The organism is Thermophilibacter sp. ZX-H3 (assembly GCF_052599055.1).
In genome coordinates this window covers 1-57,671 of the sequence record NZ_JBQXES010000013.1, presented here as the reverse complement: position 1 = coordinate 57,671, position 57,671 = coordinate 1, and the positions used below count along the sequence as shown (strand labels likewise).

The 57,671-nt window shown below is 62.8% G+C and carries 53 protein-coding genes and 4 tRNA genes (1 of these 57 running past the window's edge); 44 read left to right on the top strand and 13 right to left on the bottom strand.

Annotated features, from left to right (window positions below; all coding sequences use genetic code 11):
* From ACULPM_RS06960 to rpmH, 8 genes are all read right to left on the bottom strand, one after another.
* Positions 1-769, bottom strand: the 5' portion of a protein-coding gene (locus ACULPM_RS06960; protein WP_445331573.1) for a ParB/RepB/Spo0J family partition protein. 98 nt of this gene lie to the left of the window's left edge; 769 of the gene's 867 nt are visible here — the first part of the coding sequence; the start codon lies at positions 767-769; the stop codon falls past the left edge of the window.
* Positions 762-1,562, bottom strand: coding sequence for a ParA family protein (locus tag ACULPM_RS06955; protein ID WP_167931142.1), 801 nt, complete (start codon positions 1,560-1,562; stop codon positions 762-764). The genes ACULPM_RS06960 and ACULPM_RS06955 overlap by 8 nt, the downstream gene beginning before the upstream one ends.
* 179 nt (positions 1,563-1,741) lie before the next feature.
* Complete coding sequence (gene rsmG / locus ACULPM_RS06950) at positions 1,742-2,476, bottom strand: 16S rRNA (guanine(527)-N(7))-methyltransferase RsmG (protein ID WP_445331572.1); 735 nt, start codon at positions 2,474-2,476, stop codon at positions 1,742-1,744.
* A 102-nt stretch (positions 2,477-2,578) separates the two neighbouring features.
* Complete coding sequence (locus ACULPM_RS06945) at positions 2,579-3,151, bottom strand: Jag family protein (protein WP_167931144.1); 573 nt, start codon at positions 3,149-3,151, stop codon at positions 2,579-2,581.
* A gap of 59 nt (positions 3,152-3,210) precedes the next feature.
* Positions 3,211-3,969: a YidC/Oxa1 family membrane protein insertase gene (locus tag ACULPM_RS06940; protein ID WP_445331571.1), complete on the bottom strand. Its 759-nt coding sequence runs from the start codon at positions 3,967-3,969 to the stop codon at positions 3,211-3,213.
* A gap of 18 nt (positions 3,970-3,987) precedes the next feature.
* The gene (gene yidD / locus ACULPM_RS06935; RefSeq protein ID WP_445331570.1) at positions 3,988-4,206 is read right to left on the bottom strand and encodes a membrane protein insertion efficiency factor YidD; all 219 of its coding nucleotides are present in this window, start codon (positions 4,204-4,206) and stop codon (positions 3,988-3,990) included.
* Positions 4,207-4,527 (bottom strand): ribonuclease P protein component, encoded by a 321-nt coding sequence (gene rnpA / locus ACULPM_RS06930; RefSeq protein ID WP_445331569.1) that lies wholly within the window; start codon positions 4,525-4,527, stop codon positions 4,207-4,209.
* Positions 4,528-4,536: 9 nt separating this feature from the next.
* Entirely contained in the window at positions 4,537-4,671 is a 135-nt protein-coding gene (gene rpmH / locus ACULPM_RS06925; protein WP_072373740.1) for a 50S ribosomal protein L34, read from the bottom strand.
* Positions 4,672-4,999: 328 nt separating this feature from the next.
* Here rpmH and ACULPM_RS06920 point away from each other — a divergent pair, with 328 nt between their 5' ends.
* The 7 genes from ACULPM_RS06920 to gyrA all read left to right on the top strand — a co-directional run bounded on the left by ACULPM_RS06920 (position 5,000) and on the right by gyrA (position 15,775).
* A complete protein-coding gene (locus ACULPM_RS06920; protein ID WP_445331568.1) occupies positions 5,000-6,007 on the top strand; it encodes an ATP-binding protein in 1,008 nt (335 codons plus the stop codon).
* A 200-nt stretch (positions 6,008-6,207) separates the two neighbouring features.
* A complete protein-coding gene (locus ACULPM_RS06915; protein ID WP_445331567.1) occupies positions 6,208-7,776 on the top strand; it encodes a DnaA ATPase domain-containing protein in 1,569 nt (522 codons plus the stop codon).
* Between the two features lie 247 nt (positions 7,777-8,023).
* Complete coding sequence (gene dnaN / locus ACULPM_RS06910) at positions 8,024-9,124, top strand: DNA polymerase III subunit beta (protein WP_445331566.1); 1,101 nt, start codon at positions 8,024-8,026, stop codon at positions 9,122-9,124.
* A gap of 5 nt (positions 9,125-9,129) precedes the next feature.
* Positions 9,130-10,221 carry a DNA replication/repair protein RecF gene (gene recF, locus ACULPM_RS06905; RefSeq protein ID WP_445331565.1) on the top strand — a complete coding sequence of 364 codons (1,092 nt, stop codon included), beginning with the start codon at positions 9,130-9,132 and terminating at the stop codon, positions 10,219-10,221.
* Positions 10,211-10,744: a hypothetical protein gene (locus ACULPM_RS06900; protein ID WP_445331564.1), complete on the top strand. Its 534-nt coding sequence runs from the start codon at positions 10,211-10,213 to the stop codon at positions 10,742-10,744. The genes recF and ACULPM_RS06900 overlap by 11 nt, the downstream gene beginning before the upstream one ends.
* A 125-nt stretch (positions 10,745-10,869) precedes the next feature.
* A complete protein-coding gene (gyrB, locus tag ACULPM_RS06895) occupies positions 10,870-12,903 on the top strand; it encodes a DNA topoisomerase (ATP-hydrolyzing) subunit B (protein ID WP_445331563.1) in 2,034 nt (677 codons plus the stop codon).
* A gap of 112 nt (positions 12,904-13,015) precedes the next feature.
* Positions 13,016-15,775, top strand: coding sequence for a DNA gyrase subunit A (gene gyrA / locus ACULPM_RS06890; RefSeq protein ID WP_445331590.1), 2,760 nt, complete (start codon positions 13,016-13,018; stop codon positions 15,773-15,775).
* A 124-nt stretch (positions 15,776-15,899) separates the two neighbouring features.
* Here the strand turns inward: gyrA and ACULPM_RS06885 are convergent, their stop codons facing one another.
* Positions 15,900-16,436: a bifunctional nuclease family protein gene (locus tag ACULPM_RS06885; RefSeq protein WP_445331562.1), complete on the bottom strand. Its 537-nt coding sequence runs from the start codon at positions 16,434-16,436 to the stop codon at positions 15,900-15,902.
* 133 nt (positions 16,437-16,569) lie between these two features.
* Here ACULPM_RS06885 and ACULPM_RS06880 point away from each other — a divergent pair.
* The 4 genes from ACULPM_RS06880 to typA all read left to right on the top strand — a co-directional run bounded on the left by ACULPM_RS06880 (position 16,570) and on the right by typA (position 19,563).
* Positions 16,570-16,646 (top strand) — tRNA-Ile (locus ACULPM_RS06880).
* Between the two features lie 83 nt (positions 16,647-16,729).
* Positions 16,730-16,805 (top strand) — tRNA-Ala (locus ACULPM_RS06875).
* A 420-nt stretch (positions 16,806-17,225) separates the two neighbouring features.
* Positions 17,226-17,648 carry a hypothetical protein gene (locus tag ACULPM_RS06870; RefSeq protein ID WP_167931155.1) on the top strand — a complete coding sequence of 141 codons (423 nt, stop codon included), beginning with the start codon at positions 17,226-17,228 and terminating at the stop codon, positions 17,646-17,648.
* A 76-nt stretch (positions 17,649-17,724) separates the two neighbouring features.
* Complete coding sequence (typA, locus tag ACULPM_RS06865) at positions 17,725-19,563, top strand: translational GTPase TypA (RefSeq protein WP_167931156.1); 1,839 nt, start codon at positions 17,725-17,727, stop codon at positions 19,561-19,563.
* Between the two features lie 103 nt (positions 19,564-19,666).
* On the opposite strand, the gene ACULPM_RS06860 is transcribed toward typA, so the two are convergent.
* Positions 19,667-20,395 carry a trimeric intracellular cation channel family protein gene (locus ACULPM_RS06860; RefSeq protein ID WP_353652980.1) on the bottom strand — a complete coding sequence of 243 codons (729 nt, stop codon included), beginning with the start codon at positions 20,393-20,395 and terminating at the stop codon, positions 19,667-19,669.
* A gap of 138 nt (positions 20,396-20,533) precedes the next feature.
* Between ACULPM_RS06860 and ACULPM_RS06855 the strand changes: the two genes are divergently transcribed.
* The 20 genes from ACULPM_RS06855 to ACULPM_RS06760 all read left to right on the top strand — a co-directional run bounded on the left by ACULPM_RS06855 (position 20,534) and on the right by ACULPM_RS06760 (position 39,365).
* Positions 20,534-20,624 (top strand) — tRNA-Ser (locus tag ACULPM_RS06855).
* Between the two features lie 39 nt (positions 20,625-20,663).
* Positions 20,664-20,753, top strand: a tRNA-Ser gene (locus ACULPM_RS06850).
* A 139-nt stretch (positions 20,754-20,892) separates the two neighbouring features.
* Positions 20,893-21,930, top strand: coding sequence for a DUF4013 domain-containing protein (locus tag ACULPM_RS06845; RefSeq protein WP_445331561.1), 1,038 nt, complete (start codon positions 20,893-20,895; stop codon positions 21,928-21,930).
* A 297-nt stretch (positions 21,931-22,227) separates the two neighbouring features.
* Positions 22,228-22,518 (top strand): 30S ribosomal protein S6, encoded by a 291-nt coding sequence (gene rpsF, locus ACULPM_RS06840; protein WP_075279077.1) that lies wholly within the window; start codon positions 22,228-22,230, stop codon positions 22,516-22,518.
* 47 nt (positions 22,519-22,565) lie between these two features.
* On the top strand, positions 22,566-23,093 hold the full coding sequence (gene ssb / locus ACULPM_RS06835; RefSeq protein WP_075279076.1) for a single-stranded DNA-binding protein: 528 nt from the start codon (positions 22,566-22,568) through the stop codon (positions 23,091-23,093).
* A 42-nt stretch (positions 23,094-23,135) separates the two neighbouring features.
* Positions 23,136-23,408: a 30S ribosomal protein S18 gene (gene rpsR / locus ACULPM_RS06830; protein ID WP_072373695.1), complete on the top strand. Its 273-nt coding sequence runs from the start codon at positions 23,136-23,138 to the stop codon at positions 23,406-23,408.
* Positions 23,409-23,578: 170 nt separating this feature from the next.
* Positions 23,579-24,526: a hypothetical protein gene (locus ACULPM_RS06825; protein WP_445331560.1), complete on the top strand. Its 948-nt coding sequence runs from the start codon at positions 23,579-23,581 to the stop codon at positions 24,524-24,526.
* A gap of 15 nt (positions 24,527-24,541) precedes the next feature.
* On the top strand, positions 24,542-25,060 hold the full coding sequence (gene rplI / locus ACULPM_RS06820; RefSeq protein ID WP_075279074.1) for a 50S ribosomal protein L9: 519 nt from the start codon (positions 24,542-24,544) through the stop codon (positions 25,058-25,060).
* A 472-nt stretch (positions 25,061-25,532) separates the two neighbouring features.
* On the top strand, positions 25,533-26,921 hold the full coding sequence (dnaB, locus tag ACULPM_RS06815) for a replicative DNA helicase (protein ID WP_445331559.1): 1,389 nt from the start codon (positions 25,533-25,535) through the stop codon (positions 26,919-26,921).
* Positions 26,922-27,142: 221 nt separating this feature from the next.
* Positions 27,143-28,423, top strand: a complete 1,281-nt coding sequence (locus ACULPM_RS06810) for an adenylosuccinate synthase (protein ID WP_167930461.1) — start codon at positions 27,143-27,145, stop codon at positions 28,421-28,423.
* 18 nt (positions 28,424-28,441) lie between these two features.
* The gene (locus ACULPM_RS06805; protein WP_445331558.1) at positions 28,442-29,317 is read left to right on the top strand and encodes a DegV family protein; all 876 of its coding nucleotides are present in this window, start codon (positions 28,442-28,444) and stop codon (positions 29,315-29,317) included.
* Positions 29,318-29,364: 47 nt separating this feature from the next.
* A complete protein-coding gene (gene purD, locus ACULPM_RS06800) occupies positions 29,365-30,651 on the top strand; it encodes a phosphoribosylamine--glycine ligase (RefSeq protein WP_445331557.1) in 1,287 nt (428 codons plus the stop codon).
* Positions 30,652-30,803: 152 nt separating this feature from the next.
* On the top strand, positions 30,804-31,898 hold the full coding sequence (locus ACULPM_RS06795; protein WP_445331556.1) for an ATP-binding protein: 1,095 nt from the start codon (positions 30,804-30,806) through the stop codon (positions 31,896-31,898).
* Positions 31,899-32,010: 112 nt separating this feature from the next.
* Positions 32,011-32,298: a nucleotidyltransferase family protein gene (locus tag ACULPM_RS06790; protein ID WP_445331555.1), complete on the top strand. Its 288-nt coding sequence runs from the start codon at positions 32,011-32,013 to the stop codon at positions 32,296-32,298.
* Between the two features lie 138 nt (positions 32,299-32,436).
* A complete protein-coding gene (locus ACULPM_RS06785) occupies positions 32,437-33,171 on the top strand; it encodes an NUDIX domain-containing protein (RefSeq protein ID WP_167930464.1) in 735 nt (244 codons plus the stop codon).
* Positions 33,172-33,452: 281 nt separating this feature from the next.
* The gene (locus ACULPM_RS06780; RefSeq protein WP_445331554.1) at positions 33,453-33,701 is read left to right on the top strand and encodes a hypothetical protein; all 249 of its coding nucleotides are present in this window, start codon (positions 33,453-33,455) and stop codon (positions 33,699-33,701) included.
* A 323-nt stretch (positions 33,702-34,024) separates the two neighbouring features.
* On the top strand, positions 34,025-34,954 hold the full coding sequence (erm(52), locus tag ACULPM_RS06775; RefSeq protein WP_002571018.1) for a 23S rRNA (adenine(2058)-N(6))-methyltransferase Erm(52): 930 nt from the start codon (positions 34,025-34,027) through the stop codon (positions 34,952-34,954).
* Positions 34,955-35,286: 332 nt separating this feature from the next.
* A complete protein-coding gene (locus ACULPM_RS06770) occupies positions 35,287-35,898 on the top strand; it encodes a Type 1 glutamine amidotransferase-like domain-containing protein (protein WP_002571017.1) in 612 nt (203 codons plus the stop codon).
* Between the two features lie 120 nt (positions 35,899-36,018).
* Positions 36,019-37,311 (top strand): recombinase family protein, encoded by a 1,293-nt coding sequence (locus tag ACULPM_RS06765; protein ID WP_445331553.1) that lies wholly within the window; start codon positions 36,019-36,021, stop codon positions 37,309-37,311.
* Positions 37,312-37,439: 128 nt separating this feature from the next.
* On the top strand, positions 37,440-39,365 hold the full coding sequence (locus tag ACULPM_RS06760; RefSeq protein ID WP_445331552.1) for a Spy0128 family protein: 1,926 nt from the start codon (positions 37,440-37,442) through the stop codon (positions 39,363-39,365).
* A gap of 253 nt (positions 39,366-39,618) precedes the next feature.
* Here ACULPM_RS06760 and ACULPM_RS06755 read toward each other — a convergent pair whose 3' ends face one another.
* Positions 39,619-41,841, bottom strand: a complete 2,223-nt coding sequence (locus ACULPM_RS06755; protein WP_445331551.1) for a MucBP domain-containing protein — start codon at positions 41,839-41,841, stop codon at positions 39,619-39,621.
* Positions 41,842-42,141: 300 nt separating this feature from the next.
* On the opposite strand from ACULPM_RS06755, the gene ACULPM_RS06750 reads away from it, so the two are divergent.
* The 4 genes from ACULPM_RS06750 (at position 42,142) to ACULPM_RS06735 (ending at position 47,873) form a co-directional block, all read left to right on the top strand.
* Complete coding sequence (locus tag ACULPM_RS06750) at positions 42,142-43,902, top strand: ABC transporter ATP-binding protein (RefSeq protein WP_445331550.1); 1,761 nt, start codon at positions 42,142-42,144, stop codon at positions 43,900-43,902.
* Positions 43,903-44,431: 529 nt separating this feature from the next.
* Positions 44,432-45,229, top strand: coding sequence for a hypothetical protein (locus tag ACULPM_RS06745; RefSeq protein ID WP_167930468.1), 798 nt, complete (start codon positions 44,432-44,434; stop codon positions 45,227-45,229).
* Between the two features lie 260 nt (positions 45,230-45,489).
* Entirely contained in the window at positions 45,490-45,954 is a 465-nt protein-coding gene (locus tag ACULPM_RS06740; RefSeq protein ID WP_445331548.1) for an LPXTG cell wall anchor domain-containing protein, read from the top strand.
* A gap of 230 nt (positions 45,955-46,184) precedes the next feature.
* Entirely contained in the window at positions 46,185-47,873 is a 1,689-nt protein-coding gene (locus ACULPM_RS06735) for a DUF6273 domain-containing protein (RefSeq protein ID WP_445331547.1), read from the top strand.
* Between the two features lie 181 nt (positions 47,874-48,054).
* On the opposite strand, the gene ACULPM_RS06730 is transcribed toward ACULPM_RS06735, so the two are convergent.
* On the bottom strand, positions 48,055-48,930 hold the full coding sequence (locus ACULPM_RS06730; protein WP_445331546.1) for a pyridoxamine kinase: 876 nt from the start codon (positions 48,928-48,930) through the stop codon (positions 48,055-48,057).
* 313 nt (positions 48,931-49,243) lie between these two features.
* Between ACULPM_RS06730 and ACULPM_RS06725 the strand changes: the two genes are divergently transcribed.
* From ACULPM_RS06725 to purN, 7 genes are all read left to right on the top strand, one after another.
* Complete coding sequence (locus ACULPM_RS06725) at positions 49,244-49,552, top strand: BrnT family toxin (RefSeq protein WP_445331545.1); 309 nt, start codon at positions 49,244-49,246, stop codon at positions 49,550-49,552.
* Positions 49,503-49,877 carry a type II toxin-antitoxin system BrnA family antitoxin gene (gene brnA, locus ACULPM_RS06720; RefSeq protein WP_167930473.1) on the top strand — a complete coding sequence of 125 codons (375 nt, stop codon included), beginning with the start codon at positions 49,503-49,505 and terminating at the stop codon, positions 49,875-49,877. The genes ACULPM_RS06725 and brnA overlap by 50 nt, the downstream gene beginning before the upstream one ends.
* Positions 49,878-49,962: 85 nt before the next feature.
* Entirely contained in the window at positions 49,963-50,424 is a 462-nt protein-coding gene (gene purE / locus ACULPM_RS06715) for a 5-(carboxyamino)imidazole ribonucleotide mutase (RefSeq protein ID WP_445331544.1), read from the top strand.
* A 12-nt stretch (positions 50,425-50,436) separates the two neighbouring features.
* Positions 50,437-51,546: a class B sortase gene (locus tag ACULPM_RS06710; RefSeq protein ID WP_445331543.1), complete on the top strand. Its 1,110-nt coding sequence runs from the start codon at positions 50,437-50,439 to the stop codon at positions 51,544-51,546.
* A gap of 51 nt (positions 51,547-51,597) precedes the next feature.
* Positions 51,598-53,097 (top strand): amidophosphoribosyltransferase, encoded by a 1,500-nt coding sequence (purF, locus tag ACULPM_RS06705; RefSeq protein ID WP_445331542.1) that lies wholly within the window; start codon positions 51,598-51,600, stop codon positions 53,095-53,097.
* A gap of 36 nt (positions 53,098-53,133) precedes the next feature.
* Positions 53,134-54,225 carry a phosphoribosylformylglycinamidine cyclo-ligase gene (gene purM, locus ACULPM_RS06700; RefSeq protein ID WP_445331541.1) on the top strand — a complete coding sequence of 364 codons (1,092 nt, stop codon included), beginning with the start codon at positions 53,134-53,136 and terminating at the stop codon, positions 54,223-54,225.
* A complete protein-coding gene (gene purN, locus ACULPM_RS06695; RefSeq protein WP_445331540.1) occupies positions 54,215-54,829 on the top strand; it encodes a phosphoribosylglycinamide formyltransferase in 615 nt (204 codons plus the stop codon). The genes purM and purN overlap by 11 nt, the downstream gene beginning before the upstream one ends.
* 336 nt (positions 54,830-55,165) lie before the next feature.
* Here purN and rlmD read toward each other — a convergent pair whose 3' ends face one another.
* Positions 55,166-56,332: a 23S rRNA (uracil(1939)-C(5))-methyltransferase RlmD gene (gene rlmD / locus ACULPM_RS06690; RefSeq protein ID WP_445331539.1), complete on the bottom strand. Its 1,167-nt coding sequence runs from the start codon at positions 56,330-56,332 to the stop codon at positions 55,166-55,168.
* A 141-nt stretch (positions 56,333-56,473) separates the two neighbouring features.
* On the opposite strand from rlmD, the gene ACULPM_RS06685 reads away from it, so the two are divergent.
* A complete protein-coding gene (locus ACULPM_RS06685) occupies positions 56,474-57,493 on the top strand; it encodes an SPFH domain-containing protein (protein ID WP_445331538.1) in 1,020 nt (339 codons plus the stop codon).
* 15 nt (positions 57,494-57,508) lie between these two features.
* On the top strand, positions 57,509-57,671 hold a 163-nt coding region (locus ACULPM_RS06680; RefSeq protein ID WP_445332326.1), incomplete at its 3' end, for an Arc family DNA binding domain-containing protein.

The window sequence follows — 57,671 nt, the reverse complement described above, 5'->3', positions numbered from 1 at the left end:
TCTTCACCTTGACGTTGGTATCCAATGCCAGCCTCATCTGGCGAGCGGCACGCTTGAACGACTGAGGTATTGGCGCTCGGCGAACCGGCTCATCCGTCTTGCTGACAGAAAACAGTGGAGCGAGACTTTCTGTCTGCCGTACCGACAAACGCTCTGCAACGACCTTTTGGGCAAGCTGTATGCGACCCTCCTCACTTGGAACGGCAAGAATCGCTCTGGCATGTCCCGCTGTCAGCTTTCCTTCCTCAACGAGTTCCTGCACCTCCTTGGGAAGATCAAGCAGTCGCAGCGTGTTAGTAATCGCCGAACGAGACTTCGAGAGAAGCTTTGCAAGCTCCTCCTGCGTGAGTCCCTTTTCCTTTATGAGCTGACGATATCCCTGTGCCTCCTCAAGGGGGCTCAGGTCAGAGCGTTGAAGGTTCTCGATGAGAGCGAGCTTGAAGACGTCATCGTCTGAAATGTCACGAATGACAACCGGAATATCGGTTAGTCCCGCCGCCTTGGCTGCCTGATACCGCCGCTCACCTGCAACAATCTCATACCCTGACCCCTTTTTTCTAACAAGAAGGGGTTGAAGGATGCCATTCTGCTTGATTGAGTCCGCAAGCTCTGCAAGCTCTTCAGGACGAAACGTCTTTCTCGGCTGTCCCTTGTTCGGTTTAATTTCACTGATTGGAAGAGTTGAGTCAGGACGCATTCCGGCGGTCTCTGCATCTGCCTCGCCAACAAGCAGCCCCAGTCCTCTTCCGAGCCCGCTTTTCTTAGCCACGTGCAACCACCTCCCGTGCCAACTTTGAATAGGCCAAGGCACCCTTGCTCACACGAGCGTATAGTGAGACGGGGAGACCATGACTTGGTGCTTCCGAGAGTTTTACGTTACGTGGAATGACCGTCTTAAAGACCTTTTTGCCGAAATAGGCCTGTACTTCATCAACGACCTGCTTGGAAAGCGTGGTTCTTGAGTCAAACATCGTCATGACCACGCCGAATATCTCAAGATTCGGGTTCATGCGGCGCTTCACCATCTGCATTGACTCAAGCAGCTTTGCAACGCCCTCCAGTGCGTAGTACTCGCATTGAATTGGAATGATGAGTGCATCTGCAGCAACCAAGGCATTTATCGTGAGCAGCCCCAAAGAGGGAGGACAGTCTATAAACACATAGTCAAACTCATCTCGTACCGCTGAAATTGCGTCCTTCAGTATCGACTCACGTGCCATAGCAGATACGAGCTCAATCTCTGCTGTCGCAAGCTGAATCGTCGCAGGAACAATGAATACATTGCTCTGACATGTCTCCTGGATGACGTTCTCAATAGGCTCATCATGGAGAATCACATCGTAGATATCATGTTCAAGCTCGTCCTTTTCGACACCAAACCCACTTGTTGAATTTCCCTGTGGGTCAAAATCGATAACGAGCACCTTCTTCTTTCCCTCACCGAGGCAGGCGGAGAGATTTACAACGGTTGTCGATTTTCCAACTCCACCTTTTTGGTTAATTACCGCAAGAACCTTACTATCGCGTTGCGGAAGACCTCTTTTAGCATCTTTGTAGTTCATTTCTATCCTCCGATAAGGTACTTCTCGTTCCTGTCACTTACTATACGGTATGGTTTCACGTGAAACCGTGACAATCTCTACCTCTTCTGGTTTCACGTGAAACCCCTGCTTCTCATTCATATTGAAATACCCTCTGTTTCACGTGAAACAGAGGGTATCAGCTAAACTCAGATTGATTCTCAAATACCAAGGGGTTTCATTTTTGCCTCCCCCGTTCGTCGTGGCAATTTCACTTTCGGAAGTCCAGTTTTCTCAAAGACAAGGATTTCTCTGTGACCCAAACCACGAGGAAGCTCAAAGGTTTCACGTGAAACAAGAGAGAGCGCACATATGCGAGCAGCTCTTCTTGCCGTATCGAGCTCATCATCGGATATGTTGGCCTTCTCGAGGACGCAATACCCGCCATGGGAAAGAAGAGGGGAAGCGTACTCAACAAGAACGTTTGACTGTGCGACAGCTCTGGCAAAGACCGCATCATAGTGTCCGTCCTCCCGTGCAAGATCCTCCGCACGGATATGAAGGGCTCTCACGTTAGAAAGGCCAAGACATCCTACGAACTCATTGACGGCAGAGACCTTCTTTCCAACTGAGTCAATCAACGTTCCCTCAGCACCCGTCATGATGCCAAGGGGAATACCTGGAAACCCGGCCCCGGTTCCGATATCAACGTAACGTAACTCAGGAGCAAGCAATGACATACGAGAAGCAAGGGGAAGAAGAGAATCGACAACGTGAAGGGTGACCGCATCCTGAGGATCGGTGATTCGCGTCAGATTCATCACCTTGTTCTTCTCGATAACCAGGAGAAGATGATGAATGAGCAGCGTGGCCTGACGAATGCTACAGCTGATGCCATAGTCTGAGAGCTCAGACAGAAGCTGTGTCTCAAGCGCTTGTGATAGGTCGATATCCATAATGCCTTCCTGACAAAAACTCACGTATCAAAAGGAATTGTCACAGAAAGAGGGAGGATGCTCAACACATCCTCCCTCAAACAATACGCCTATGTAACTAATCTAGACGGCAGTCACAACGACGTGGCGGTCAGGCTCCTCACCCTCAGAGTGTGTGACGACCCCCTCATCCTCACGTAGGGCAAGATGGACCAGGCGACGCTCGTAGGCGTTCATCGGAGCGAGGGATACCTTGCCGTGACGGCGCTTGGCACGCTCGGCAGCAGATCGAGCGATGTCCTCGAGCTTGTTGCGACGACGGCTCTTATATCCCTCGATATCTACGACGACAGGATAGTAGAACTTGATGCGACTGCTCAGGAGGGAGGTAAGGACCGTCTGAAGGGCATCGAGCGTGCGGCCGTGACGCCCAATGAGGACGGCAAGGTCTCCACCGTTGACGTCGAGAATCAGCTCGCCATCCTCGCCGTCATACTCATCGATGGAGGACGAGGTCTCACCGAAGAGGCCAAGGATGCCCTTGAGGTATGAGACGGCAAGGTCAGCAATCTTGTCCATCTCAGCATCGCTCAGAGCCTCACCGGACTCATAGCGCTCGCGGATGGAGGAGAACTCGTCTAGGGATACAACCTCCCCAGCAGCCTCATCCGTGGTCTCGAAGACCTCTTCCTCCATGGTAACCTCCAAATACTTTTTAAATCAAAATATCGGTATATTCAAAGTTAAAAAGTAGTCTAGCCCTTCTTATGAGGACGAGCCTTCTTCTCCTTGCGGACAACGTCGACCTCAATGGGGCGGCTCGCCGCCTCGGCCTCGGCCTCGGCCTTGGCCTTCTCCATGACGCGCTGCGTGATGACCTTCTGCTGGACGACCTGCCAGAGCGAGGAGGTCACGTAATAGAGAAGGACGGCGGCGGGGACGCTCCAGCCAAAGAAGAGCATCATGACCGCCATGACGGCACCCATCGTCATCGTCTGGCTGCGCTGCGCCTCGGCCTGGGTGCTGACGTTAATCACCATCGGGACGAAGGTCAGCACGCCAAAGAGCACATCGAAGAGGATGTAGGGGACGGCGGCGACCCAGCCGCTCGCCTCGATGACCTGGGACACGGAGAGCGAGATGGAGGGCAGGATGCCAAAGAAGCTCGCATCGACCGGGACCTGCTTGGCAACGGTGAAGAGGCCAAAGAAGACCGGCATCTGCAGGAAGATGGGCAGGCAGCCGCCGAGCGGGTTGAACTTCATGTCGGCGTAGATCTTGCGCATCTCCTCGGCCTGGCGCTCGGGGTTGTCCGCGTAGCGCTCCTGTATCTCCTGGAGCTTGGGCTGCATCACCTGCATGCGCGCCGTCGACTTGGTCGAGTGCGCCATGAGCGGCGTCAGGATCAGGCGGATGATGACGGTCAGGATGATGACCGCGAGACCCCAGTCGCCGACAAAGCCCTCGATGCCCGCGAGCACCGCAGTCAGAAAGTTAATAAACCAATCCCACATGGTTCCTCCGCTCCGCCCTTAGGGGACGGGATCGTAACCTCCGGCGTGCAAGGGGTGACACCGAGCAATCCTGCGAAGCGCGAGCCATCCCCCCTTGGGGAGACCATAGCGGACTATGGCCTGGCGCGCATACTCGGAGCAGGTCGGCACGTAGATGCACCGCGCACCCAAAAGAGGCGAGACGTGGCTCTGATAGAAGCGAATGGCCGCAAGCGCCGCGCGGGCACCGACGGCCATCTAGAGCCCCGCCCTCTTGAGCAGCTTCCCCAAGGAGGAAGCAACCTGTTCCGGTGAGCTGTCATGAGTCCGCGACGTGGCGAAGAGGAGAACGTCGTAGCCGTCTCCCGGAAGCTCGCACAGGCGCGCCGCCTCGCGGAGGACGCGCTTGCACCTGTTCCTGAAGACGGCGTTGCCAAGTCTCTTCGCGGCGACGAAGGCGACCCCAGCGGGTGCGCCCTCGTCGCACGCTGCCACGCGAATTCGCAGGAGCTGGTCGTTGAACCGCCTCCCACGCGAGAAGACCCTCTCAAAATCTCTCTTGGACTTGATGGTCTTCATCGGCCCTTGCTAGACGGTGAGGCGCTTGCGACCCTTGGCGCGACGACGGGCCAGGACGGCGCGGCCGCCCTTGGTGGCCATGCGGGCGCGGAACCCGTGGGTGGTGGCGCGCTTGCGCTTGTTCGGCTGATACGTACGCTTCATAGCTATTCCTCCCGGTTGTGGGTATGAACTTCCAATAGAGCAATAAGCTCAGAGATTGTAAGGGTCTTGCCGCTGACCTGTCAATTTTCTGCGCGCAAAATCTCCTCGCACTCTTGACAAAAGCGCGCCCAGCATTTTCATCCGATTGAATCCAACTTTGCATATACGTGAAAAGTACTTCCTGCGTGCTATGATTTTTCACGTCGTTTCACGAGGGTTCTTCCAGTTTTCAACAGGTTATTATCGACTGTAGAAAACTTTCTCTCATATCGAATTCTCAGTGAAAAGTTTTCTACAAATGTCAATCGCCTGTCGAAAGGGGAGCGCGGTGGCACGGGACTTCTTCCCCTTTGTAGAGGATGGCGAGGTCGAGGGAGCGGGACCCGACGGTCTCGTCGTGCAGCATCCCGCACGCATCGCCGTCTACGACGACCCATCCGCAGCGCCCCGCGTCGTCGTCGTGGAGCCCAAGGACGTCCGAGCCTATCTGGAGGAGATCACCGCGACGGTCAACCGCCTCTCGCACGAGCAGGGGGGCACCATCCCCTTCATGGTCATTCGCGAGATTGTGGAGAACTTCATCCACGCCTACTTCCAGGCACCCACCATCACCATCCTCGACGGGGGCAACACGATCCGCTTCTCTGACCAGGGTCCCGGCATCAAGGAAAAGTCGCTCGCGCTCGAGTTCGGAACCACCTCGGCGACCGAGGACATGCGCCGCTACATACGCGGGGTGGGTTCGGGCCTCCCATACGCGCAGCAGTACATGGAGGACAAGGGCGGCAGCCTCGAGATCGAGGACAACATCTCTGGCGGCACCGTCGTGACCATATCGACCCGCCCGGCGCGCGACGCGCGGGGCCTCTCGAACGCAGGAAGCGAGAAGGGCGAGCGCGCCGCGCCGCAGGCCTGGCCCGCCCCCACGACCCAGACCCAGCCGTATCCCGGGATGCCCACGGCCCAGCCCTCATGGCCGCAGCCGTGGCAGCAGGGTGCGACGTGGCCCCAGCAGCCGGCGGGCTACCCGAGCTATCAGACCACCTACCAGCAGCAAGGCTGGCAGCAGCCGAGCTGGCAGCAGGTGCCTCCGGCACCCTCGCCGCAGCCTGCGTGGGCGGCCGCGGCGGACGCGAGCCTCGACGACCGCGGCAGGCAGGCGCTCGCGCTCGTCCTCGAGCGCGGCGCGGCGGGCCCGACGGACCTCGTCCAGGCATACGGGTCTTCGGCGGCGACGTGGTCCCGCGCGCTCGCGGCGCTCGCGGCGCAGGGAGCGGTCATGAAGGTCGGCCAGAAGTACCAGCCCACCGAGTTCGGCCGCATGCTCGGCGCCTGACAGGCGTGCCACCGGCGCCATGTGCCACTGGCGTCAGGTTTATTTGGCACGCGGCACATGCGTGCCAAATAAACCTGACGCCAGTGGCACACTGACGCCGGTGGCACGCCTGGAGCCGGTGGCGCATCGCTGATGCGTGGTTATCAACAATCGCTATACTGGATGGCACCGTTTTTTCAACATCCAAGGATTGTGGAACCATGGAACTATCCCTCGAATCTGACGCCGAGGCCCTCTGGCAGGACGCGCTCGACCTTCTCGCCGCGCAGCAGCGCGTGCCCGAGTCGGTGCTCGCCATGCTCAGGAACTGCCGCCCCGAGTCCATGGCCGACGGCACGCTCCACGTGACGACGCCCATGAGGCTCGTCCTCAAGACGGTCTCGAAGAACGCCGGGGTCGTGGAGGAGTGCCTCACGCAGGCGGCCTTCGAGCCCATGAGGCTCGAGATCTCCTTCGCCCCCGCCCAGGCGGCCGCGCCCGCGCAGGCGCCGGCGTCGAGCATGTCGCGCGAGGAGGCCCGCGCCTGGATGGCGGACGTCGAGGGACCCGCGCGCGGGGCCGAGGAGCGCCCGACGCCGCGCAGCATCGCGGAGGACACCTGGGACGAGCGGCGCGCCCAGGAGGCGCGCGAGGAGGAGAACCGACGCCGCCGCGAGCGCAACCCGCTCGTCGAGGACATAGCGGGCGCGACCTCCAAGCTCACCTTCGAGCGCTTCGTCCGGGGAGACGAGAACGACATAGCCTACCAGGCGGCCCTGCAGGTCGCCAATGGCATGAACAGCACGTACAACCCGCTGTTCATCTACGGCAAGAGCGGGCTCGGCAAGACGCACCTGCTCCGGGCCATCCAGAACTACATCGCGAGGAACGACCCGTCGCGCCTGTGCGTCTATCGCGACGCCTCCTCCTTCATCACCGACTACACCGAGGCAATGCGCCACTCGGAGCGCTCGGCCGCGGCCGTGCTGCGTCAGAACTACGCCGACATCGACGTCCTCATCATCGACGACATCCAGAAGATGGCGGGCAAGGCGGGGACCGTCGGGTTCTTCTTCGACACGTTCAACGAGCTCATCGGGAACGGCAAGCAGATCGTGCTCGCCGCCGACCGCACGCCGGCGCAGCTCGGCATGGGCAAGGACGGCTTCGACGAGCGCGTGACGAGCCGCCTCGGCTCGGGGTTCACCACTCCCGTGCAGGTGCCGAGCTACGAGCTCAAGCTCCGCCTCATCGAGACCTTCTGCGAGCGCATGCGCGAGGACGCGGAGCGCGAGAACGTGCCCGCGCTCTCGGGGACCGTGCCGGGAGACGCGATGCGCTACATGGCGGAGCTCGCCGGCACCAACATCCGCGTCATCGAGGGCTTCTGCCAGCGATGCCTCTTCGCCGCCACCGCGGCCGAGGGGCGAGGCACCCAGATCAGCCGGGACGAGATCGGCGCGCTCGCCAAGGAGTGCTGGCCGAGCGCCATGCGCTCCGTCTCCATAGAGGACGTCCAGAAGGCCGTCGAGAAGTACTACGACATCGACCACGCGAGCCTCGTGGGCAACAAGCGCCACAAGGGCCTCATGGAGGCACGCCACGTTGCCATCTGGCTCTCGCGCGAGCTCTGCGACCGCACGCTGGCGGACATCGGCAAGCACTTCGGCGGCAGGAGCCACGCCACGATCATGCACAGCATCAGCGTGGTGGACGAGGCGAAGCGCGACGACAAGGTCTTCTACGACCGACTGATGCAGATCAGAGACTCCATAACCGGCAACTCGTGACCTCGCGCCGAATGTCGACAATCCTGTCGCAAGCTTGTGGGAACATCGAGAAAAACCCGCGGAGAATGTAGAAGGAGTTTTCAACAGAGGGGAGATGTCGAAACGTGTCGAGTGTGGAGGGGCTTCGCGCTACGTCGCAACAATACCTTTGACCTCGTTCTTCTCGCTGTTTTTTTACTTTTCGACAGACCTTATTACTACTACTGTCCTTAAGTACTTATCTAAGAACTATTAGAAAGGGCCGCACATGAAGTTCACCGTCAGCCAGTCCTCCCTCATGAAGGCCCTCACCGTGGTGGCCAAGGGAATGGGGACCAACTCCACGCTTCCGATCCTCTCGGGCATCTACGTCCGCGCCCAGGACGGCACGCTCGAGTTCCAGACCAACAACCTCACGATCTCCATCCGCCACCTCATTCCCGCGAACGTCGAGGAGCCGGGAGAGACGGTCGTCTCCGGCAAGGTCATCACCAACATCGTGAAGACGCTCTCCGACTCGGCCGTGACCTTCGAGGGCTCCGACCGCACGATCACCGTCTCGTGCGACAAGTCCACCTTCCGCCTCAACACCCTCAACCCGTCCGACTGGCCCGCGTTCCCTGACCTCGCGCCCGACCGCACGATCGAGCTGCCCGGCGAGCTGCTCTCCCGGATGGTGGACAAGGTCTATAAGGTGACCTCGCGCGAGACCTCGCGGCCCATCCTCCAGGGCATCCTGCTCACGGTCGAGGACAACACCATCCGGCTCGTCGCGACGGACTCCTTCCGACTCGCGGTCTGCGACTCCTCCGTGGAGTCCCCCTCGGGGGAGGCCTTCCGCGCCATCGTGGGCGGCACCGTGTTCCACGACGTCCTCACGATGCCCTCGTCGGACGAGACCATCCAGATCGGCACCACGGAGAGCCAGGTGATCTTCACCTTTGGCAACACGACCTTCGTGGCGCGCAGGATCGAGGGGAACTTCCCGGACTACAAGCAGCTCCTCCCGCCCACCTGCGGCACCGCCGTGACGCTCGACGTGGCCGAGTTCTCGGCCGCCCTCAAGCGCGTCTCCGTGATCGCGCTGCAGAACGCCGCCGTGCGCTTTGACATCGATGCCGACGCGGGCCTCATGCGCCTCTCGGCGAGCTCTCCCGAGCAGGGAGAGTCCTCCGAGCTTCTGCCGGTCGAGGTCGAGGGCCAGAGCCTGTCCATCGCGCTCAACTACCACTACGTGTTCGACTGCGTGAACGCGGTCTCCGGCTCCGACGAGATGCGCCTCGAGCTGCAGGGCTCCGTGCAGCCCGGCATCTTCAAGTGCAACGGGAAGGTGAACTACCTCTACCTGCTCATGCCCGTGAGGCTCTAGGGCGCATGGGGCTTCTCGTCACCAGCCTCTCGCTCGCGGACTTCCGCTCCTTCGAGCGGCTCTCGCTGAGGCCCGCCCCCACGACGACCATCCTCGTGGGACCCAACGCCGCCGGAAAGACCAACACCGTCGAGGCGCTGCAGCTGCTCACGGCGGGGGCGTCCTTCCGCCGGCCGCGCCCGCGCGACCTCGTGCGCGAGGGCGCGGACTCGGCGCGGGTCGACGCGCGCCTCGAGGGGGACGGCCGCGTGCTGGACGCCCGCTGCGACGTGGTGGCGGGGAGGAGGTCCTTCTCGCTCAACGGCAAGCGCTGCCAGGCGTCCGACATGCCGTCTGCGCTGATGTCGGTGCTCTTCTCGCCGGACGACCTCGGCCTCGTGAAGCGCGGCGCCTCGGGGAGGCGCGACGAGCTCGACGGCTTCGGGAGGCAGGCCAACAGGGGCTACGCCAACGTGCTCGCCGCCTACACGCGCTCCGTCGAGCAGCGAAACCGCCTCCTGCGCGAGGAGTTCCCGGACGAGAGCCTGCTCGAGGCATGGGACGCCTCGGTCTCGCTCGGCGGCGCCACGCTCCTCGAGGCGCGCCTCAGGCTCTTCTCGCGGCTTGCCGAGAAAGTCAGCGCCATCTACGGGGAGGTCTCGGGCGGGGAGGAGCTGACCTGCTCGTACGAGAGCACCCTCGGGGACGAGGTCTTCGGGATGACGCGCGACGAGATCCGCGACGTCTTCGCGGCCGCGCTCGCCGCGCGCCGCCGGGAGGACCTCCGCCGGCAGCAGACCTGCGTTGGGCCCCACCGAGACGACGTCACCTTCTCCATCGACGGCCGGGACGCGCGCTCCTTCGGCTCGCAGGGACAGCAGCGCTGCGTGGCGCTCGCGCTCAAGATGGCCGAGGTCGAGCTCGCGGCCGAGATCGTGGGGTCGCGGCCGCTGCTGCTGCTCGATGACGTGATGAGCGAGCTCGACGAGCGGCGCAGGAATGCCGTCGTGCGCTTCGCGCAGCGGGGCATCCAGACCGTCATCACCACGACGAACCTCGGGTACTTCTCGCCAGAGCTCCTCGACGCGTCCGAGGTGGTGAGCTTCGGTGGCCGATGAGCTGAGCGCCGAGCGCGCGCGCCGCGAGGCGGCGCCCGCCGGCCTCTCCGGGATACTCTCCTCGATGCTCGACGAGCGTGCGGACGCGTCATGGCGCGTCACGCGCGCGTGGCATGCCGTCAACGGCGACATCGAGCGGGCGCATACCACGGGGACCTTCGTGCGCGAGCCGCGCCGGGGGGAGCATGGCCCGGTGCTCGTGGTCTACGTGGACTCCCGGTCCCGCGCCACGGACTTCTCGGCGAACAGCGAGGTCTACCTGGCACGCCTCGCCAACGCCGGGCTCGCGTTCTCGAAGGTCGAGTTCCGCCTGAGCAAGTATGAGCCGCGCGACAGGTCGGAGGGCGGCGCGCCCGCCCGCCCCGCCGTCGCGCGGGGGAAGGGCACCGCCACCCCTCCGCCGCCCCTGTCGCGCGAGGCGGCGGCGGAGATAGAGCGTGCCTGCGCCGGGCTGCCCTCAACGCTGCGTGAAAGCGTCTCTCGGGCGATGAGCGCCTCGTATCGGCTCCAGCGCGACAAATAGAGCGGAAATCATGAATGTGCCCTCACAGGGCCTCTCAGCGTCCTCTGAAGCGGTATCATTGATTCATCTGGCCCGATATCACACAGGGTTTTAACTAATGTGACGCTTCTTGGAAGGACGGTCGCGTGGCGAAGAAGAACGAGAACGAATACGGCGCTGGGGAGATCAAGATCCTCGAGGGCCTCGAGGCGGTGCGCAAGCGCCCGGGCATGTACATCGGCTCGACGAGCGCGAGCGGCCTGCACCACCTCGTCTACGAGGTCGTTGACAACTCCGTCGACGAGGCGCTCGCCGGGTTCTGCACCAAGATCTCCGTGACCATCCACGCGGACAACTCCATTACCGTCGTGGACAACGGCCGCGGCATCCCCGTGGGCAAGCACCCCGTGAAGAAGATCCCGACGCTCGAGGTCGTCATGACGATCCTCCACGCGGGCGGCAAGTTCGACAACAACGCCTACAAGGTCTCCGGCGGCCTGCACGGCGTGGGCATCTCCGTCGTGAACGCACTCTCCAAGCGCCTCGTCGTCCAGGTCAAGCGCGACGGCGGCATCTACGAGATGGAGTTCGCGCGCGGCAAGACCGTCCGCAAGATGGAGAAGGTCGGGACCTCCAAGGCCACGGGCACCACGACCACCTTCTGGCCCGACGAGGAGATCTTCGAGACCACGGTCTACGACTTCGACACCCTGCACGACCGCCTGCAGGAGATGGCGTTTCTCAACCGCAACCTCAAGATCACGCTCACGGACGAGCGCGAGCTCACCCCGCGCGTGGAGGAGTTCTGCTACGCGGGCGGCATCGTGGACTTCGTGAAGTTCTTGAATGAGGGCAAGGAGGTCGCCGACGGCCTCAAGAAGCCCATCTACCTCTCCGGCAAGACCGACGAGGGGACCGACCCGGCCAAGGCCGGCGAGGTCGAGGTGGCCATCCAGTGGAACACCTCCTACTCCGAGACCGTCATGAGCTTCGCAAACAACATCTACACCCCCGAGGGGGGCATGCACCTCGAGGGGTTCCGCACGGCGCTCACGCGCGTCATCAACGACTACGCGCGCAAGCAGAACATCCTCAAGGAGAAGGACGCGAACCTCACCGGCGACGACATCCGCGAGGGTCTGGCGGCTGTCATCTCCGTCAAGCTCGGCGACCCGCAGTTCGAGGGGCAGACCAAGGCCAAGCTCGGCAGCTCCTTCATGCGCCCGCTCGTGATGAAGATCGTGTCCGACGGCCTGGCCGAGTACCTCGAGGAGCACCCCAAGCAGGGGCGCACCATCGTCAACAAGGCGATGCAGGCGTCGAAGGCCCGCACGGCCGCGCGTAAGGCCCGCGAGGCGACTCGCCGCAAGTCCCTGCTCGAGACGGCCCACCTGCCCGGAAAGCTTGCGGACTGCTCGGTCCGCGACGCGGAGGTCACCGAGCTCTTCATCGTGGAGGGTGACTCGGCAGGCGGCTCGGCCAAGGACGGCCGTCGCCGGGACATCCAGGCAATCCTGCCCCTTAGAGGCAAGATCTTGAACGTCGAGCGAGTGGGCGATCACCGCGCGTTCTCCTCCGACACCATCCAGTCCCTCATCACCGCCATTGGCACGGGCGTGACCGGCGCCGGCGGAGAGGGCGGCGACTTTGACATCTCCAAGGCGCGCTACCACAAGATCATCATCATGACGGATGCCGACGTCGACGGCGCGCACATCCGCATCCTGCTGCTCACCTTCTTCTACAAGTACATGCGCCCGCTCATCGACGCCGGCTACGTGTACGTGGCGTGCCCGCCGATCTTTGGCATCAAGGTCCGCAAGAAGATCCACTACGTCTACCCCAACGGCCGCGAGCCGGAGGAGGAAATTCTCAAGCGCACGATTCGCGAGCTTGGCTTCTCCTACGACGAGGAGGAAGAGGACGAGAGTGCCAACGGAAAGGCCAAGAAGCGCAAGAAGGCCTACACCGTCCAGCGCTACAAGGGCCTGGGCGAGATGGACCCCAAGCAGCTGGCCTCCACCACGATGGACCCGCGCACCCGCATCCTGCAGCGCGTGACCATCGAGGACGCATCGGCCGCCGAGCGAGCGGTCCGCGAGCTCATGGGCAGCCAGGTCGAGTACCGCCGCGACTACATCGAGCGCCACGCGCACGACGCCCGATTCCTCGACGCATAGTCACCTCCCGACGGGGTGTGCAAAAGGGACAGTCACTTTTGCACACCAGGAACTTGTGCAAAAGTGACTGTCCCTTTTGCACACCAGAGAAAGGCCCCACGTGGCAGACGACATGAACAACACGCCCGAGACCCCGGGCGACCTCCCCGAGGACCTGAGGCGCCTGCTCGACCGAGCGCAGGCCTCCGATGAGGGCGAGGACGTCTACGACCCCGACGAGGAGTCGGAGGACGCCGAGGACGAGGACGACGGCGAGCTCGAGGAGGAGTTTGGCCAGGCGGGTCGCGGAGAGGACTCCGGAGAGACCGACGAGCACGGCGGGGCGCTTCAGGTCTCCGAGTTCGGCCACGAGATGCGCCAGAGCTTCATCGAGTACTCGATGTCCGTCATCACCGCGCGCGCCCTTCCTGACGTGCGCGACGGCCTCAAGCCGGTTCACCGCCGCATCCTCTACGCCATGAACGAGTCGGGCATCTTCCCCAACCGCCCGCACAAGAAGTCGGCCTGGACGGTCGGCGAGGTCATCGGCAAGTACCACCCCCACGGAGACGTCGCCGTCTATGACACGATGGTTCGTCTTGCCCAGTGGTTCTCCATGCGCACCCCGCTGATCGACGGCCACGGGAACTTCGGCAATATCGACGGAGACTCCGCCGCCGCTATGCGCTACACCGAGAGCCGCCTCGCCAAGCCCGCGATGGAGCTCCTCCGCGACCTCCAGAAGGACACCGTCGACTGGCAGCCGAACTACGACGAGTCCCTCGCCGAGCCCCAGGTCCTGCCCGCGCGCTTCCCCAACCTGCTGGTGAACGGCTCGTCGGGCATCGCCGTCGGCATGGCCACCAACATCCCGCCGCACAACCTCGGCGAGGCGGTCGAGGCCACGTGCATGCTCATCGACAACCCCGACGCCACGGTCGACGACCTCATGACCGTGATGCCGGGCCCCGACTTCCCCACGGGTGCCGTCATCATGGGCGTGGACGGGATCCGCGAGGCCTACGAGACCGGCCGCGGGTCTATCACCGTGCGCGCCAAGGCGCACGTCGAGTCCACCAAGACCGGGCGCAACCGCCTCGTCTTCACCGAGATTCCCTACCAGGTGAACAAGGGCACCCTCCAGGAGAAGATCGCCCAGCTCGTCAACGAGAAGCGCATCGAGGGCATCTCCGACATGCGCGACGAGTCCAACCAGAAGGGCATCCGCCTCGTCATCGAGCTCAAGAAGGACGTCATCCCGCAGGTCGTCCTCAACAACCTGTACAAGTACACGCAGCTTCAGACGACCTTCGGCGTGATCAACCTGGCGCTCGTGAACGGCGTGCCAAAGTGCCTGTCCCTGCGCGAGATGCTGCAGCACTACATCGACCACCAGGTTGACGTGGTGACCCGCCGCACGCGCTTCGACCTCAAGAAGGCCCAGGCCCGCGCGCACATCCTCGAGGGCTACCTCATGGCCCTCGACCACATCGACGAGGTCATTCACATCATCCGCTCCTCGCGCACCGACACCGAGGCGAGCCAGCGCCTTATCGAGCGCTTCGGCTTTACCCCCGAGCAGACCACGGCAATCCTCGAGATGCGCCTGCGCCGCCTCACCGGCCTCTCGCGCGACCAGATCGAGGAGGAGCTCGCGGGCCTTCGCCGGGCGATCGCCTACTATGAGGACCTTCTCGCCAACCCCGACAAGATCCTTGCGGTCATCAAGGACGAGATGCGCGAGGTGGGGCGCAAGTTCTCCGACAAGCGTCGCACCGAGATTTCCGTCGAGGGCACCAAGGAGCTCAACGTCGAGGACCTCATCGCCGACGAGGACATGGTCGTCACCGTCACCCACGCCGGCTACGTCAAGCGCACGCCGGTTGCCACCTACCGCTCCCAGAAGCGCGGCGGCAAGGGGGTGCAGGGCGTGAACCTCAAGGACGAGGACTTCGTCGAGGACCTCTTCGTTGCGTCCACCCATGACTACGTGCTGTTCTTCTCCAACAAGGGCAAGGTGTACCGCCTCAAGGTCCACGAGCTGCCCATCGCGCAGAGGAACGCGCGCGGCACCGCGATGGTCAACCTCGTGCCCTTCGCCGAGGGAGAGCACGCGATGGCGGTCATCACGTGCCGCACCTTCCCCGAGGACGAGTACCTGATGTTCGCCACGAGGAACGGCGTGGTCAAGAAGACGGCCATGAGCGCGTACGACCGCACCCGCCGCGACGGCATCATCGCCATCAACCTCAAGGCTGGCGACGAGCTCGTAAACGTCCGCCGCGTGCGATCGGGAGACAAGGTGATGCTCGTCTCTACGGACGGGAAGGCAATCCTCTTCCCCGAGTCCGACGTCCGCCCGATGGGCCGTGACACCTCCGGCGTCCGCGGCATCACCCTCAAGGGTGACGCAAAGATGCTCGGCATGGAGATCACCAACGGCAACGGCGACCTGTTCGTCATCACGGAGAAGGGCTACGGCAAGCGCACGCCCGTCTCTGAGTACCCCGAGCACAAGCGTGGCGGGCAGGGCGTCTATACGATTGCGATGACCGCCAAGAAGGGCAACCTCTCCGCATGCCGCGTCGTGGGCCCGCAGCACGAGCTCATGATCGTGTCCGAGGAGGGCGTGATCATCCGCGTCAAGGTGAAGGACATCTCCAAGCTCGGGCGTTCCACGCAGGGCGTCAAGGTCATGAACCTCGTCGATGGCGACCGGGTGGGCGCGGTCGCGCGCATGGTGGCGCACAAGAAGAAGGCCCCCAAGCACGACGAGAACCAGGGCATGCTCGACCTCGTGGCGGCCGGAGCGCGCGACGCCGACGAGCCCGAATCCGTCGACATCGGCGGCGAGGAGCAGCTGGACGATACGCTTCTCGACGACGAGGAGTAAGAAACGGCGCGCCCCGCAGGTCCGATGCCTGCGGGGCGCCTTTTAACGTGCGAAGGGGACAGGCACTTCTGCACACGTTTTAGTGTGCGGAAGTGCCTGTCCCCTTCGCACGGCTATGCGTCGGCTACTCTCCGTCCGGCTCCTCGTGGGTGACGGTGAAGTCCTCCGGGGAGAGCGTCTCGACGAAGTTATGGAACTGTGCCAGCTCGCGCTCCTGCTCGTCTCTCTCGACGCCTCTGAAGTCGGGGAGCGACGCCGTCTGGAGGACGGACTCCTCGGCGAAGACGGGAACCTCCTCGCGCACGGCGAGCGCGATGGCATCCGAGGGACGAGCGTCAACGAGGACCTGCCTGCCGTCCTCGCGCATGAGCTCGACCTGTGCGTAGAACGTCGTCCCCTTGACGTCGCTGATGCGGACGGAGACGCAGGACGCCCCGAGCGCCGATATGGTCGACTTGAGAAGGTCATGGGTCATGGGCCGCCCGCTCTCACGAGGCGCCACGCCCATGCTGATGGCGCTCGCCTCGAAGGAGCCGATCTGAATCGGCAGCTGAGCGGCCGTGCCGTCCTCTCCGGACCCCTGGGACCGGAGAACGACGAGCGATGCGAGCGGTCCCCCACCCACGACGAGGCTCTCTATATCCATCCTCTGTAGCGGCACGTGCTTCCTTTCTCTCGACCGCATATCCTACCCAATTGTGAGGCCCGTCAGCTGTTCGCAAGAGATTGGAAAGAAAAAGTCAAAAAAGTCGTTGACCGCGAGGGAATGCCCGTGTAGTATATCTTCTCGCGTTGGGCCTGTAGCTCAGTTGGTCAGAGCGTCCGGCTGATAACCGGGAGGTCACAAGTTCGAACCTTGTCAGGCCCACCACTTCCTGACAATAGTCGCCCCAGCGTTAGCCGAGTCGCCGCTGGGGCGATTATTATATTCCGACGCAGTGCGTCGACCCAGACGGGGACGTAGCTCAGCTGGGAGAGCGCGGGCTTTGCAAGCCTGAGGCCGTGGGTTCGAACCCCATCGTCTCCACCAGAACGTCAGGGCCGGACCTTCGGGTCCGGCCTTTGTCTGTAAAGAGGCGGCGTTCCCGCTCATGGACCTCTCGTCCCGCACCCATGACGCCGTGCAAAAGTGGCGATAGTGCGAAAGAAGCGGCCGCTCGCCTGCAATCAGGGGGATAGTGCGAAGCCTTTTCGTGGTGCCCCTTCGTGGCGTGCCGACAAAAGCCCTGTTGACAGTCTGACCCTATGGGCCCGGAATGGCTCTGGGTGCCAAAATCGCTTCGCACTATCCCCCTGATTGCAGGCGGGTGGCCGAAAGTTTCGCACTATCCCGATAATTGCACGGTGGCTGGCAAAGGTTGCGGGGCCGTCCGCCATGCTCTTCATGACAGACGACCCCCTCGCCTTTGTCAGGTATCATCGCAGCAGGAAAGACGATGTGAGGGGAGTCATGGGAAAAGCCGACAACCTGCGTGAGGGGGTATCACCCCAGACCGACGAGCTGGCAAGCACACTGATGGGCGACGCCCTCGACCTTCTCGCCGCGGGCGAGGCGTTCGAGGTTCTTCTCGCCGTTCAGGACTCGTCGGGAGAGGTCCTGAGCTTCGAGTTCGTCGATGACGGCCCCGAGGCATGCCTCGAGGGGGCACGCGGCAAGGTGCGCGAGCTGGAGGACGCCGTGCGCTACGCGCTCGCCTACGAGGGTGCCATCGAGGATGATGACGGGTCCTACGCCGATGCGGTCATACTCGAGTTTGGCGAACGTGGCTATCGCAGCTACTCGGCCTTCTCGCTCATCGATGGGAAGGGGTCCGGTGATGGTTTCACGTGGACCGACCCCGCGCCGGCCGGAGAGCTGCCCCCGCTGCTGTAAAGTACCGTATGTCGAGAAAAACCAACCGCCGACCGATACGGACGGCTCTGTCCAGCTTCGTTGGATGAGGGGACCCATGCGCCAGGAGAACATCAGGAACATCGCCATCATCGCCCACGTCGACCACGGCAAGACCACGCTCGTGGACCAGATGCTCAAGGCAACCGACGCCTTCCGCGAGAACCAGCAGGTCCAGGAGCGCGTGCTCGACTCCAATGACCAGGAGCGCGAGCGCGGCATCACCATCCTGGCGAAGAACATCTCCATCGAGTACAAGGGCGTGAAGATCAACGTCATCGACACCCCGGGCCACGCCGACTTCGGCGGCGAGGTGGAGCGCGTCCTGCGCATGGCCGATGGCGCGCTGCTGCTGGTGGACGCCGCTGAGGGCCCTATGCCGCAGACCCGTTTCGTTCTGCGCCACGCCATCGACGCCGGGCTTGCCGTGATGATCGTGGTGAACAAGATCGATAAGCCCGCGGCCGATCCCGAGAAGGCCGTCAACACCTCGCTCGACCTCATGGCGGACCTGGGAGCCACCGACGAGCAGCTCGAGTTTGCGATGGAGCACGTGGTCTACGCCTCCGCGGTGAACGGCTTCGCCCGCCTCGACCCCGCCGACGACAACATGGACATGTTCCCGATGCTCGACATGATCGTCGACGAGCTCCCCGCCCCCGACGTGGACATCGACGGCCCCCTCGCCATGCAGTGCGTGACCATCGACCACTCTGAGTACGTGGGCCGCATCGGCATCGGCCGCATCTACTCCGGCACCATCCACGACGGTGACAAGATCCTCGTGGTGAAGAACGACGGCTCCCGTGCCATGAGCCAGGTCAAGCAGCTCTTCACGTTCGACTACCTCGGCCGCAAGGAGTGCTCCGAGGCCCAGGCCGGCGACATCGCCGCCGTCGTGGGCATCGACTCCACCGACATCGGCGACGTCTACACCGACCCCGAGAACCCCGTCGAGCTGGAGCCCATCGAGATTGACCCGCCGACGCTCTCCGTCGTCTTCGAGCCCTCGACCTCGCCGCTCGTGGGCCGTGAGGGCGACATCGTGGGCGGTCGTCAGCTCAAGGAGCGCCTCATGCAGGAGCGCGAGAACAACGTGACCATGCGCATCGAGGAGCTTCCCGACAAGACTGGCGTCGAGGTGGCCGGCCGTGGCATCCTTCACCTCTCCGTCCTCATGGAGACCATGCGCCGCGAGGGCTTCGAGTTTCAGGTGGGACGTCCGCGCGTGCTCTTCAAGAAGGACGCCAACGGGCAGATGACCGAGCCCGTCGAGCAGGCCGTCGTGGAGTGCCCGGGCGAGTACTCCGGCAAGGTCATCGAGGTCTTCGGCAACGCCGGAGGCACCATGACCACGATGGACGCCGGGACCACCCAGACGCACCTCGAGTTCAAGATCCCCACCCGCGGCATCATGGGCCTCAAGAACCGCATCCTGAACGTCACGCACGGCGAGGCCGTCTTCTATCACACGTTCCTCGAGTACGGTCCCTACGCTGGCGAGATCGGCGTGCGGCAGAACGGCGCCATGATCTCCATGAGCACCGAGAAGGCCGTGGCCTACGCGCTCGGCACGCTTCAGGAGCGCGGCGCGCTCTTCGTGGGCCCCGGCGACGAGTGCTACGAGGGCATGCTCGTGGGCGAGCGGTCCAAGCCCGGCGACATGGTCGTCAACATCGCGCGCACCAAGAGCCTGGGCAACCAGCGCTCCTCCACCGCTGACATCGCCGTGCAGCTCACGCCGCCGCGCACGTTCACGCTCGAGGAGGCGCTCGAGTACATCATGGATGACGAGCTCGTGGAGGTCACGCCCAAGAGCGTCCGCATGCGCAAGCGCCTGCTCTCAGAGATCGAGCGCCGCAAGTGGGCCGTCCGCAACGGCAAGGTGAAGAAGTAGGGGACGGGTTTTTCCTCTCAGAGAATTCGGGACAGGCCGGGGGCACGGTTCAGCGTGCCCCCGGCCTGTCCCGAATTCTCTGAGAGGAAAAACCCGTCCCCTTTTACCGGTGGCGGCGCCAGCGCGTGACGCGGACGATTCGGGCGGCGCGCTTCATGGGCGCAGCCACGTGCGGCCCGAGGTCGACGTCTGCCGGAGTCTGCACGTTGAAGTGCAGTGACCAGCGCCTGAGGCCAATGGTGACGGCAAGGCAGAGGATCGACCCCCAGAGCTTGTTGACGGAGCAGCACACGACGGCGACGTAGTACACCACGCCGCCGGCGAGCGCGCACACGGCGTAGAGGTTCGACTTCTGGAAGATTCGGGGCACCTCGCCGAGGAAGACGTCGCGCAGCATGCCTCCCCCTACGCCGGTCATGATGCCCATGAGGACGCATGACGCCGGGTAGAACCCATGGACGATGGCCTTGTCGGTGCCCACGAGCGCAAAGAGCGCGACGGCCATGATGTCGAGCCACTCGAGCAGGTTGCTCGCGCGGTCGAGCGGCTGGGGGAAGAGAAACGCCACGAGGCCCGTGGCAACGCTCACGGGGATGGCGAAGGGCGAGGTGAGCATGTAGATTCTTCCCACCTGCATCATCACGTCGCGGATGAGTCCCCCGCCGAGGCCGCACAGCAGTGCGAGGCCCACAAAGCCAACGGCGTCGAGATGCCGCGCACGGGCCACCATGACCCCACCGGCAGATCCCACGACGACGGACGCGAGGTCGACCCACGTCGGCAGCGAGACGGCGGCGATCTCGGGGCTGTAGGTAGAGAAGATGTCTGGCACGGTGACTCCTCGCGGTCAGGTGCGGGCGACGCTCGTACATTGTTGCGCACCCTGATGAAAAGGGACAGTCCCTTTTCATCAAGAAAAGTCTTTTCCCGCGCGTCGTCTTACGCTATACTGACCGCTGCACCATCTCATGGAGAGTTGTCCGAGTGGCCGAAGGAGCACGATTGGAAATCGTGTAGGCGCCTAAAGCGTCTCCAGGGTTCAAATCCCTGACTCTCCGCCAGAACTTACCGTGGCGCCTTCGGGCGCCACGTCACCCTTCGGAGGGGTGGCAGAGTGGTTGAATGCGGCGGTCTCGAAAACCGTTTACCCCTTCGGGGGTACGAGGGTTCGAATCCCTCCTCCTCCGCCATTGCAGAGAGAGCCGGTCATCACGACCGGCTTTTTTCATATCCCGCGGAGGCGGGAGAGAAGAACGTCAGTCACCCGCACGTTTAGGGTACGCTACAGGGAACATGCGAACGACTCCACCACACGGTGAAAGGGGAACCATGGTTGACGAATCCGGGCTTGCGGGCTTCAGGCGTGACCGCTACTTCGCGCGGTCCTGGGCTCTTCTTACGAGGGACCGCGGGTGGGTCAAGCCGGTTCTTCTCATGACGGTCGCCCTGCTCGTCCCCATCGCCGGCATCCTCGGCGTCGCGGGCTACATCTATGAGTGGGCGCGGCTCACCGCATGGGGTGTCAATGCCGCTCCCAAGCAGAGGGGCGTGCGCATCGGCGAGTGCATCTCGAGCGGCTGGCGCGTGTTCGTCGTGTGCTTCGTGTGGTACGCGGGATTCTCCATCGTCTCGGGCATCCTGCTGCAGGTTCCCGTGATCGGTGACCTGCTCGAGCTCGTGTGGGCCCTCGTGAGCGCCTGCTTTGCCGTCATTGCCGTCGTCGCGTCCATGCGTGCCACCATCTACCAGAAGATCGTGCCCGGCCTGCGGGTCCCGACCATCTGGAAGATGATCTCCCACGACCCCGTCGGCCTTGCGCGCATCGTGGGCATCGAGATTCTCGGAGGGATGCTTCTGGGCGTCATCACGACCATCGTCCTTCTCCCCGCGCTGTTCGGCATCATCCCCAACCTCATTACCATGATCGAGTACCTCGAGTACTCCTCGGTGCTCTCAAGTGGCATGCAGGCCCGCATTGCGATTCAGGCCGTCTTCTCCATGCTCTCTTCGATCGGCCCGACCCTCATCGTGCTCATCCTCGTGTGCAGCTTCATCGGCACCATTCTCTCCCTCGTGTGCGTGAACGCCGTCGCGCTGTGGATGCGCCAGTTCAACGTCGCGGCCTGGGGCAGGGACGAGGACCCTCTCCCGCCGTTCGTGAGCGACCCGCGTGACGTCGCGCCGCAGCCGGGAAGCTGGCAGTATGACGTCCCGCAGCAGCCCGTCGGCGCGGCGTCTCCCGTAGAGCCGCAGGCCGCTCCGAGCCCCGCGCCGGCCCCCTCTGAGCCGCAGAAACCGGCGGAGGTACCCTCGACCGAGAGCCATGAGGAAGACGTGACGCCGTTCGATGCGGAGGACCCCAAGTAGGCCCCTCTTTCATAGCCATCTCGGGCCTCGTGGAGATGCTGTGATTACCGCGAGGCCCAAACAAACGCTCACCGAAGGCCACGGCCCCGGTGAGCGTGTCTTTTATGGAGCGTGCGTCAGCGGGGCGTATGCACCGTGACACCTTTCGGTACGTGCGCGTCAGTACGCTATATGCAGGGATGTTGTGGAGGGGATACAGCGAGAAGAACCTTCTGTGGTATGATGCTTCGCCGAACCTTTCCTGCCCCGGGCGAGCCTTCATGTCCCGGGGCCACTAGCCCAGAGGAGGTGAATCGAATGAAGGCTTATGAACTGCTCTACTTTGTCGACCCCACGTGCAACGAGGAGACCCGCGCCGGCGTCATGAAGCGCATCGAGGTTGCTCTCGGCGAGACTGGCAAGGTCGACAGCGTCGAGGACTGGGGCAAGCGCAAGCTCGCCTTTGAGGTCGACGATCTCACCGAGGGTGACTACACCCTCATCAACTTCCACGCTGATCCCGAGCACATCGCCGAGCTCGACCGAGTTCTGCGCATCAACGACGCTGTCAAGCGCCACATGGTCGTGCGCCGCGTCGACAAGGACTAGGCATGGAAGCGCGGGCATGATGCCCGCAGGTGGGAGGAAGTGAGACCATGAGCATCAACAGAGTCAACATCTCGGGCAACCTCACGAGGGACCCCGAGCTCAGGGCTACGGCCAGCGGCTCGCAGATTCTTTCCTTCGGCGTCGCCGTTAACGACCGTCGCCGCAACCAGCAGACCGGCGAGTGGGAGGACTACCCCAACTTCGTCGACTGCGTGGTCTTCGGCGCCCGTGCCGAACCGCTCTCCCGCTTCCTCTCCAAGGGCACGAAGGTTGCCGTCGAGGGCAAGCTTCGTTACAGCTCCTGGGAGACCAAGGACGGTCAGCGTCGCAGCAAGCTCGAGGTCGTCGTCGACGAGGTCGAGTTTCTGAGCTCGAGGAACCAGCAGGGTGGTGGCTACCAGCAGAACGCCGGCGCCCCCGCCTTCCAGCAGGCCCCCGCATACGCCGCGCCCGTTGCCTCCGCGCCGGTGCCCGCCGCCCCGCAGGGCGGCTACGCGCCCCAGCCGCAGATGCAGCAGGCGCCCGTCCAGACCCCGCCGGAGACCGACGTCTACGACGAGGACATCCCGTTCTAATCACCCGGCGGCCTCGAGTCGCCAACAGAAAGGCAACTAGACATGGCTCAGCAGAAGCAGGATTTTCAGCGCCAGCCGCGTCGCAAGTACTGCCAGTTCTGCAAGGAGGAGACCGAGTACATCGACTACAAGGATGTGCAGCTCCTCCGCAAGTACATGACCGACCGCGGCAAGATCAAGCCGCGCCGCGTCACTGGCGCCTGCACGCAGCATCAGCACGACATCGCGCTGGCGATCAAGCGCGCCCGCGAGATGGCGCTTCTCCCCTACACCGTCCCCGTGGTTTCCAGCCGCGGCGGCCGTAACCGCGGCTAGCGCCGCTCGCACGTGAGAAGAGCGCGCGCACGATGAGTGCATGGCCCGATAACGGTGTTCCGCCCACGCACGACGGCGCGGGAGAGGCCCCGTCTGCGGGTCCCATGCGGTCTGGGGGCGGCATCGTCCCCTTTGGCTCGCAGAATGACGAGAAGGGCAGCCGAGACTCGGTGCCCCTCCCTCTCGTCCTTCTGACCTGTGCCGTCGGCGGCGCGGTGGCATCCTCCACGATGTCGCTCGCCGCGCCCATCCTCGTGGGGTACGGGCTGTGTGTGGCCCACGCACGAGGGGGCATGCGACTGACGGCGCTCGGCACGGGCATCTCGCTCGCGTCGGCGCTCGCCTTGGGCCTTCCCGTCGGGCTCGCTCAGGGCGTCGGGTCCGTCATCGCGTGTCTCGCCGGGCTCATCGTCGCGCTCGTCTGCCTCAGGGGTCGTCTCACCCCGGGTGCCGGATGCCTCGTCGTGGCCGCGCTGTTTGCGGCCCATATCGGGGCAGATTCAGCGTTCGCGCTGATGAACGGCACCACGCTCTCCCAGACCATGGCGGAGCTGATCGAGTTCTACCGGGACGCCTTCACCGAGGCGTCACCAACGAGCTCCGCGCAGGTCCAGGCCGTTTCCGCGGTCGCGGGGGTCCTTTGGCCGACGGCCTACGTGGTCGTGTCGGCCGGGGAGTTCCTGGCGGCGCTCGCAGGCACGCACCTTGCGCTCAGGCGAGTCGCGCCCGAGCGGTCCTGGGAGGGCCTCGCCGGATACGACCTGCCTCTCTGGATCGTCGCGGCGCTCGTCGTGGCGGTCGCCGGGCTGGCGGTTGCGCTGACGGTGCCCACGGTCCCGCAGCTCGTCCTCGTGGTCTCGGCCAACCTGGCCATGGCTCTGAGGATCGCGTTTGCGGTGCAGGGGGCCGCCGTTGTCGCCTGGCTCCTGAGGGGGCGGGACCTCGGCGCGTTTGCGAGGTTCCTCGTCTGGGCGGCCGCGCTCTATCTTGAAGTGCAGTTCGTTGTTTTGACCGTTGTCGGCGTCGTCGACGTCTGGGCCAACTTCCGCCACCTCCAGCGTGGCGTGGTCCCTGACGACACGGCAGCGCAGGACAAGAAGCCGGGTCAGACCGGCTGACCGAAGGAGTATCCCATGAAAGTCATCCTCTTGGGTGAGCTTCGGGGCAAGGGCGGCGAGGGCGACATCGTCGACGTCGCTCAGGGCTTTGCGGAGAACTACCTGTTCCCCAACAAGATCGCCCAGCCTGCCACCCCGGGCAACATCAAGCAGCTTGAGGAGCGCCGTCACAACATCGAGAAGCGCGAGGCCGAGCGTATCGCCTCTGCCGAGGCCACCAAGGCCGCTCTCGATGGCAAGTCGGTGACCGTCGACGCCAAGATCGGCGACGAGGGCCAGCTCTTCGGCTCCGTCACCCCGTCCCAGATCGCCGACGCCATCCAGGCCCAGCTCGGCATCGAGGTCGACCGCAAGCGCGTCGGCCGCGGGAACAACATCAAGACCTCCGGCAAGCACGCCGTCGAGGTCAACCTCTACCGCGAGATCACCGCGACGGTCAACGTCCTCGTCGGCGTGACCGAGGAGGAGCCGGCGGCCGAGGCTGAGGAGACCGTTGAGGTCGCCGAGGTCGAGACCACCGAGGTCGAGGAGTAATAACTTTTCGACGCTCACTTCTGAACTGGGGATTTCTACAATATCCGCAGGTCAGAAAAGTGTAAGGAAGCGCCCCGGACGTCACTGCGACTCCGGGGCGCTTTTATATCAATCATCATCTGATAGGTATTCTACCTGCGGTTTTTCACTGGTATGGGGATGTGAAAACCAGACGTCAGAGCAGCCGAACAGCTGTTTAGGGTTTCTCTAAAGGCAGAGAATCTTGTTGAAAACTCGTCGTTTACGCAGGAAAGAAATTTGTTGAAAACGTCGAAAAGGAAGAAAGGCCCGTTCAGGTGCCCTCTCTTCTCGACATACGCCCCCAAGGGGTCCCGAGAGGAAAAATGACCCCTTGACAGCGGACGAAGAGTGTCTTTCTACCGCGTCGCGGTCAATCTCTTTGCACACCCTGCTCCCGGCCCGCGCGGGAATGAGATAATGGGACCCCGGAACCGTCACACGAGGAGGACCTGTGGCCCAGAGCGAGTACGACGTCAACCCCACGCGCATGAGAGCAAGCCAGGATGCCGTCATGCCGCAGGACCCCGAGGCCGAGGCGTCGGTCCTCTCGGCCATGATGGTCTCCTCCGAGGCGCTCCAGGAGTGCCTGATCGAGCTCGACCCGGACGACTTCTACTTCCCCTCCAACCGCACGGTGTTCACGGCCATGCGCGAGATGTTCGACAAGAACATGCCCATCGACACCATCTCCCTCGCCGACTACCTCAAGAGCTCCGGCGAGCTCGAGCGCGTGGGCGGCAGAAGCTTTCTCCTGGGTCTTGGCAACAACTCGCTCGCGCTCGTCGGATGGCGGCGACACGTCGAGATGCTCCATCGCGACACCACGCTGCGCAAGATGATCAGCGCCTCGGCGCAGATCACGGCGCTCGCCTACGACGCCCCCGAGGACACCAAGGAGGTCGTCGACCGCGCCGAGAAGATGCTGCTCGACGTCACCAACCGCGACGTGCACAAGAACGAGCAGTCCCTCGAGGAGATCATGGCCGACCTCTACGAGGAGCTCGGACAGAACGCCGCCAACCACGACAAGCCGCTCGGCGTCCTCACGGGGTTCCCGCGCATCGACGAGTGCCTGCTCGGTCTGCGTCCCGGCCAGATGATCGTCATCGGCGCACGCCCGGGCGTGGGAAAGACATCGTTCGCACTGAACCTCATGACCAACGCTGCGTTCAATGGTGCGAGCGTCGCCATGTTCTCACTCGAGATGTCCAAGGTCGAGATCGCGCAGCGCCTTCTCGCAGCCAACGCGCGCGTGGGACTGCAGGAGATTCGCTCCGCTCGGATCAGAAACGAGCAGTGGCCCCAGATCCTCCAGGCGACCAACGACCTCTCCCAGCTCGACATCATGATTGACGACACGCCCGGAACCACGGTGACCGAGATTCGCGCCAAGGCGCGCCGCATCCTCCGCGGAAAGCCGCTCGGGCTGGTGATCATCGACTATCTGCAGCTCATCTCCCCGCCCTCGGGCGGCCACCGCGCGGACAGCCGTGCCACCGAGGTCTCTGAGATGAGCCGTGGCATCAAGATCATGGCCAAGGACCTCGGCGTGCCCGTCGTAGCGCTCTCGCAGCTCAACCGTACCGTCGAGAACCGAACCGGCAAGCGCCCGCAGCTCTCCGACCTGCGCGAGTCCGGCTCCATCGAGCAGGACGCCGACGTGGTCGCCCTCCTCGACCGCTCGATGAACGAAGACGAGGCCGCCCGCGAGGATCGTCCTGCCATGAACGAGACCACCTTCATCATCGCCAAGAACCGCTCCGGCGCGCTCTCGGACATACCGCTCACGTTCCTGCCCGGCTCCACCAAGTTCGTCGAGGTCGACACCTTCCACGACTAGCGTGCCACTGGCGTCAGGTTTATTTGGCTCGCGCCGCGGCCGTGCGCAGGGGACAGGCGTGCAAAGGGGACAGGCACTTTCGCACGGGTACATCCGTGCGAAAGTGCCTGTCCCCTTTGCACGCCTGTCCCCTGCGCACGGCCGCGGCGCGAGCCAAATAAACCTGACGCCAGTGGCATATAATGTAGATTCGTATGTGAATCGCGACGAGAGGGACACTCATGTCGGCATCAGTGCTCGTGGGAACTCAGTGGGGCGACGAGGGCAAGGGCAAGGTCACCGATCTCATCTCCGGCGACTTTGACGTGGTCTGCCGCTACGCCGGCGGCGCCAACGCCGGTCACACCGTCATCGCAAACGGAAAGAAGCTGGCCCTGCACCAGGTTCCCTCCGGCGTCATGTACGAGGGCACCTACCCCGTGATCGGCAACGGGTGCATCGTCGACCCCGAGATTCTCCTCTCCGAGATTGACATGCTCGCCGAGCAGGGCATCTCCGCCGAGCGCCTCAAGATCTCCGGCAACGCGCACATCGTCATGCCCTATCACAAGGACCTCGACGGCGCGCACGAGAAGAAGCTCGGCAAGAACCTCATCGGCACCACCAAGCGCGGCGTCGGTCCCTGCTACATGGACAAGATGAACCGCACCGGCCTGCGCATCCAGGACATGCTGGACGAGAAGATCTTCCGCGAGAAGCTCGAGAGCGCGCTCGCCTACACCAACCCCATCCTCGAGAAGGTCTACGAGCTGCCCACCTACACCGTCGAGCAGATCTGCGAGACCTACCTCCCCTACGCCGAGCGCATCCGCCCCTACATCGTGGAGAGCAGCCTCTTCCTCAACGAGCAGCTGGAGGGCGGCAAGAACATCCTCTTCGAGGGAGCCCAGGCCACGATGCTGGACATCGACCACGGCACCTACCCCTTCGTCACCAGCTCCAACTGCACCGCCGGCGGCGCCGTCACCGGCTCGGGCGTCGGCCCCACCAACATCGACCGCGTCCTCGGCGTGGCCAAGGCCTACCTCACGCGCGTGGGCTCGGGCCCGTTCCCCACGGAGCTCTTCGACGAGATCGGCGACAAGCTCGGCGAGGTCGGCCACGAGTACGGCGTGACCACCGGGCGCAAGCGTCGCTGCGGCTGGTATGACGCCGTCGTGGTCAACTACGCCGCCCGCGTCAACGGCCTCACGGACCTCGCCATCACCAAGCTCGACGTCCTCGGCTGCCTCGACGAGATCAAGGTCTGCGTGGCCTACGAGTGCGACGGCGTGGAGTACCACACCGTGCCTGAGCACCAGAGCGTCTTCTATCACGCCAAGCCGGTCTACGAGACCCTTCCCGGCTGGAAGTGCGACATCTCCGGCATCCGCAACTTCTACCAGCTCCCGCGCGAGGCCAAGGACTACATCGACTTCCTCGAGCAGCTTGCCGGCGTCCGCGTCTCCATCATCACGGTGGGCCCGGACCGCGAGCAGACCATCGACCGCTACTGGCACTAGCGTTACGGCACAAGCGACGTGTCCGAGAAGAGCTTCGCCATCGTCTGTGATGTCGGGTGTGACCTCCCCACGCACTATCTCGAGCGCATCGGGGCCGTCATCATGGACAGCTGTGCCGAGATGCCCGATGACGAGGAGCTGACGGCGCGCTATGCCAACGCGTACCGCGCGCTTGCAATGAGCGGCGTGACGCAGATCGCCGCCGTCCACTCCTCGTCGGCCTTCTCCTCGGAGGTCGTCTGCGCATGCAGGGCCGCCGCGTCTTGCGTGGACGTTGCCGAGGTGCGCGTCATCGAGTCGGCCGCGGCCAGCGCCGCGACGGGCATGGTGGTCTTCAGGCTCGCGTGCTTCCGCGAGGACGGGGCCTCCTTCGAGGAGGCGACCACTGCGGCGCGAGAGCTCGCCGAGCAGGTCCGACTGCTCGTGATCCCCTCTCGTGCGCCGCGCTTTCCGGAGCGCCGCGCCCACCGCAGGGGAGGCGCGCTCATCAGGCGGGCCACCTCCTCCATCAGGGTCCGCCTTTCCGGAGAGCGTGCTCTCTACCTGCTCTCGCGCGGCGATCTCACCCAGCTCGCCCGCTCGGCGGACCTCTCCGACCTCACCGGTCGCCTCGCGCACGCCATGAGCGCGGTGGCCACCGCCGAGGGGCCGCTCGTCTACGCGTGCGTGGAGGCGGGAGACGAGCGTGCCCTGCGCGCGCTCATGAAGCCGCTCGACACCAACGAGTTCGACTCCGAGTGCCTGGGCACGCTCCTCATGACGGAGGGCGTGGAACACGTCGTAGGCCGCGGCTCGGTGGGCGTCGCCTTTGCTCCCGCCGCTCACTACTGGCGTGACCCCAGGGACAACTCATCTGCAGGAGACGGCCTGGAGCAGCCGGAGCGCCACCCGTAAGGCATCCGGCGGCCGTCAGGGAACTGCCCGAAAAAGGAGGCATCCTCATGAACAGCCAGAAGATCGACATCCTGCTTCTTGGGTCCGGCGGCCGCGAGCACGCACTTCTCGCCAAGCTCGCCGAGTCGCCGCGTGCGGGCAAGCTCTACGTTGCCCCCGGCAACGGCGGCATGAACGCCATGGCAACCCCCGTCGAGGACCTGGACATCAACTCTCCCGTCGACGTTGCCCAGTGGGCCAGCCAGCGAGGAATCGGCCTCGTGGTCATCGGTCCCGAGGCGCCGCTCGTGGCGGGCGTTGCCGACGCCGTGCGCTCCGCCGGCATCCCGTGTTTTGGCCCCAACGGCGCCGCGGCCCAGATGGAGGGCTCCAAGAAGTTTGCCAAGCAGGTCATGGCCCGCGCCGGGGTCCCCACCGCCGCCTATCGCAGCTTCACCGACGAGGAGACGGCCGCCGCGTACGTGCGTCAGGTCGGAGGCCCCGTGGTGGTGAAGGCGGACGGCCTCGCCGCAGGCAAGGGCGTGATCGTGGCCAAGACCACCGAGGAGGCGCTCGAGGGCGTGCACGAGTGCTTCTCGGGCGCGTTCGGCGACGCCGGAGCCACCGTCGTTGTTGAGGAGACCCTCGAGGGGCCGGAGTGCTCGCTGCTGGCGCTCACGGACGGTACGACCGTGGTGCCGCTCGCCACCTCGCAGGACCACAAGCGCGCCCTCGACGGGGACAAGGGCCCCAACACCGGCGGCATGGGCGTCTACTCGCCCGTTCCCGAGCACCTCGTCTCCGCCGACGAGCTGGCCACGATGGTCGAGATAGAGAAGAAGGTCGTGGCCGAGCTCGCACGCGAGGGCATCACCTACTCCGGCTGCCTCTACGGCGGCTTCATGCTCACCGAGGACGGCCCCAAGGTCCTGGAGTTCAACGCCCGCTTCGGCGACCCCGAGACGCAGGTCGTGCTGCCGCGTATGAAGGCTGACCTCGTGAGCGTCTTTTTGGCCTGCGACAGCGGCGACCTGACCGAGGACATGGTCTCCTGGGACGACGACTGGGCCGTCTCGGTGGTCCTCACCTCGGCCGGCTATCCCGGCAGCTACGAGAAGGGCAAGGTCATCACCGGCATCGAGAAGGCCGAGGAGATGGAGGGCGTCACCGTCTACCACGCCGGCACCGCCGAGAAGGACGGGCAGATCGTCACCTCCGGCGGCCGCGTCCTCGACGTTACGGCCGTAGCCCCCACCTTCGAGGAGGCCCGCGCGACCGCCTATGCCGCCTGCGACCTCATCGACTTCGAGGGCAAGACCTTCCGCACCGACATCGGGCTGCGCGCCATCAAGTAAACGTGACGAGGGGACGGAGGAGCTTTCACGCCTCCGTCCCCTCGTCTTTTCTCGGCTTTGCTAATCTTGCTAACCTTTGCTAATCTTGCTAACCTTTGCTAATCTTGCTAACCTTTGCCACCTCGTAAGGGGGGCGGATGCAGGGGGAAGAAATGCCGAGAAGAACAAACCCATTCAAGCCGACGGCTGGTATGAACCCGCCTGAGCTCATCGGCAGGGACATGATTCTCGATGACTTTTCCGAGGCGCTTGCGAATGGGGTGGGCGCCCCGGACCGCCTGATGCGCATCTCGGGAGTCCGCGGCGTAGGCAAGACCGTCCTTCTCAACGCCCTTGGGGACATTGCCCGAGCGAATGGCTTCGTGGTGGTCGATGTTGCTTCGAACGCAGGCTTCTGCGACAGGATTCTCCACGCGCTTACAGGACGAGGGGAGATAAGCTCCCTGACCTTCTCTCCTTCGATTCTGGGGATGGGCCTCGGGTCGGCGGAGGTTGCCCGTCCCGCGACGCAGCTCGGCGAGGCCATGCTCACAGCTTCGAAACGGTCCGGCCTTCTCGTCACGCTTGACGAGATTCAGGACGCTCCAATTGACGAACTACGAGAGCTGGGAAACGAGATACAGTTGCTCATCCGCAAAGGAGCGAATGTGGCATTTGCCTTTGCGGGACTCCCCACCGCAGTTGATGGAGTGGTTGGTGTCGACACACTCACGTTTCTTCAGAGGGCACGACATGTTGAGCTGACGAGACTCAACGATGCCGAGGTCGAGGAGTCGCTCGCGGAGACGATTCGTCTTGGCGGCTCATCGGCCGCTTCGGGGGTGCCTACGCTGCTTGCCGACGCGGCATCTGGATATCCCTTTATGGTCCAGCTCGTTGGGTATTACGCATGGCAGTCTGCCGCTAGGAGAAAATCCGATGAGATTGGTACCGAGGATGCCCGGAGGGGGATTTCTCTGGCGCGGAGAAACCTCGACGGAATGGTGATAGAGCCTGCTCTGCGTCGACTTTCCCCAAGGCAGCTTGAGTATCTCGTTGCCATGGCAGAATGCGAAGGGGATGTCGTCTCCAGCGGTGAGGTGGCCGATCGGATGGGGCTTGCCGCACGGGATGTGGGGTCGTATCGCCGTCGCCTGCTTGACGCCGCCCTCATCGAGCAGGTCGGCTATGGCAAGGCCGCGTTCTCTATACCCTACATGCGCGATTACCTGCGCGAACACAGAGATGAACTTATGAGCCTCGCCTGAGGCGATCTCATCGTCGCCATTCACGTTCTTCTCGTCTTTTGCGGCTCACGCGAAGGGCGTGTACCATCGATGCAATGATCGGTCTTGATGAGCTGGTGGAGGTGGCGCGCCGGTGGTCCCCATCGAAGAGGTGTACGCGCAGATTGCCGATATGGCCGCTCGCCACGAGGCCGCTCGGGTGACGCTCTTCGGATCTCGCGCCAGGGGCACCGAACTGCCAAAGAGCGATATAGACATTGCGGTTGAGGGATGCTCCGACTTTGCCGGGCTTTGGGATGACCTGCAGGAAAACCTCTGGTCACTCCTCAGGGTCGACGTGGTGAATCTCGACGGAGAGGTGTCGGAGGAGCTTCGACGGGAGATAGCGCGCGACGGGAGGGTCCTGTATGAGAAAGTTTGAAAAGCGCCTGCGCGACGGTCTTCTCGCCAGATATGGCGCAATGCTGATGGAACCGGATGCCGCTGCCGCGATGACCTCGCATGACGTAGAGTAAGGAGGTCGGGCCACCCGGCCCCGTTACTTGCCGAGGAGGTTTTCATGGCAGACATCGACGAGGCTGCAGCGCAGGAGGACGTCAGCTCCGCGCTCGACGGCATCAAGGACTCCGTCGCCGCGTTCACGTATGACGGCGACCGTACACTTCAGGACCATCTCTCCGGCGCGCCTGAGGAGCGCGACCTCGTGCTCGGGGACGATGACCCGCGCGACGCGGGCCTTGCCGAGCGTCCCCTCACCGAGGACGTGGTGTGGACCGGCCGCATCTTCAACGTCGACCGTCTGCAGGTCCAGCTTCCCGACGGCCGCACCGCCATCCGAGACGTGGTGCGCCATCCCGGCGCCGTCGCCATCGTCGCGCTCACCGACGAGGGGCGCATCTGCCTCGTGCGCCAGTACCGCACCGCCCTCGGTCGCGTGACGGTGGAGATTCCCGCCGGCAAGCTCGACCCCGGCGAGGATCCGCTCGAGTGCGCGAGCCGCGAGCTTCTCGAGGAGACCGGCATGATCGCCGAGAAGATCGCCTACCTCACCACCATCGCCACCTCGGACGGCTTCACCGACGAGCTCATCCACATTTACATGGCGACGGGCCTCAGCTTCTCCAAGTCCAGCCCGGACGCCGACGAGTTCATCAACGTCGACCTCGTCGAGGTGGGTGAGCTCGTGGATGCCGTCCTCGACGGGCGAATCGAGGATGCCAAGACCGTCGTGGGCGCCCTGCTGTGCGATGCCATCTCCCGCCGCCTCGAGGACGCGGTCGTAGACGAGGAGTAGCGTTCCGCATCATTGATGTATCACCTTCAGAAGGAGGGGACGTGCCCCACAAGGCGCGTCCCCTCCTGTGTGCGGCGACACTATAGAATCAATTAGTAAATTAAAATCGTCTCTTTACCACATGACGCAGCGTCGTTGTAAAGGGATTTCTTTACATCTTTGGGTTGTCTAGCATGGTCTTAAATGTGCGAACTTCTCCCCATAATTGCTACTAAATCAGTAACAATTATGGGGAGGACAGAGCAAGGCGGTTAGGCCGACGAGCTGAGAAAAGGAGCGTCATGTATAGGAAGAAGAGGGCGGGAGGGTCAGTCCGGCTGTGCGCCTTCGTGCTGATGCTGGCAATGGCCTGCGTCGCCATGGTTGCTGCACCACAGCGGGCGCGCGCCGAGAGCGTCGAGGACCACGTGGTGCAGACGAGCGCGCCGCGCACCACGCGCGTCGACATGTTCGATTACTGGCTTCAGGACCAACATGCGGTTGACTATGCCTACTACAACCAGCCTGGGTTCAATGCTCATGTGCCATAAAGTAACACATAAGAATTGATAGACAGCAGCCCACTATTCCGCAGCAACAGCGAGTTGCTTGTTAAAACCCCATTTTGAAGTTATAATGAGTAAAAACAACCTTTAGGAGGGACGGGCATGGAAATACAAGGAGATCAGATATATAATATTTTAAAGTAATTGTACATTTTTTAAGAAATTACAATGGTCATTCATCGTGTTTGAAAGAATAGGTTATTGGCGCACTTTACTTATATATCGTTTTACAGGGGCTGTTTTTTATGCAACGTTAGGGCTTACTCGTATATAGTTATGAAAATAAATAGAGAATGAGGTGCGATTAGATGAAAAATCTTGGATATTCACAAAATTTTTTGGTTAATAAAAAGTTGGTAGAACGTTTAATAAGCAAGTCAAATATTGATGTAACAGATTATGTTATTGAAATTGGTCCTGGAAAAGGGATAATAACAGATGTACTTTCTCAGCATGCTGGAGAGGTTGTTGCAGTTGAATATGATCAAGAATTATATAATAATTTAGTAAGATATCACAGTCATGATAATGTTACATATATATTTGGTGATTTTTTAAAATATAAGTTGCCTTTAAATCGCAGATATAAAATATTCTCCAATATTCCTTTTCAGATAACAGCGGATATTATTAGGAAATTAACAGACGATGTAAATCCACCATCAGATATAAATATCATAATTCAAAGAGAGGCAGCTAAAAAGAATTGCGGTATTCCATTACAAAAATATGAAGGTTTTCGTGCTGCTATAATAAAGGCACAATATAAGGTAGAAATTACACATAGTTTTAAAAGGAGCGATTTTTTTCCTTCGCCTAATGTTGATACAGTTATGCTTCATATGCAGTTATGGGATGATAGATTGAGTGGTGATGATCTTCAAAATTATAAAGATTTAGTGGCTTTTTTTTACACTAATATTAAAGGAGAGACTGCTAAAGAGAGACTTTCTATTTTATTTTCTAATGAGCAAATCAAAAGATTGGGAAAAGCCAATAGAATTAGTCTTTCAAATTCATATACGTTAATCACGGCCGAGCAGTGGATGAATATTTATTATTACTCCAAAATTGGATTGACAGATGAAAAGAAAAAAAAGTTTCAAGATGCATATAAAAAACTTCAAAAAATGAATAAAAAATTGAAAAAGCAAAACAGAACATCTTTACGAAAGTCTAGTAGCAATAAGAAATGTAGAACAAGGATTGATACTTCTAATGGTACAAAAAATAGATAGTATTGATAATTTCTATAAAAATGTGCATGGTAGTGCGAAAATCTGAGAAGAGAATTTAATGCTGGATTTTGTTGATAGTAGATTTCAATGAGTTAACCATAAAAGTATATTAGAAAGTAAAAACAACAGGGGTAGTAGAATATATTTGTTAGATACAAGAAGGAGAGATTGAATTTAAGGTCATCTAATACTCGCGGAATAGTGATAATAATGGTAAGCTGTATTGAAAAAAAACAAAATAACTAACATTATGGGATTATTTCGGTATGAATTGATGTTTTATCATCTTACATAGAATCAGAAATTTGAAAAATTAAAAGAGGACTAAGTTTATGAGAACCCTGTTCTTAACTTCAAGTGGCTTAAACGAAAAGACTATGGTATTATTTTGGAAATGTATCGGAAAAGAACCGATTAACACAAAAGCGATTTTGGTTCCATCCGCCGCAGTTGGAAATGATGGTGCGCGAGAAGGAATCATTGTATGTATGGAGCGCCTTATGAATATGGGAATACCTATGAATAATATTCTTATATATAATCTTGCGTTTTTACTTTCCGATGGATATAAAAGAACATATTCAAGTTATATTAGTGACATACCTGTACCGTTTCGCTTAATGAGTGTTCAAGAACTCACTCAATATGACATGATTGCTTTTTGTGGAGGAAATGCCCATACGCTTCTTAGCGAAATAAACAGAACAGGATTTTCGAAGCCCCTAAAGCAAGCAATAGAGAATGGATTGGTGTATCTGGGAATTAGCGCAGGTAGTATGATTGCTGCCGGAAATTTTTCCGATGGATTAGGATATTTAGCAAATCCGTTGATACCACACGCTGAAAAAGAGAGCCCTTTTGGAGATATATCGAAGAACGATTTGATTGAATTGGCTGACGGTCAAACTGTATTGATTAAAGGGAATCGACAGGAAATTATTTAATAAATTGAATACTGTTGTTTTTTTATCTTCGGGGCACCCTGACCCGAACTTTCAAAACTGAATATCAGCCGCCCACCAGCGGCCAGCGAAAGCAGTAAGTCTGAAAAAGCTCAAAAGGGAGTGCGTTTTATCGCTGTCAACGACAATGTGGACAGCGCAAACGGCGGCATGGACAACGATTTTACCCCTCTGCGAAATCTGTTCAACGAATGGCTGGTGAGAGATACGAGCAAGAAAATCAAAGCAGTAAAACGAGCAAAAGGCATGAGCGGCAAGCCCGTTACCAGCAAGCCGGTCTATGGCTATCTCATGGACGAGGACGAGAACTATCTCGTTGACGAGGAAACCGCGCCGGTTGTCCAGCAGATATACCAGCTTTGCCTTGCCGGGAATGGCCCGACCAAGATTGCCCGTATGCTTACGGAGCAGCAAATCCCTACGCCGGGAACGCTGGAATACCGCAGGACGGGCAGCACCCGCCGCTACCACCCCGGCTATGAGTGCAAATGGGCGACGAACACCGTTGTTCATATCCTCGAAAACCGGGAGTACACCGGCTGTCTGGTAAACTTCAAGACGGAGAAGCCCTCTTACAAGGTCAAGCACAGTGTAGAGAACCCCGTAGAGAAGCAGGCCATTTTTGAGAACCACCATGAGCCTATCATAGACCGGGAAACATGGGAGCGCGTGCAGGAGTTACGCAAGCAGCGCAAACGCCCGAACCGCTATGATGAAGTGGGGCTGTTCTCCGGTATGCTGTTCTGCGCCGACTGCGGTCATGTGATGTACCAGCAGCGGTATCAGAACAAGAACCGCAAGCAGGACTGTTACATCTGCGGCAGCTACAAGAAGCGCACCCGCGACTGTACGGCGCACTTTATCCGCACCGACCTGTTGACCGCCGGTGTCCTCTCCAATCTCCGGCAAGTGACCGAATACGCCGCCAAGCACGAGAGCCGCTTTGTGAAGCTGCTTATCCAGCAGAACGAGATCGGCGGCAAGAGAAAGACCGCCGCAGCCACCAAGCAGCTTGAACAGGCGCAGGAGCGCATTGCCGAAGTGAGCCGCATTATCAAGCGGCTGTATGAGGACAATGTGAACGGCAAAATCAGCGACGAGCGTTTCATGGAACTGTCGGCAGACTATGAGCAGGAACAGCGGGAACTGAAAGACCGCGCCGCCGCTTTGCAGGCCGAACTGGACAAGTCGCAGGCCGCCACCGTCAACGCGGAAAAGTTTATGGGTATCGTCCGAAAGCACCTTGCCTTTGAGGAACTTACCCCCACCCTCTTGCGGGAAATGATTGAGAAAATCGTCGTGCATGAGTGTAGCTATGACGAGAACGGCACCCGCAGGCAGGACATTGAGATTTATTACAGCTTTGTCGGCAAGATTGACTTGCCCGAAGCCTAACGCCCGACCTATCCGACACAATGGCCAAGTGCCGGATAGGAACGGCAAAATTTTTTACACTTCTATTACTTCTTTATCACACATAAGCAAAGGAGCAGGGCATCAACATCGGCCATAAGCTCCTCTTCATGTACTCCACGAGAGGGGAGAGCGGCATCAACGAGTGGCATGCCGGCAGGCCGTATCTCGGAATCGTCCAGAGGACCCTGGACGAGAACGGCTACCCTCGTCTTTCCGAGCAGTATGGCGGGGAGTCCCTCGCGTACCTGTTCGACGGAAGCGACGAGTCGAGCGGCCAGCCGGGAAAGGCGGTCTATCCCAACGCGACGGGCCTCTTCCAGCTAGATGGCGACGGGTATTACCACTTTGACTCCCAGAAGGAGTTCGCATCGTTCGATCCGCTCTCCGGAACGTTCCGCGTCTATGACACGTGGGGCGTCAAAGCGTCAAAGCTGCTCTCGTCCAACCACGACGGGCAGTTCTTCCCATTCGACCGTGCCGAGACGGTGTTTGACGTCGCCGACGGCTCTCTGGTGCAGAAGGACGTGACGCCCACCACGACGAACCTCAGCACGGAGACAAACCCGTCACCCTCGCTCAACCACTGGTTCGGCATGAAGGTCACCTCCGAGGTCTATCAGCGCGAGGGTGGGACGGTCGGCGGCAAGCCCATCACCTACGAGCTCACCGGAGACGACGACGTGTGGGTCTTCATCGATGGTGTTCTCGTGGCTGACATGGGCGGCATTCACGGCGCACGCTCCATTCAGATCAGCCTTCAGACGGGCTCTGTCAACGTCTTCGAAGACAGAAACGGGGACGGCACGTGGCAGCAGGGGGAGCCGCGCTATAACAACTCAAGCACCGATACGCTCCGGGAGTGCTTCCGCGCCGCAGGGTGCGAGGATGCCACGAGCTGGCAGGGCGACACCTTCGCGGACGAGACCGAGCACACGGTCAAGCTCTTCTATCTCGAGCGCGGCAGCGGCTCCTCCAACCTCAAGATGCGCTTCAACCTGGCTGCCGACCCCGACCCCGCGCCGCGCGCGGCGATGCGCCTGGTCAAGACGCTCACGGGTGCGGATATCCAGGACGGGTTCTTCTCGGCGGCGCTCACTCCCGTGACGTCCGATACGGCGACGGCTGCGGAGGCAGCGCAGAAGCTCGGCGGCGTGGACGCAGAGACGGGCGAGAAGAACGTCAGCTTCCCGGCGGCCGCGCGCAACGAGGACGGTGTGGCAACCTCTTCCGTTGACCTTCTCTCCGACGCGGAGTTCGGCGCCGACGACGTGGGCAAGACGTTTGCCTACGAGGTGCGCGAGCTCGAGCCCGACCCCGTGCCGACGGGCTATACCTACGACGCCTCCTCCTACCGCCTGGGCATCTCCGTGACGCGCTCCGGTGCCGTCATCTCCGTGACTGAGCGACTGAGCGACGAGGGCGGGGACGTCATAGCGGAGGCCAGCTATACCAACGAGGCCGACTCTCGTCAGACCCCCGTCACCGTGACGTTTGAGAACGCGTATGCTCCGCTCCCAACGGGCATCGTCCTGCGCGCCGCGAAGGTCCTCGACGGTCGGGAGCTCCGGGCGGACGAGTTCACGTTTGAGCTCCGCGAGGGAGGCGTGGTCCTGGACACGCAGACCAATGCGGCTGACGGTAGCGTGACTTTTGACCGAATCGCCTACGACCAGCCGGGCGAGCATGACTATCAGATCGTCGAGGTACCCGGAGACGAGAAGGGCGTCACCTACGACGATAGCGTCTATACCGTCCACGTGAGCGTTGTGGATGACGTGAGCCGGGGCTCACTCGTTGCTACGTGGTCGTACGGCACCGGCGGCGCGCCCGTCTTCCACAACGCCTACTCCGAGCCCACGCCGTCTGCAGACGGCGGGGCGGATCACGCGTCGACTTCCTCCGGACAGGCCGCCGCGGCCCCCGCCGCTCATCCCATTCCCGACACGGGGGATGCCACCACGCCCACGGTCCTTCTCGTTCTTCTCGCGCTCGGCGTCGCTGCCTTTGTTGTCGCACGGAGGCTGAGCCGCTGATAGGATTTCCCTTGCCAGGTGGCATAAGAAGTGGGCGGCCGGTTCCGGATGGCGGGGAACCGGCCGCCCTTTGCAAGGGGGTGTCAGGTGTTTGCGGGTCAGCGGCGGCTGGTACTCCCTTCCGCATCAAATCTGTCCGCGTCGTTTTGGCACTTTTGGGCGTTCAGAAGGGCCGCAAAGTGCCAAAAAACCGCGGCCAGATTTGATGTCGGCGCCGCGAGCCCGAAGCCGGGGCGAGAAGAACGTCCGCGCGTCAGCCTCGCCTGCGAAGCGCGCCGCCGAGAAGCGCAACGACAGTGCCGGAGGCTCCGAGCACGAAGGCCGCCCCGGCGGGTTCGCCGGTGTTGGGCAGCGGCTTCTTTCCGCGCTTCTTGACGGCCTGACCCGTGTTGCCGGTCGGCGTGCCGCCGTTCTTCTCGCCGCCCTTTCCTCCGTCGGGCGTCGGCTTGGTGTCCGGCTGCTTCTTCTTTGCGTACTCGTAGGTGACCGTCGTCGTTCCCTCTACGATCGATCCGCGCGCGTTCTGCGGCGTGACCACGAGCTCATACCCGTCGAAGCTGCCGGGCTGGGTCTCGTATCCCTCGCCCACGGCGTGCTGTGAGGCGGCATCGTCCGTCAGTGGCGCGCCCGTGTCGTGGTCGACGTGGCGGACGACGAGGCTCCCGTACGTGATGGGCACATACTCGAGCACCACGATCTGCGGTTCGTTGGCAAAGGTGCCGTGCATGGGGGCAAAGTCCGGAGAGGCGGAGTCAAACGCATAGCCCTCGAACTGCTTCTTGAGCGCCTCCGCGTCGTAGGGCTCGCCGGCGGCTCCGGTGAGGATCTCAGGGTCGGCGAGGTAGTTCTCGGTTCCCTTCACGCGATAGCGTACCGTCACGCGGCTGCCCTTCGTGGAGCCCGTCACCTTGCCGTCGGGGATGTCCGTCTTGATGTTGATGGACGAGCCCGTATGGGAGTTGGAGTCGGCGGCCTTGCTCTTCTCAAAGGTGATGGGAGGGCACTGCTTGCCTTCTGCCACGTCCTCGCTCGTGCAGGTGGGAATCTCCTGGATGTAGTAGGAGGCGGCGTTCCAGTAGAGCGGGTTGTTCTCGTTGTTCACGAACTTGGAGTCGCGTACCGGCTTCATGCTGTATGCGATCCGGTAGCGTCCTCCGACCCCGTCCTGCACGTTGTTGGGAAGGTTCTGGATGACGATCTTGAAGCCCATGCCCACGACGCCCGCGTTGTCCGCCGTGGAGAGCCCGGAGCTGCCTCCGGCCGTCGTCTCGTCGATGAGCTTCTGCTGCTCAGCCGTGAGCTGCTGGCCGGCCGGCACGGTGACGAGGATGTTCTGCGGGGTGGAGACGGGGCTGATCGAGGTCTGGTACTCCTCGGGCAGCGCGCGGCGCTCGCCCGGGTAGCGCGGGTCGAGGTGCGTGATGGGGTGCGAGACCTCCTCGTAGGTGGCCTGCCTCGTCTGCTCCTGCCCCTCGCGGTCGGCGAGGAAGTAGATGTCGTACATCCAGATCTGGAAGTCGCCCACCTCGGCGGTCGAGGGGTCGGTGGTGCCCTTGGTGACGTTGTAGTAGGGGGTCGCGGTGTAGGTGGTGTACGCCGAGGCCCCGTAGATGTCGCTGCCGACCATGTTGTAGAGCTTGAACTCGCGGTCCCAGCGCATGTTGACGTCCGGCGTGTCGTACACGACGAGCTCGTTCACCGGGGAGAGCAGGGTGTTGATGGCCAGCTCGTAGAAGAGCGTGCCGTCGGGCTGCAGGCCGCCGCGGTACTTGCTCATGTAGGCGCTCGTGGGCGCCGAACCCTGCGGCTCGAGCGCGCGCAGCGTCATCTGCTGGTCAGTCTTCTGTCCGTTGACGGTCAGATGGTACGTCACGTCGACGTACCTGCGCCCCTCGGGCGTCTCGTGGATGCGATCGGAGTCCCCGTGGTTTGCAAACCACTCGTAGATGTAGCGCGCGCTGCGCGTGAACGGGATGGACGAGAAGACGCAGCGCACCTCCGACTTGCCCTCCGCTGCCTCGGTGAAGGTCAGGGTGAGGGTGTTGCTGTCCGACCAGGCTATGGTGGCGATCTCCTCGTCGGTCTCGTCGTCGAGGACGGTGCGGAACTCCGCCTTGTCGCTGTTGTAGACGTACCAGAACCTGCTGGCGAAGGAGTCGTCCGGGACCAGGCCAAAGGAGAAGGTGTCCCCTGCCTTGAGCGGCGCGCTCGGGTCGTGCGCGATGGTGAGCGTCGCGGAGAGGCCGATGTCCGAGTTGAAGCCGCCCTTCTCGGGGGTGTAGCCACTGTCCGGGGAGAGGAGGTTGTCATAGCCGCCACCCCGCGCCGCCACGTCCGTGAGGTTGGCGACGCTGCCGATCTCTGCGGCGTGCGCCGCTCGCGGAGCGGCCAGCGTCCCGGCCGCCGCCACGAGCGAAAGTGCGAGAAGAACCACCGCCCCCAATGCCGTTGTTCTGTGTTTGAGTCGTGTTTTCATGGCAATCCTTTCAGTGGGCTTGTAGGTGCCAGAAAGGATAGATGGCGACGCAGGGTCGTCTGCCAGCCTCGTTTCTGCAGGAGGCCCAGTTGGAGCTCTGGGCGGCCTGGCTTACCGGAGTCTTACCGCATGGTTACCGGCAGCTGCGTGCCACAGCCTATCGTGGGAGTTGCATCTTCCCTCCCTGTCGCGCCGCCGCTCCCTCGTTCCAAGCTGGGCGGCGGCGCGATCCCCACGCGCGCAAACCGCCGGTGCTACCCTTTTCTACGCACGATTCGCACCGACCGCCAAGGAAGTTCCATGCCCACCAAGCACCGCTCCCTCTTCCGCTCGTTCCTCTCGTACTACCGTGGACAGCGGCACCTGTTTGTCATCGACATCATCGCCGCCGTGACGGTGGCGGCAATCGACCTCGCCTTCCCGCAGATCCTGCGCTCGCTCACGGGCGGCCTCTTTACCGAGGGCTCGGATGCCATCATGGGCGCGCTCGCCTATCTTGCCGTGGGGCTCGTGTGCATGTACGCACTGCGCTTCGTCTGTCGTTACTTCGTGATCTTCTGGGGTCACGTGATGGGCGCGCGCATGGAGAGCCGCATGCGCGAGGACCTCTTCGACGCCTACGAGCGCATGAGCTTCTCGTACTTCGACCACCACAAGTCAGGTGACCTCATGAGCCGCCTGGTCTCGGACCTCTTTGACATCTCCGAGGCCGCGCACCACGGGCCGGAGTTCATCCTCATCGGCATCGTGGAGGTCGCGGGCTCGTTTGTGATTCTCTCCACTATCAACCTGCCGCTCACGGGCGTGCTCGCGCTCATCGCGTGCCTGCTCGTGGTCTACAACGTGTACGCAAACTGGCAGATGCGCGCCGTCTACACCGAGAATCGCGTCCGCATCTCCGGCGTGAACAGCCGTCTCGAGGACTCCCTCGCCGGCGTGCGCGTGGTCAAGAGCTTTGCCGCCGAGGACGTGGAGCGCGACAAGTTCCGTCGCAGCAACAACGCCTATCTCGACTCAAAGACGCGCATGTACCGGGCCATGGGCCGCTACCAGGCGGCCATCGCGGTGATGATGGGCGCTCTCAACACGGCCGTCGTGGTCTTTGGCGGCTGGCTGATCGCAAACGGTCAGATGCAGGCCATCGACCTTGCCACCTACGCGCTTTACATCTCGCTCTTCACCACGCCCATCACGAGCATCCTGGACTTCACGGAGACGTTCCAGAAGGCAATCGCCGGGTTCAGGCGCTTCCGCGAGGTGCTGGACACCCAGCCCGACATCCAGGACAAGCCCGGTGCCCCGGAGCTGCGCGTCACCAAGGGGGCGGTCAGCTACCATGACGTCTGCTTCGCCTACCCCGGGGCGCATGGCGAGAAGGACGACGTGGTCATCCGCGGCCTCAACCTGGACATCGCGCCCGGCAAGACGATCGCGCTCGTTGGCCCCTCCGGAGGTGGCAAGTCCACCACGTGCTCGCTGCTGCCGCGCTTCTATGATGTTGACTCTGGGTCCATCACCATCGACGGCCAGGACGTGCGCGACGTCACTCAGCGGAGCCTGCGCGAGGCGATTGGTCTCGTGCAGCAGGACGTCTACCTGTTCGACGGAACCATCGCGGAGAACATCGCGTATGGAAGCCCGGACGCGACCATCGAGGAGATTCGCGACGCCGCGCGCAAGGCCAACATCGCCGAGTTCGTGGAGAGTCTGCCGGATGGCTATGAGACCGAGGTCGGCGAGCGCGGCAGCCACCTCTCTGGCGGTCAAAAGCAGCGCATCGCCATCGCGCGCGTCTTCCTCAAGAACCCGCCGATCCTCATCTTCGACGAGGCCACGTCCGCGTTGGACAACGAGTCCGAGCAGGCCGTCCAGGAGTCCCTGGCCGAGCTCGCGCGCGGGCGGACCACGCTGGTGATCGCCCACCGTCTCTCCACCATCAAGGGCGCGGACGAGATCGTCACCATGGAGGGAGGACGCGTCTCCGAGCGCGGCACCCACGAGGAGCTCCTCGCCCGCGGCGGGACCTACGCACGCTACTACGCCATGCAGTTCGCGGGATAACCGGGGGTCGCGGCCGCGAGTCCCAATATCCCGCTCCCCATGCCAGCGCCGCCCCCACGAGTGACGCGTATTGGACGGACGGGGCCTTCCGAAGGGGCCCATCCGTCCAATATGCGTCACTCGTGGGGGCGGCGCCTGTGCACCTGCTCAGCAATTGCTTGCTTAATGCTGTTTCGCGCGGCAGTTACCTGTTGCCGAAAGAAGGAGAGAAGATCGTGTCAATACGCATGTGACCTCCGTTTTCCTTTTTTTCCTAATTTTTCCTTTTTTCCCTATTTAGTCAAGTGGCGGGGTGATTCGTCATTCTAGTAATCAGGCTTCTGCATAGAGATTGATCGCAGAAGTCTGGCATGGGCCGTAGCCTGGCCAAGATGACCCACGACGTCTGCCCGTCGGGCTATTCTGGACCTTCTGCCAGCGCGGGACGGCTCGGGACAGCTCATGACGCGAGGGCGTATACTGACACAAGGGCTATTCTGACCGCGCGCTGCCTTCTTGGCCGCCTGGTCCTGCGACGGGGAAGAGAGAGATGGCAAAGAAACGCGAGATCGCGCGTATCCAGAAGGGTGCGCTTTCGCCTGACGAGGCCGAGGCGCTGTTTGCGACCGTCGACCACACCGGTCACTCCGACGAGGAGCGCGCCCGTCGCCAGCGCGCTCACCGCAAGGAGAAGGGCGTCTCGCTCGACATCGACCCCCTGTCTGAGGAGGACCCCTCCGGCTCCAACGTCGGCAAGGTCATTACCAAGACCGCCGTGTCTTTCGTGGTGATCTTCCTGGCGCTTGTGGTTGTGGGCCAGGTTGCCTTTGGCTTCATCCGCCGAGCCAACACGTCTAACCTCACGGAGAGCGTCACCGTGCGCACCGTTGCCTCCGCGCTGCGCGGCGGCGTGGAGTGGGGCAACGGCTTCACGCAGTTCCCGGAGGACTTCTCCGTCCAGGAGGCGGACGAGAACACCGGTCGCGTCGAGGTCACCGTCACGGACACGAGCTCTGAGAACGCGCTCGAGTGCTTTGCCGGCTCCGGCGTCCAGGCCCAGGCCTTCGCGGTCAACTGCCTGCTCAACCCCAACATCAACACTGTCGTGTATCACGTCAACGTGCATATGAGCGAGGACGGGCAGATTCAGCAGTCCGCGCTCTTCGGCTTCCTCAAGCCCACGGGGGACGTGACGTCGTACATCACCTACGTGTGGACCAAGACGCAGTCCGCGGACGGCGTCCAGCTCTCGCTCCACATCACGGGCCTCGACGAGTCCATCCAGGGCGAGCTGCGCGATAAGATTACGACGTCCTTCACGCCGGTCCAGATTCTAAGCGGCAACTAGGGCGGCTGAGCGTCAAGGGAGGGGCGCGCCGTGATATGACGGCGCGCCCCTTTTACGTTTCAAGCCCCCCTCTTCGGGCGGGTCGGGAAAATTAATCCGCCCTTTAGGCACCTCCCAAAAAGGCCAACTGGGAAAACGTCATCTTTGGGGGTCCAGAGGGCGGATTAATTTTGGAGCAGAGGCCGCTACCCGTCCATGCGGCGCTCGCGAGCCCACTCGGCGGCGCTTGCAAGGGCCGAGAAGAGCGAGCGCCGCTTTCCGTGCCGCGATGGAGCGTCAGCGCGACTTGCGTCTTCAGGCCATGTTGCCAGCGCCTCCCTGAGGCCGGTGGTCGTGTATCGCCTCTTCTGATCTGCGTTGAGTCCGCGGACGAGCAGCTCGGCGAGCCCACGGGCGTTGCCATCAAGCCATGTGGGGACCTCGGGGCACTCTTCGAGTATGCCGAGTACGACTTCGCCTCTCCCGTGACGGGCGACCTTGTCCTCTACGCCTCCTACGTCAAGAACGCCGAGCCGAGCGTTCCTGAGCAGGATCAGCCGGCAGCTCCCGCGCCCAGCGACGAGGTGAGCCCGGAGCAGGCCAAGGCGGACGCCGCCGCTGAGGCTGAGGCCAACGTCCCCGAGACTGGTGACGTCACCAACGCCACCGCTGTTGCGGGCATCGGCGTCGCCGGTCTTGTCGCCGCAGCCGCCAGCTTCTTCCTCCGTCGTCGCAACGAGCAGTAAGCTGCTCTCACAGAGCTGACGACTCGCAAGGGCCGCACGGGTTCCCGTTCCCGTGCGGTCCTTTTCTCTTGGCGGTCCTCGGTTTTCCGCCCTTGGCGGTCGGTTGGCAACGCGCCCCTCAACGGCCCCTTTATACGGCACCGTCTATCGACGGTCTGCGACGTTCTAATACTTCCCTAACCTCTGTCGTGTTAACGTAAAAGCTTGGAGAGCTAGGGAAGGGACCCAACGTGAAGTGCAAGAAGTGCGGTGAGGAGCTGCCCGAGAAGGCTCGTTTCTGCCCCGGATGCGGTGCCCCGGTCGAAGAGGTGCCGGCACCCAAGAAACTCGAGGAACCCCTCGACCCCATGGCTGCCGGCGCGGTGCCGCTGGTGCCCGTCGCTCCGCCGCCTCGCGCGGTGCGCGTGACGCCGCGCATCCCGCGCCCGTACATCCCCCACAGCAGCCAGAGCGCCTCTCGTCGCTCGCCCTACACGCACTACAACGCCTCCTATGACGCGCTGCGTCCTGAGGAGAGTGCCGCGGCGAGGCGGACGCTCCGGGAGCGCGCGGCGTCCGCCTCGTCCGCGTCGCAGGAGCCTCCGGTGAAGGAGCAGGAGGCGGTCGACGTCCCGAAGACGGTGGAAGCCGCCGAGGCAGCCCCCGCCGAGACGCTGGACGCCGAGAAGACCGTCGACTTCGCCATGCCCTCCGGCGCGGCTCCCGCCGTCTCCGAGCCTGAGCCCGAGCTCCAGCAGGAGCTGCAGGACCTTCCCGGTCTGGATGACGCCCCTTCCGCTGAGCTTGATGACACGTCGAGCATTCAGTTCCAGCCTGCGGTCGACGCCCTGCCTGACTTCGAGCCCGCTTCCGCCGTCGTTGATGATGCGCCGGCCTCGTCGTTCCCGACGGAGGCCTTCGACCGCGTGAGGGACGGCGCCGCGCGCGTGAGCGACCGCATGAAGAGCTTCCAGCCCGATCGCCGCATCGTTCTCGGCGTCTGCGCGGCCATCGCCGCTGTTCTCGTTGGCGGCGTGTGCTATGCGGTTGCTACGAGCTGGCTGGGGCCGTTCGCCCCGAAGGACGAGCCCGCGCCCCCGGTCGAGCAGCCCTCAACCGAGCCGGTCGAGACGCTCGAGCCCCCGGAGGAGCAAGAGGAGGAGCCCGCGCCGGAGGAGGGAGCTCCCGAGGTCCGCGCCACCTTCGCCGACTACTCGTGGGAGGAGCTCTCACAGATCTCTGCGCTCATCGCCGGTGCGTCGAGCGATGACGAGGGGCTTGAGATTGCCGCCCAGTACAACCTATGCGACGCCTCGGGCCGACTCAACATCGAGAACACCAAGGACCTGGCGCTTGCCGACGGCACCGTCGTCCCCGTGACCATCGCCGGGTTCCGACACGACGACAAGGCCGACGGATCGGGCGTCGCCGGCATCAGCTTCGTTACTCGTGCGTCTGTTGGCACCCAGCCGCTCAATGCCTCTGGCGAGGCGGTCCTGTGGGAGCAGACCACCCTGCGCTCGTGGCTCAACCAGTCCCTCATGGGCCAGCTGCCCGAGGACCTTTCCGCCGCCATCGTGCCCGTGAGCAAGGTCAGCAACAACCCCGCCAGCGTGGGCGGTGGCCAGTCCATCACGGCCGAGAGCATCTGGATCCCCTCGTGCTCCGAGCTTTCCGGGGATGTTGCCGCGCAGACCACTAACGGCGACTACGCCGGGTACCAGATGGAGGGCTCGCAGTACCAGGTCTATTCCGACGCCGGCGTGACGTGGAACGACGGCTTTGACTATCTGCGTCTGAGTAGCGGGTCGGACTGGTGGCTCCGCACGCCTGAGCCGAGCGCCGGCATGTACTACATGACCGTCACGCCGGAGGGCAGCCCGCACTACTATCGCAACGGCGGGCGTGAGCTGGCCGTTGTCGTGGGGTTCTGCCTCTAAGGCATAGCTGAACGCCTTGTTGCCGCCCGCGAGATCGTTCGGGTCCCGCGGGCGGCAACGTCGCATAACCCGACAAAACGAGCGAAAAACGCCCTGAAATGTCAGGTTATGCGACCTTGAAAAGAAGAGCCCCGCCTCTAGGGGCGGGGCTGGGTGACGTGTTTTGTCCGGAATCGGCGTGTTATGCGAGAAGTGCGGTCACGTCTCCGAGCACGCTCTCAAAGCTGACGCCGCGGACCTGATAGTCGGGCTGCTCCGGCGTGATCTCCATTGCGTGACGGACGAGGCTTCCGGCAAACTCGACGGCGGAGAGCAGGTTCTTTCCGGCGTAAATGGCCGCGGTGAGGCCAGACGCAAAGAGGTCGCCCGTTCCGTGGAGCATGTAGGGGAGCAGCTCGCTCGAGACCTCCTCGACGTCCCCGCCCGCCACGCTCACGTAGTTGCGGATGATGCTCTCGCCCTCGTGGACAACGCCCTTGAGCACCACGGACTTCGCTCCCATGCCAAGGAGCGCGTCCATCATGCCCCCGATATAGCCCTCGTCGACGTCCTGTCCCGCATAGGCGATGCCGGTGAGGATCGAGGCCTCGGTGAGGTTGGGCGTGAGCACGTCGGCGCCGTCCACCAGGCCCTTCATGGCCTCGCACATCTCATCGGTATAGGTGGGGTACTTGGAGCCGCCGTCGCCCATCACCGGGTCCACGATGCGGAGCGCCTTGGGGTACTCGCGATAGAGGCGCAGGATGGCGTCAACCTGCTCGGCTGAGCCTAGGAAGCCCGAGTAGATGCCGTCGAGCTCGATGCCCTCCTCGCGCCAGGCGTCGAGGTACTCGGTGAGCATGGGCGTGGTGTCGTGCATGTAGAACTTGGGGAAGCGCGTGTGCGCAGAGAAGAGCGACGTGGGCACGGGGCACACGTCGATGCCGGCGGCCGAGAGCACGGGGATGGCCACTCCGAGCGAGCACTTGCCGTAGCCGCACAGGTCGTGAACGGCCGCGACGCGCGGCAGGTAGCCGCCCTCGCGCTGGTAGAGGTACAGATTGCTGGCGTTGTTCATGGGATTCTCCTTTGTCCGCGGACTGATGGACCAGCGTACGCAGGCAAGGATAGACCTTTTTTCGCCGCGCGGCGCGCTGATGTCCCAATTGCCCAGTCTCTTATCGCCAATGTGCGCGCGGTGTGGAGGAAAGATTGCCGATTCAATTCCGGACGGTTCTCCGCAGGGGTTCCTGCCAGCAGGAAGTCAGGTGGCGTGACAGCTGCGTGAGAGGTTGGTGGAAGCTTCGGGAAAGTGCCCTCTGCTAGGGTGGGCGCCATAAGCGCATCGAATCAATACCAAATCAATATCTTTGCTATAGTGGGGAGGAGCGATGAGGCCAAAGGATTTTGAGTGGGACCCGGAGAAGAGCAGGAAGAACTTCGAGAAGCACGGAATTGATTTCGTGGCGGCACAGGCGCTCTGGAATCGGCCAGTCCTGCAGAAGCCGACCAAGCCAGGAAGCGATGACGAGCGCTATGCGGTGTTCGGAATAATCGGTGGGATTCATTGGACGGCGATTGTCACCTATCGCAAACAGCACGTGTGCATCATATCGGTAAGGCGTTCGAGGAAGAAGGAGGTTGAGGCATATGATCGTTTCAAAGGATGGCAAGAGAAAGATAACCGTCGAAGAGTTTGACGAGATGTTCGACAACGGCGAGGACATCAGTGACTTCTTGGACGATGAGAACGCCAAGTGGATTGAGCCCGACCCGGACGCAATCTTCATAACTACGCTTACCAAGAAGATCAACCTCGATCTGCCCATACACATGGTCAAGCAGATCGACGAGCAGGCGCGTCGGTGCGGCCAGCCCCGCCAGAGCCTGCTCAGGACGTGGATCTGGGAGCGCCTGCGCGAGGAGCAGGAGCGCGATCTTCGCCTGGGAATTCCGCCCCTGAAGGTAGAGCCGTCAGTGATCGTCCAGGACCCCAGGAAGGAGACCGCGGAGAAGCAGGCGTGACCGTGTGTCCGCGCCCTTGCGCCCGTGGTCGCTCGCTGCCGGTCGCGTATACTGGGGGAGCGAAAAACCAACCGAGAGGAGCATCATGGCAGACCAGCCGCTCGTGGGAATCATCATGGGTTCCAAGTCAGACCTGCCCACCATGGAAGGGTGCACCAAGCAGCTCGAGGAGCTGGGCGTTCCGTACGAGCTGGTCATCGCCAGCGCGCACCGCAACCCCGACAAGGTCCACGAGTGGGCGGGGTCCGCTGCCGATCGCGGCCTCAAGGTCATCATCGCCGCCGCCGGCAAGGCCGCGCACCTTGGCGGCGTCGTTGCGGCCTTCACACCGCTGCCCATCATCGGCGTGCCGATGAAGACCTCCGACCTCGGCGGCATGGACTCGCTGCTCTCCATGGTCCAGATGCCCTCCGGCGTGCCGGTGGCCTGCGTCGCCATCAACGGCGCCAAGAACGCCGCCATCTACGCCACGCAGATCCTCGGCGCCACCATGCCCGAGTATCGCGAGAAGATCGTCGAGTTCAAGCGTCAGATGGCCGAGGCCTAAGGAGAGCCACACATGGCGTCTCACTTCAAGCAGCCCGAAGGGACCGACCAGCGGGGGTTCGCCCGTTCTTCTCGCCCGTCGCCGAGGTCGGCTCATGTCGCGCCTCGATACGCGACGGACGATGACGCGTCCCGGCGCCTGCGCACCCGCCGCGGCGGCGACGAGTCATACCACGCTCCGGTGGGCAACCCGCACGCCGCGGGCATGCCGCGAGCGAGCGAGGGGTTCGTCTCCGTGGTGTCCGATCCTGGTGGGTCGTCCCGTGGGCATGACCGTCGGCGCAGAGAGCCGCACTTCGTCGAGACCGATCCATACGACCTTTCTGGGCGCCGGAGCCGGGACCCCAAGAAGCGCGTGGCGCGGGTGCTCTCGGTCATCCTGTTCGTGGTGGGCATCGGTCTGATTGCCGCCGCGGCCGGCATGTTCATCTACAACCAGTGGCAGTACGGCGAGCAGGACCGCATCAACGAGGAGCTTGCCGAGTACGCCACCCTCTCGGACGACGGCTCGACCGCCCCGCAGGTCGACTGGGAGGGCCTCAAGGCCGTGAACGGAGACGTGGTCGGCTGGGTGCAGATTCCGGGCACGGGGGTCAACTACCCGGTCTATCAGGCACAGGATAACGAGAAGTACCTGCATACCAGCGCAGAGGGGACGTACTCCCTCGGTGGTCAGGTCTTCCTGGACTACGAGAACGCAAAGCCGGGCATGGCCGACGCCCAGACAATCGTCTATGGCCACCACCTGCGCAACGGCTCCATGTTCAAGCCGGTCTCCGACATGCAGGACCAGCAGGTGTTCGACAGCGTCTCAACCGTCTGGTACGTGACGGAGGAGGCGAGCTACGAGCTCGAGCCGCTGTTCATCTACCAGACCACCGCTGATGACACCAACGTCCGCCAGTTCAACTTTGGCTCAACGGACGAGCTGCACGCCTACCTCTCCGGCCTGCTGGGCCAGGCGGTGGCGAGCCGGGGCGACGCCGCCCAGGTTATCAACGGGATGACCAAGGCGCTCTCGCTCTGTACCTGCTACTACGAGGACAGCGACAAGGGCCGCGTCATCCTCGTGTGTGCGCTCAAGTCCGAGGCCGCGGCGGCGACGGCAGCCGCGGGCGAGTAAGGGGGAAGGGTGACGACGCTCTCTGGGGACACCCTCGCGACGAGGGGCGAGATGCCCCAGCCTACCGATTGCCCTGACGACAAGCTGCACGAGGAGTGCGGCGTCTTTGGCGTCTGGGCTCCGGGGCGTGACGTCGCGCGCATGACGTACTTCGCCCTGCGCGCCCTGCAGCACCGTGGCCAGGAGTCCGCCGGAATCGCCGTGGGCGACGGGCGGACGGTTCTTATCCGCAAGGACCTCGGCCTCGTGACGCAGGTGTTCTCCGACGCCGACCTCGCGGCGATGCCGGGCAAGGTGGCCTGCGGGCACTGCCGGTACGGCACCGCGGGGGCCAAGGGGTGGGAGTCGGCGCAGCCGCATCTCTCCACCATCAACGACGTCATCATCGCGCTCGCGCACAACGGGACGCTCGTCAACTTTGACAGCCTCCGCCGCGAGCTCATCGAGATGGGAATCCCCTTCCGGTCGAGCACGGACTCGGAGGTCGCTGCCAAGCTCATCGGATACTTCACGCAGCGCGCCGGCCGCCTGCGCACGGGCATCGCGCACACGATGCGCATGCTCGAGGGCGGGTACGCCATGGTGCTGGTGCGCGAGAACGCGCTCTACGCGTTCCGCGACCCGCATGGCATCCGCCCGCTCGTCCTGGGGCGGCTGGGCGATGACGGCTGGGTCGTGGCGAGCGAGACGTGCGCGCTCGACATCTCGGGAGCGACGTTCGTGCGAGAGATCGAGCCCGGCGAGATCGTCCGCATCTCGGAGGACGGCCTGCGCTCCGAGCGCGGCTGCGAGTCGGGGTGTCGCGCCGACTGCATCTTCGAGCACGTGTACTTCTCGCGTCCCGACTCCGTGAAGGACGGCTCGAGCTTCTACCTCATGCGCCACAACATGGGTCGCAGGCTCGCTCGGGAGACGCCCGTCAATGCCGACCTCGTGATCTCCGTGCCGGACTCGGGCACGCCTGCCGCCGAGGGGTTTGCGCAGGAGCTGGGAATCCCCTTCGGGACCGGGCTCATCAAGAACCGCTACGTGGCGCGCACCTTCATCCAGCCCACGCCCGAGCTGCGACAGATGGGCGTTCGCCTGAAGCTCAACGCCCTGCCGGACGTGGTGCGTGGCAAGCGACTGGTGATGGTCGACGACTCCATCGTCCGCGGCACCACCTCGCGACAGATCGTGCGCATGCTCAAGGCGGCGGGCGCAACCGAGGTGCACGTCCGCTCGGCCTCCCCCATGGTCACGTGGCCCTGCTTCTACGGCATCGACACGGCGAACCAGGACCAGCTCATCGCCGCCAACATGTCGCTCGAGGAGATTCGCGCCTACATCGAGGCGGACTCGGTGGGCTTCCTCTCCATCGAGGGGCTGCTCGACTGCGTCCCGCAGGGCGGCTACTGCAAGGCGTGCTTTACCGGGGAGTACCCCGTGGAGATACCCCGCTCGTTCTGGGAGGACAAGTTCCTGCCCGGGTACGAGCCCAATAACCTTGAGGCGGCGTCTGCGACCTCGCATATGCCGCTTGAAGAAGCGGAGCAATGCCTGAACGCCTAGGGACGGCCCCGGGCGATTGTGGCGGAAAGGAGCGAGATGGCCGAGAACACCAAGCATGTGAGCTATGCGGATGCCGGCGTCGACACGGCCGAGGGGGCCCGTGCCGTCGACGCGATCAAGGCCGCCGTGGCAACGACCAACCGACCGGAGGTCATCGGTGGCCTCGGGGGGTTTGGGTCGTGCTTCTCGGCCGCGGCGCTCAAGGACATGGAGGAGCCGATCCTGGTCTCCGGCACCGACGGAGTGGGCACCAAGCTCGCCATTGCGCAGCTGCTCGACCGTCATGAGACGGTGGGCGAGGACCTCGTGGCGATGTGCGTTGACGACGTGGTACCCATCGGCGCCGAGCCGCTGTTCTTCCTCGACTACGTTGCCATTGGCAGGCTGCGTGCCGAGCACGTGGCCAAGATCGTGGGCGGCATTGCCGAGGGCTGCCGCAAGTCCGGATGCGCGCTCGTGGGCGGCGAGATGGCCGAGCACCCGGGCGTCATGGCCGAGGGCGACTATGACCTCGCCGGCTTCGTCGTGGGCGTGGTGGACCGGCCCAAGATGATCGGCCCCGACAAGGTGCGCGAGGGCGACGTGATTCTCGGCCTGCCGAGCTCTGGCATCCACTCCAACGGCTACTCGCTCGTGCGCAAGGTTGCCATCGAGGGCAAGACCGTGGAGGAGCTGGAGACCCCGCTGCCCGAGCTGGGCGGTGAGTCGCTCGCCGACGCCGTGATGCGCCCGACCACGATCTACGCCGGCGGCCTGCTCAAGGCGCTGCGCGCCGGTGCCCCCATCCACGCGATGGCCCACATCACCGGCGGCGGCATCACCGAGAACCTCGACCGCGCCATGCCGGAGGGCCTTGACGCGCTCGTGTATCGCGGGGGAGCGTCCGGCCCTGCCTGGGGCATCCCGCCCGTCATCACCTACATGATCAACGCCGCCGAGCTCACGCTCGAGGAGGCGTACCGCACGTTCAACATGGGCGTGGGCATGAGCATCATCTGCGCCGCCGAGGACAAGGACGCCGTGATGTTGGCGCTCGTGGACGCGGGGTTTGCGCCGTTCGTCATGGGCGAGGTCATCGCCGGTGCGCCGGGCGAGAAGGGGAAGGTCGTGTACGACGATGAGCGTTAGGATTGGTGTTCTCATCTCGGGCAGCGGCACCAACCTGCAGGCCCTCATCGACCGGATTGCCGACGGCTCGCTCGACGCCTCCATCGAGCTCGTGGTGAGCTCGCGCCCGAGCGCCTATGGCCTCAAGCGCGCGGAGGCCGCAGGCATCCAGACGCTCACGCTCTCCAAGGACGTGTACGCCGACCCGGAGCAGGCCGACGAGATCATCGCCGCCGAGCTCAAGCGCCACGGCGTCGAGTACGTCATCATGGCGGGCTACATGCGCAAGGTGCACGACCCCATCCTGGCGTCGTTCCCCAACCGCGTGGTCAACCTGCATCCCGCCCTGCTGCCGAGCTTCCCGGGTGCGCACGCCATCCAGGACGCCTATGACCGCGGCGTCAAGGTCACCGGCGTGACCGTGCACTTCGCGAACGCGGACTACGACGCCGGCCCCATCATCGCGCAGAGCGCGCTTCCGGTGGAGGAGGGCTGGTCGGTCGATGAGCTCGAGGAGCACATCCACGAGATTGAGCACGAGCTCTATCCTGAGGTCGTGGGCCTCATCTCCGCCGGCCGCGTTCATGTGAGGGACAACGGGACCGTGGCCATTGACCCCGAGTAGGCGCCGCTCGCCAGACTTCCGCGCGGGCCGTCACCAGTTCGGTGGCGGCCCGCGCCGTATTGAGCGGCTGCCATCTCCGTGCAATCGGCGGGATAGTGGGAAGAATTCGGCCGCCGTCCTGCAATCGGCGGGATAGTGGGAAGCCCTTTTCGGCTGCCATCGCCCTTTCTCTTGATAGAAATTGATTCAGATTTGAATATCTGCAGATAGCTCAGGCGTTGATACGTGACCCGTCCCCGGAAAAGCTTCCCACTATCCTGCCGATTGCAGGACGGCAGCGAATTTCTTCCCACTATCCGCCTGATTGCACGCCTTCGCCCCTAGCTGAGGGAAGGCCTAGCGGCGAACCAGCACGGCGACGCTCTCCACGTGCTTGGTGTGGGGGAACATGTCGACCGGGGTCACGCGCTCAATCCGGTATCCCAGCGAGCGAAGCACCTCCACGTCGCGTGCCTGCGTCACAACATTGCAGGAAACGTAGACGATGCGTTCCGGCGCAAGGTCCGCCGCGCCGCCAAGGAACTCCGGAGTGCTCCCGGCGCGCGGGGGATCCATGATGATGGCGTCGAAACGCTCGTTGCGTCCGCGGCCGGCCATCCATTCCGTGGCGTCGGCCGCCACGAACGCGCTCTGTCTCTCGACGCGGTTTGCCTGGGCGTTGCGCCTCGCGCAGGATACGGCGGCGGCAACTCGCTCGACTCCGACGATCTGCAGCCCAGGCCGTCGCGCCGCCGCGCAGATGCCGATGGTTCCCGTTCCGCAGTACGCGTCGAGCACGTGGCCTGCGTCGCCGACCCCTTCGATTGCCAGCTGGTAGAGCACCTCGGTCTGCTGAGGGTTGGTCTGGTAGAAGCTCGTGGGGCCGATCTCAAAACGGCACCCAAGCAGCTCGTCGTGCATGATGCCGGGCCCGTAGAGCGTGTGACACAGGCGACCGAGAATGGCGTTTGTCCTGCGGTCGTTCACGTTCTGCACGATGGTCGTGACCTCGGGACAGGCCGCCCGCAGCTCGCTCACCAGGCGTTCGCGGTTCCTGAGCTCGTCCACGCGCGTCACCAGCACGAGCATCACGTCATCGGTCGCGTATCCGCAGCGCACGACGGCGTGGCGCAGTACGCCGGTGCCGCGGTCCTCGTCGTAGGGCGGAATGTGCATCCTCTCAGCGACCCTGGCAACGGCGTTCAGGATGCGCCGGGCTCGTCGATCCTCCACGAGGCAGTCGGAGCACGGCACGATCCGATGCGTTCCCGCCGCGTAGAATCCGCTCAGCACGCGTCCGCGTGGCGCATGGGCAAACGGGGTCGCTGCCTTGTGGCGGTAGTGCAGCGGCTCCTCCATGCCGCGGATGTCCTCGAGTGCGCCGCCGTCGGCAAGGACCATCTCGTTGAGGAGCTCCCTGACCTGCTCCTGCTTGCGCCGGAGCTGTATGGGGTAGGGGACCGCGAGCCACTCGCAGCCTCCGCAGTCGCGCGAAATGGGGCAGGTGTACGTCTTGTATCCCATACGGACCAGTATACCTACCGTTCGCCGATATGCGCCTCAGTCGTTCGCGACAGGCTTGCAAAGAAACCAATGTGATATCACAATGACCTCAGTCGAGGACGCTCACCAAGGGGCGTGCCCGTCACCAGGAAAGGAACTGCAATGACCGTAGAGAAGCAGGCCCGCGCCGCGTCCGGCTGGCCCATGCTCTTCGTCACCCTCGTCGCCTATGCCGCCGCCATCTGGGGCATGATTCAGGGCATCGTCATCCTCGCCACCGCCGAGGAGGCCGGCGTGCCCGCGCCCGCCGCGGGGCCCGCGCTGCTCGTGGGCGGCATCGTGCTGCTCATCGTGGCCATCATCGTCAGCTGCGGCTTCTTCTCGCTTCAGCCCGGCCAGGCCCGCGTGCTCGTGCTCTTTGGCAACTACGTGGGCACCGTCCGCGAGTCCGGCTTCTACTGGGTGAACCCCTTCTACAGCCACAGCCTGGGCTCGGACGGCACCGGCGCCTCCATCGACGTCAGCCTGGAGGAGGGCACCCCGTCCGTGAAGGCGGCCGCGGCCGCCAAGGCGCTCTCCACCAAGGTCTCCCTGCGCGCACGCACGCTCAACGGCGACCGCCTCAAGGTCAACGACAAGATGGGCAACCCCATCGAGATCGCGACCGTCGTGGTCTGGCACGTGGCAGACACCGCCAAGGCCCTCTTCGACGTGGACCACTACCCCAGCTACGTGGCCATGCAGACCGAGACCGCCCTGCGCCATGTGGCCAGCGTCTACGCCTACGACCACATGGAGGACGACGACGCCTCCAACCAGTCCATCACACTGCGCTCCAACATCGAGGAGGTCTCCGAGTCCCTCAAGGAGGAGCTCGACCGTCGCCTCGCCCCGGCCGGCGTCTCCGTGGACGACGCCCGCCTCACGCACCTCGCCTACGCGCCGGAGATTGCCCAGGCGATGCTGCGCCGCCAGCAGGCCGAGGCCATCATCGCCGCGCGCAAGAAGATCGTCGAGGGCGCGGTCTCCATGGTGGACATGGCGCTCAAGGAGCTCTCTGACGGTGGCGTGGTGGAGTTCGACGACGACCGCAAGGCCGTGATGGCCTCCAACCTGATGGTCGTCCTCTGCGGCGAGTCCGAGGCCCAGCCCGTCCTCAACACCGGCTCCCTCTACCAGTAGGCTGGCGAGAAGGACGTGGCCGCGCGCAAGCAATATCCCCTGCGTATAGACCCAGAGGTCTGGGCCGCGGTGGAGCGCTGGGCCGCCGATGAGATGCGCAGCGCCAACGGCCAGGTCGAGTGGATCCTGGGCGACATTCCGCGCCGCGCCAGAAGCCCCCCCAAGAAGGGAGAGAAAA

What these genes read in the sequence shown, in the direction of transcription:
- ACULPM_RS06955 (WP_167931142.1), bottom strand. Translation starts at nt 1,562, where the DNA reads ATGAACTACAAAGATGCTAAAAGAGGTCTTCCGCAACGCGATAGTAAG.
- rsmG (WP_445331572.1), bottom strand. Translation starts at nt 2,476, where the DNA reads ATGGATATCGACCTATCACAAGCGCTTGAGACACAGCTTCTGTCTGAG.
- ACULPM_RS06945 (WP_167931144.1), bottom strand. Translation starts at nt 3,151, where the DNA reads ATGGAGGAAGAGGTCTTCGAGACCACGGATGAGGCTGCTGGGGAGGTT.
- ACULPM_RS06940 (WP_445331571.1), bottom strand. Translation starts at nt 3,969, where the DNA reads ATGTGGGATTGGTTTATTAACTTTCTGACTGCGGTGCTCGCGGGCATC.
- yidD (WP_445331570.1), bottom strand. Translation starts at nt 4,206, where the DNA reads ATGGCCGTCGGTGCCCGCGCGGCGCTTGCGGCCATTCGCTTCTATCAG.
- rnpA (WP_445331569.1), bottom strand. Translation starts at nt 4,527, where the DNA reads ATGAAGACCATCAAGTCCAAGAGAGATTTTGAGAGGGTCTTCTCGCGT.
- rpmH (WP_072373740.1), bottom strand. Translation starts at nt 4,671, where the DNA reads ATGAAGCGTACGTATCAGCCGAACAAGCGCAAGCGCGCCACCACCCAC.
- ACULPM_RS06915 (WP_445331567.1), top strand. Translation starts at nt 6,208, where the DNA reads ATGGAACTATCCCTCGAATCTGACGCCGAGGCCCTCTGGCAGGACGCG.
- dnaN (WP_445331566.1), top strand. Translation starts at nt 8,024, where the DNA reads ATGAAGTTCACCGTCAGCCAGTCCTCCCTCATGAAGGCCCTCACCGTG.
- recF (WP_445331565.1), top strand. Translation starts at nt 9,130, where the DNA reads ATGGGGCTTCTCGTCACCAGCCTCTCGCTCGCGGACTTCCGCTCCTTC.
- gyrA (WP_445331590.1), top strand. Translation starts at nt 13,016, where the DNA reads ATGAACAACACGCCCGAGACCCCGGGCGACCTCCCCGAGGACCTGAGG.
- ACULPM_RS06870 (WP_167931155.1), top strand. Translation starts at nt 17,226, where the DNA reads ATGGGAAAAGCCGACAACCTGCGTGAGGGGGTATCACCCCAGACCGAC.
- typA (WP_167931156.1), top strand. Translation starts at nt 17,725, where the DNA reads ATGCGCCAGGAGAACATCAGGAACATCGCCATCATCGCCCACGTCGAC.
- ACULPM_RS06845 (WP_445331561.1), top strand. Translation starts at nt 20,893, where the DNA reads ATGGTTGACGAATCCGGGCTTGCGGGCTTCAGGCGTGACCGCTACTTC.
- rpsF (WP_075279077.1), top strand. Translation starts at nt 22,228, where the DNA reads ATGAAGGCTTATGAACTGCTCTACTTTGTCGACCCCACGTGCAACGAG.
- ssb (WP_075279076.1), top strand. Translation starts at nt 22,566, where the DNA reads ATGAGCATCAACAGAGTCAACATCTCGGGCAACCTCACGAGGGACCCC.
- rpsR (WP_072373695.1), top strand. Translation starts at nt 23,136, where the DNA reads ATGGCTCAGCAGAAGCAGGATTTTCAGCGCCAGCCGCGTCGCAAGTAC.
- rplI (WP_075279074.1), top strand. Translation starts at nt 24,542, where the DNA reads ATGAAAGTCATCCTCTTGGGTGAGCTTCGGGGCAAGGGCGGCGAGGGC.
- ACULPM_RS06810 (WP_167930461.1), top strand. Translation starts at nt 27,143, where the DNA reads ATGTCGGCATCAGTGCTCGTGGGAACTCAGTGGGGCGACGAGGGCAAG.
- purD (WP_445331557.1), top strand. Translation starts at nt 29,365, where the DNA reads ATGAACAGCCAGAAGATCGACATCCTGCTTCTTGGGTCCGGCGGCCGC.
- ACULPM_RS06795 (WP_445331556.1), top strand. Translation starts at nt 30,804, where the DNA reads ATGCCGAGAAGAACAAACCCATTCAAGCCGACGGCTGGTATGAACCCG.
- ACULPM_RS06785 (WP_167930464.1), top strand. Translation starts at nt 32,437, where the DNA reads ATGGCAGACATCGACGAGGCTGCAGCGCAGGAGGACGTCAGCTCCGCG.
- ACULPM_RS06780 (WP_445331554.1), top strand. Translation starts at nt 33,453, where the DNA reads ATGTATAGGAAGAAGAGGGCGGGAGGGTCAGTCCGGCTGTGCGCCTTC.
- ACULPM_RS06770 (WP_002571017.1), top strand. Translation starts at nt 35,287, where the DNA reads ATGAGAACCCTGTTCTTAACTTCAAGTGGCTTAAACGAAAAGACTATG.
- ACULPM_RS06760 (WP_445331552.1), top strand. Translation starts at nt 37,440, where the DNA reads ATGTACTCCACGAGAGGGGAGAGCGGCATCAACGAGTGGCATGCCGGC.
- ACULPM_RS06755 (WP_445331551.1), bottom strand. Translation starts at nt 41,841, where the DNA reads ATGAAAACACGACTCAAACACAGAACAACGGCATTGGGGGCGGTGGTT.
- ACULPM_RS06750 (WP_445331550.1), top strand. Translation starts at nt 42,142, where the DNA reads ATGCCCACCAAGCACCGCTCCCTCTTCCGCTCGTTCCTCTCGTACTAC.
- ACULPM_RS06745 (WP_167930468.1), top strand. Translation starts at nt 44,432, where the DNA reads ATGGCAAAGAAACGCGAGATCGCGCGTATCCAGAAGGGTGCGCTTTCG.
- ACULPM_RS06730 (WP_445331546.1), bottom strand. Translation starts at nt 48,930, where the DNA reads ATGAACAACGCCAGCAATCTGTACCTCTACCAGCGCGAGGGCGGCTAC.
- ACULPM_RS06725 (WP_445331545.1), top strand. Translation starts at nt 49,244, where the DNA reads ATGAGGCCAAAGGATTTTGAGTGGGACCCGGAGAAGAGCAGGAAGAAC.
- brnA (WP_167930473.1), top strand. Translation starts at nt 49,503, where the DNA reads ATGATCGTTTCAAAGGATGGCAAGAGAAAGATAACCGTCGAAGAGTTT.
- purE (WP_445331544.1), top strand. Translation starts at nt 49,963, where the DNA reads ATGGCAGACCAGCCGCTCGTGGGAATCATCATGGGTTCCAAGTCAGAC.
- ACULPM_RS06710 (WP_445331543.1), top strand. Translation starts at nt 50,437, where the DNA reads ATGGCGTCTCACTTCAAGCAGCCCGAAGGGACCGACCAGCGGGGGTTC.
- purF (WP_445331542.1), top strand. Translation starts at nt 51,598, where the DNA reads ATGCCCCAGCCTACCGATTGCCCTGACGACAAGCTGCACGAGGAGTGC.
- purM (WP_445331541.1), top strand. Translation starts at nt 53,134, where the DNA reads ATGGCCGAGAACACCAAGCATGTGAGCTATGCGGATGCCGGCGTCGAC.
- purN (WP_445331540.1), top strand. Translation starts at nt 54,215, where the DNA reads ATGAGCGTTAGGATTGGTGTTCTCATCTCGGGCAGCGGCACCAACCTG.
- rlmD (WP_445331539.1), bottom strand. Translation starts at nt 56,332, where the DNA reads ATGGGATACAAGACGTACACCTGCCCCATTTCGCGCGACTGCGGAGGC.
- ACULPM_RS06685 (WP_445331538.1), top strand. Translation starts at nt 56,474, where the DNA reads ATGACCGTAGAGAAGCAGGCCCGCGCCGCGTCCGGCTGGCCCATGCTC.